Origin of the sequence: Verrucomicrobium spinosum DSM 4136 = JCM 18804, from assembly GCF_000172155.1 — a bacterium.
Lineage (GTDB): Bacteria > Verrucomicrobiota > Verrucomicrobiia > Verrucomicrobiales > Verrucomicrobiaceae > Verrucomicrobium > Verrucomicrobium spinosum.
The window spans coordinates 1960467-2018137 of sequence record NZ_ABIZ01000001.1; the positions used below are offsets into that span (position 1 = coordinate 1960467).

At 60.6% G+C, this 57671-nt stretch carries 45 protein-coding genes (2 of these 45 cut by a window edge); 27 read left to right on the plus strand and 18 right to left on the minus strand.

The window, feature by feature from the left end; genetic code table 11:
* On the minus strand, positions 1-1059 hold the 5' portion of the coding sequence (locus tag VSP_RS34425; protein WP_009959812.1) for a sialidase family protein. Its footprint begins 57 nt before the window's first position; only the first 1059 of its 1116 coding nucleotides appear in the window; its start codon is at positions 1057-1059; the stop codon falls past the left edge of the window.
* Entirely contained in the window at positions 1059-2096 is a 1038-nt protein-coding gene (locus VSP_RS07645; protein WP_009959040.1) for an IS630-like element ISVsp12 family transposase, read from the minus strand. Before VSP_RS07645 ends, VSP_RS34425 begins: the two co-directional genes overlap by 1 nt.
* Positions 2097-2376: 280 nt before the next feature.
* Here VSP_RS07645 and VSP_RS34430 point away from each other — a divergent pair, with 280 nt between their 5' ends.
* From VSP_RS34430 to VSP_RS07665, 4 genes are all read left to right on the plus strand, one after another.
* Entirely contained in the window at positions 2377-2931 is a 555-nt protein-coding gene (locus VSP_RS34430; RefSeq protein ID WP_009959813.1) for a HupE/UreJ family protein, read from the plus strand.
* A gap of 67 nt (positions 2932-2998) precedes the next feature.
* Entirely contained in the window at positions 2999-3886 is an 888-nt protein-coding gene (locus tag VSP_RS34435; protein ID WP_009959814.1) for a MotA/TolQ/ExbB proton channel family protein, read from the plus strand.
* A 105-nt stretch (positions 3887-3991) separates the two neighbouring features.
* Positions 3992-4474, plus strand: a complete 483-nt coding sequence (locus VSP_RS34440; protein ID WP_009959815.1) for an ExbD/TolR family protein — start codon at positions 3992-3994, stop codon at positions 4472-4474.
* Positions 4475-4498: 24 nt separating this feature from the next.
* Positions 4499-7033 carry a tetratricopeptide repeat protein gene (locus tag VSP_RS07665; RefSeq protein WP_009959816.1) on the plus strand — a complete coding sequence of 845 codons (2535 nt, stop codon included), beginning with the start codon at positions 4499-4501 and terminating at the stop codon, positions 7031-7033.
* A gap of 439 nt (positions 7034-7472) precedes the next feature.
* Here VSP_RS07665 and VSP_RS07675 read toward each other — a convergent pair whose 3' ends face one another.
* From VSP_RS07675 to VSP_RS07690, 4 genes are all read right to left on the minus strand, one after another.
* Positions 7473-9194 (minus strand): NADPH-dependent assimilatory sulfite reductase hemoprotein subunit, encoded by a 1722-nt coding sequence (locus VSP_RS07675; protein WP_009959818.1) that lies wholly within the window; start codon positions 9192-9194, stop codon positions 7473-7475.
* Positions 9195-9280: 86 nt separating this feature from the next.
* Complete coding sequence (locus VSP_RS07680) at positions 9281-11056, minus strand: assimilatory sulfite reductase (NADPH) flavoprotein subunit (protein WP_029190263.1); 1776 nt, start codon at positions 11054-11056, stop codon at positions 9281-9283.
* A 287-nt stretch (positions 11057-11343) separates the two neighbouring features.
* Positions 11344-11688 carry a hypothetical protein gene (locus tag VSP_RS07685; RefSeq protein ID WP_009959820.1) on the minus strand — a complete coding sequence of 115 codons (345 nt, stop codon included), beginning with the start codon at positions 11686-11688 and terminating at the stop codon, positions 11344-11346.
* Entirely contained in the window at positions 11672-12160 is a 489-nt protein-coding gene (locus VSP_RS07690) for a GNAT family N-acetyltransferase (RefSeq protein WP_009959821.1), read from the minus strand. Before VSP_RS07690 ends, VSP_RS07685 begins: the two co-directional genes overlap by 17 nt.
* A gap of 179 nt (positions 12161-12339) precedes the next feature.
* Here VSP_RS07690 and rpmH point away from each other — a divergent pair, with 179 nt between their 5' ends.
* The 9 genes from rpmH to VSP_RS07735 all read left to right on the plus strand — a co-directional run bounded on the left by rpmH (position 12340) and on the right by VSP_RS07735 (position 18341).
* Positions 12340-12546, plus strand: a complete 207-nt coding sequence (rpmH, locus tag VSP_RS43825; protein ID WP_009959822.1) for a 50S ribosomal protein L34 — start codon at positions 12340-12342, stop codon at positions 12544-12546.
* A gap of 36 nt (positions 12547-12582) precedes the next feature.
* Positions 12583-12975, plus strand: a complete 393-nt coding sequence (gene rnpA / locus VSP_RS34445; RefSeq protein WP_009959823.1) for a ribonuclease P protein component — start codon at positions 12583-12585, stop codon at positions 12973-12975.
* Positions 12972-13307, plus strand: coding sequence for a membrane protein insertion efficiency factor YidD (gene yidD / locus VSP_RS40790; RefSeq protein ID WP_009959825.1), 336 nt, complete (start codon positions 12972-12974; stop codon positions 13305-13307). The genes rnpA and yidD overlap by 4 nt, the downstream gene beginning before the upstream one ends.
* A gap of 75 nt (positions 13308-13382) precedes the next feature.
* Positions 13383-15239: a membrane protein insertase YidC gene (yidC, locus tag VSP_RS07710; RefSeq protein ID WP_009959826.1), complete on the plus strand. Its 1857-nt coding sequence runs from the start codon at positions 13383-13385 to the stop codon at positions 15237-15239.
* Between the two features lies 1 nt (position 15240).
* The gene (locus VSP_RS07715; protein WP_009959827.1) at positions 15241-15726 is read left to right on the plus strand and encodes a Jag family protein; all 486 of its coding nucleotides are present in this window, start codon (positions 15241-15243) and stop codon (positions 15724-15726) included.
* Positions 15727-15826: 100 nt separating this feature from the next.
* Entirely contained in the window at positions 15827-16036 is a 210-nt protein-coding gene (locus tag VSP_RS07720) for a DNA-directed RNA polymerase subunit omega (RefSeq protein WP_009959829.1), read from the plus strand.
* Positions 16037-16152: 116 nt separating this feature from the next.
* Positions 16153-16632: an SsrA-binding protein SmpB gene (gene smpB / locus VSP_RS07725; RefSeq protein WP_009959830.1), complete on the plus strand. Its 480-nt coding sequence runs from the start codon at positions 16153-16155 to the stop codon at positions 16630-16632.
* A gap of 340 nt (positions 16633-16972) precedes the next feature.
* On the plus strand, positions 16973-17575 hold the full coding sequence (locus tag VSP_RS07730; RefSeq protein ID WP_009959831.1) for a peptidoglycan-binding protein: 603 nt from the start codon (positions 16973-16975) through the stop codon (positions 17573-17575).
* Positions 17576-17813: 238 nt separating this feature from the next.
* On the plus strand, positions 17814-18341 hold the full coding sequence (locus VSP_RS07735) for a peptidoglycan-binding protein (RefSeq protein WP_009959832.1): 528 nt from the start codon (positions 17814-17816) through the stop codon (positions 18339-18341).
* 52 nt (positions 18342-18393) lie between these two features.
* Here the strand turns inward: VSP_RS07735 and VSP_RS07740 are convergent, their stop codons facing one another.
* Positions 18394-19437, minus strand: a complete 1044-nt coding sequence (locus VSP_RS07740; protein ID WP_009959833.1) for a 3-deoxy-7-phosphoheptulonate synthase — start codon at positions 19435-19437, stop codon at positions 18394-18396.
* 1108 nt (positions 19438-20545) lie between these two features.
* On the opposite strand from VSP_RS07740, the gene VSP_RS07745 reads away from it, so the two are divergent.
* On the plus strand, positions 20546-21166 hold the full coding sequence (locus VSP_RS07745) for a transposase (protein WP_009959834.1): 621 nt from the start codon (positions 20546-20548) through the stop codon (positions 21164-21166).
* A 507-nt stretch (positions 21167-21673) separates the two neighbouring features.
* Here the strand turns inward: VSP_RS07745 and VSP_RS07750 are convergent.
* The 4 genes from VSP_RS07750 to VSP_RS07765 all read right to left on the minus strand — a co-directional run bounded on the left by VSP_RS07750 (position 21674) and on the right by VSP_RS07765 (position 27071).
* Positions 21674-23179 carry a sulfatase gene (locus VSP_RS07750; RefSeq protein WP_009959835.1) on the minus strand — a complete coding sequence of 502 codons (1506 nt, stop codon included), beginning with the start codon at positions 23177-23179 and terminating at the stop codon, positions 21674-21676.
* Between the two features lie 107 nt (positions 23180-23286).
* Positions 23287-23970: a potassium channel family protein gene (locus VSP_RS07755; protein ID WP_009959836.1), complete on the minus strand. Its 684-nt coding sequence runs from the start codon at positions 23968-23970 to the stop codon at positions 23287-23289.
* A gap of 24 nt (positions 23971-23994) precedes the next feature.
* Positions 23995-25770, minus strand: coding sequence for a TrkH family potassium uptake protein (locus VSP_RS34450; protein WP_157210791.1), 1776 nt, complete (start codon positions 25768-25770; stop codon positions 23995-23997).
* 62 nt (positions 25771-25832) lie between these two features.
* Positions 25833-27071: an MgtC/SapB family protein gene (locus VSP_RS07765; protein WP_009959839.1), complete on the minus strand. Its 1239-nt coding sequence runs from the start codon at positions 27069-27071 to the stop codon at positions 25833-25835.
* A 197-nt stretch (positions 27072-27268) separates the two neighbouring features.
* Here VSP_RS07765 and VSP_RS39075 point away from each other — a divergent pair, with 197 nt between their 5' ends.
* Positions 27269-29140 (plus strand): D-Ala-D-Ala carboxypeptidase family metallohydrolase, encoded by a 1872-nt coding sequence (locus VSP_RS39075; RefSeq protein ID WP_009959841.1) that lies wholly within the window; start codon positions 27269-27271, stop codon positions 29138-29140.
* Between the two features lie 21 nt (positions 29141-29161).
* Positions 29162-29368 (plus strand): hypothetical protein, encoded by a 207-nt coding sequence (locus tag VSP_RS07775; RefSeq protein ID WP_009959842.1) that lies wholly within the window; start codon positions 29162-29164, stop codon positions 29366-29368.
* A gap of 1641 nt (positions 29369-31009) precedes the next feature.
* Here the strand turns inward: VSP_RS07775 and VSP_RS07780 are convergent.
* Complete coding sequence (locus tag VSP_RS07780) at positions 31010-33349, minus strand: FAD-dependent oxidoreductase (protein ID WP_009959844.1); 2340 nt, start codon at positions 33347-33349, stop codon at positions 31010-31012.
* Between the two features lie 205 nt (positions 33350-33554).
* Between VSP_RS07780 and VSP_RS07785 the strand changes: the two genes are divergently transcribed.
* On the plus strand, positions 33555-35669 hold the full coding sequence (locus tag VSP_RS07785; RefSeq protein ID WP_157210792.1) for a hypothetical protein: 2115 nt from the start codon (positions 33555-33557) through the stop codon (positions 35667-35669).
* A gap of 28 nt (positions 35670-35697) precedes the next feature.
* On the opposite strand, the gene VSP_RS07790 is transcribed toward VSP_RS07785, so the two are convergent.
* Complete coding sequence (locus VSP_RS07790; RefSeq protein ID WP_009959846.1) at positions 35698-36513, minus strand: SDR family NAD(P)-dependent oxidoreductase; 816 nt, start codon at positions 36511-36513, stop codon at positions 35698-35700.
* Between the two features lie 159 nt (positions 36514-36672).
* On the opposite strand from VSP_RS07790, the gene VSP_RS07795 reads away from it, so the two are divergent.
* Complete coding sequence (locus tag VSP_RS07795; RefSeq protein WP_081452451.1) at positions 36673-38778, plus strand: LamG-like jellyroll fold domain-containing protein; 2106 nt, start codon at positions 36673-36675, stop codon at positions 38776-38778.
* 10 nt (positions 38779-38788) lie between these two features.
* Here the strand turns inward: VSP_RS07795 and VSP_RS07800 are convergent, their stop codons facing one another.
* Complete coding sequence (locus VSP_RS07800; RefSeq protein WP_009959848.1) at positions 38789-39436, minus strand: cyclic nucleotide-binding domain-containing protein; 648 nt, start codon at positions 39434-39436, stop codon at positions 38789-38791.
* Positions 39437-39642: 206 nt separating this feature from the next.
* On the opposite strand from VSP_RS07800, the gene VSP_RS34460 reads away from it, so the two are divergent.
* Positions 39643-41841 carry a hypothetical protein gene (locus tag VSP_RS34460; protein WP_009959849.1) on the plus strand — a complete coding sequence of 733 codons (2199 nt, stop codon included), beginning with the start codon at positions 39643-39645 and terminating at the stop codon, positions 41839-41841.
* A 30-nt stretch (positions 41842-41871) separates the two neighbouring features.
* Complete coding sequence (dgt, locus tag VSP_RS07810) at positions 41872-43155, plus strand: dGTP triphosphohydrolase (protein WP_009959850.1); 1284 nt, start codon at positions 41872-41874, stop codon at positions 43153-43155.
* Between the two features lie 1033 nt (positions 43156-44188).
* On the opposite strand, the gene VSP_RS07815 is transcribed toward dgt, so the two are convergent.
* Positions 44189-44818, minus strand: a complete 630-nt coding sequence (locus tag VSP_RS07815; RefSeq protein ID WP_009959853.1) for a methyltransferase domain-containing protein — start codon at positions 44816-44818, stop codon at positions 44189-44191.
* 118 nt (positions 44819-44936) lie between these two features.
* Between VSP_RS07815 and VSP_RS07820 the strand changes: the two genes are divergently transcribed.
* Positions 44937-45653, plus strand: a complete 717-nt coding sequence (locus tag VSP_RS07820) for a thermonuclease family protein (protein ID WP_009959854.1) — start codon at positions 44937-44939, stop codon at positions 45651-45653.
* On the opposite strand, the gene VSP_RS07825 is transcribed toward VSP_RS07820, so the two are convergent.
* The gene (locus tag VSP_RS07825) at positions 45643-46566 is read right to left on the minus strand and encodes a helix-turn-helix domain-containing protein (RefSeq protein WP_009959855.1); all 924 of its coding nucleotides are present in this window, start codon (positions 46564-46566) and stop codon (positions 45643-45645) included. The genes VSP_RS07820 and VSP_RS07825 overlap by 11 nt on opposite strands.
* Before the next feature lie 548 nt (positions 46567-47114).
* Between VSP_RS07825 and VSP_RS07830 the strand changes: the two genes are divergently transcribed.
* From VSP_RS07830 to VSP_RS39080, 3 genes are all read left to right on the plus strand, one after another.
* A complete protein-coding gene (locus tag VSP_RS07830; protein ID WP_009959856.1) occupies positions 47115-48392 on the plus strand; it encodes an MFS transporter in 1278 nt (425 codons plus the stop codon).
* A gap of 220 nt (positions 48393-48612) precedes the next feature.
* Positions 48613-50004, plus strand: coding sequence for a Gfo/Idh/MocA family protein (locus tag VSP_RS07835; RefSeq protein ID WP_009959857.1), 1392 nt, complete (start codon positions 48613-48615; stop codon positions 50002-50004).
* A 40-nt stretch (positions 50005-50044) separates the two neighbouring features.
* Positions 50045-50863, plus strand: coding sequence for a helix-turn-helix transcriptional regulator (locus VSP_RS39080; protein ID WP_029190268.1), 819 nt, complete (start codon positions 50045-50047; stop codon positions 50861-50863).
* A gap of 380 nt (positions 50864-51243) precedes the next feature.
* Here VSP_RS39080 and VSP_RS07845 read toward each other — a convergent pair whose 3' ends face one another.
* Positions 51244-52122, minus strand: coding sequence for a PEP-CTERM domain protein (locus VSP_RS07845; RefSeq protein WP_009959859.1), 879 nt, complete (start codon positions 52120-52122; stop codon positions 51244-51246).
* Between the two features lie 426 nt (positions 52123-52548).
* On the opposite strand from VSP_RS07845, the gene VSP_RS07850 reads away from it, so the two are divergent.
* The 3 genes from VSP_RS07850 to VSP_RS07860 all read left to right on the plus strand — a co-directional run bounded on the left by VSP_RS07850 (position 52549) and on the right by VSP_RS07860 (position 55974).
* Complete coding sequence (locus tag VSP_RS07850; protein WP_009959860.1) at positions 52549-53076, plus strand: hypothetical protein; 528 nt, start codon at positions 52549-52551, stop codon at positions 53074-53076.
* Positions 53077-53611: 535 nt separating this feature from the next.
* Positions 53612-55561, plus strand: coding sequence for an RHS repeat-associated core domain-containing protein (locus VSP_RS39085; protein WP_157210793.1), 1950 nt, complete (start codon positions 53612-53614; stop codon positions 55559-55561).
* A gap of 11 nt (positions 55562-55572) precedes the next feature.
* A complete protein-coding gene (locus VSP_RS07860) occupies positions 55573-55974 on the plus strand; it encodes an SMI1/KNR4 family protein (protein ID WP_009959863.1) in 402 nt (133 codons plus the stop codon).
* Between the two features lie 387 nt (positions 55975-56361).
* Here the strand turns inward: VSP_RS07860 and VSP_RS07865 are convergent, their stop codons facing one another.
* Positions 56362-57671: the 3' portion of an IS66-like element ISVsp3 family transposase gene (locus VSP_RS07865; protein ID WP_044134119.1), read on the minus strand. Its footprint extends 175 nt past the window's final position; 1310 of the gene's 1485 nt are visible here — the last part of the coding sequence; its start codon lies off the right edge, out of view — the gene reads right to left on this strand; it ends in the stop codon at positions 56362-56364.

Here is a 57671-nt window from a genome sequence, read left to right on the forward strand (position 1 = left end):
TTCGTAGGCGCCTTTCTCGCCCGTCTCATAGAGGCAGCCCACCCGGCCGTCAGGCAGCCGGGCGAGGATGGAATACGCAAACCATCCGGGTTCGAGGAGCCTCTTTGTGGACCAGGTCTTTCCGTCGTCCTTGCTCACATGCACAGTGCCCCGGTGACGTTGTTTGGCGCTGTCAGGTCCGGAGTAGAGGAGGTGCGCGGCATCATAACGGAGGAGGGACGCGGCACATGGAGGGGCGCGGAGCTGCGGCACTTCATACACATCAGACCAGGTCGCTCCGCCATCCCGGCTGACCGCTGCTTTCCGGCAGTCGGAGGTGCGGTGCTCATCTCGCGTGTTGAGCATGACGCTGCCATCAGACAACTCTGCCATCTGCACTTCGTTGACGCGGCTCACCATTTGTCCCTTGGCGTTGGGGGCGGTGGCTCCCGGCGCGTTGTTGCCCATCTGCCAGGTTTTCCCGCCATCGTCACTGTACACCGCATACACGTTCCACTGACCAGCGGGGCCTTCATTGAATGGGATGACAAGCCGCCCGGCGTGAGCCCCCGCCCTGAGCTGGATGCCGATGCCCGGTCCGCTGGCCAGAGTCGTGACCTTTTCAGCGCGTTTCGTGGCGGCGGTGACGTCCTGCGGTGCAGACCAGGTGGCTCCGTCATCCATAGAGGTCGTGAGCAGGTTTTTCACCACCGCCTCGCCCGTGACCCCGGTTTGCAGCCCCTTGTTGAATTCGGAGAGTCCCGCTGGATAGCGCTGGAACATGACGAACACCCGCCCGGTCCGGGCATCCTGCACCGGCACGGGATTGTTCAACGAATGATCGCCGTCATCCTGCACCAACTGCAGGGGCGTCCAAGTCGAGCCGCCATCGGTGCTGCGCTTGAGGATGATGTCATTGGCCGACTGATCGCCCAAGGTTCGCCTGCCTTCGGCAAATGCCAGCAGCGTGCCCTTTTGCGTGACCAGCAGGGCGGGGATGCGAATGCCGCCGTACCCGCTTTCACCCTTCGTAAAGACGTCAATGTGATCCGGATCCGCAGCGTCTATACTTCTCTGCATTAAGAATTCGGGATTTCAAAGAGCTGGAAGTTTTCAGTTACCAAGGATTGCAGATATCTGCGATTGGCTTCGCTCAGTGAGTCAAGATACTCATCGATTGCCGCCCTGAAGAGCGCAAAGCTCTCAAAGTACTTGTTTCTCAAGCATCGAGTCTTCACCAGTCGCCACACCCGCTCGATAAGATTCAAATTCGGTGAGTAGGGTGGCAGGTAGAGTAGCTCTATGCCAAGCCCTTCAGCCACCTCCCCCACCAGCCGGCTTCTTTGATACCGAGCGTTGTCCATCACCAGGGTTATGGGCTCGTTTCCATAGGTTTCGTATATCTTGGTGATCAAGTCACACACCACCTGCTCATTGATCGAGTCCGTGGTGCGAATGCTGACAAAATCATGATCGCGGGTCTCCACGGCTCCCAGCACGTTGTAACGTTGCCGCCCACTGGCGCTGGGTACGAAGATCCGGGTGAAAGACCAGATCATGCCCAAAAACGAACCCAGCACAAAATGGGCGGCATCAACGAAAAAAACCCGCCTTCGCCCCTGCTGAGCCTCGTCCAGGCGGGGCAGCAACTCTTCATGAAGGAACTCAAATTGCAGTTGCACATCTGCTCCCCCGGGCACCGCGGCGGTCTTGCGAAACTTCAAGCCCAAGCCGATCATGATCCTCCTGGCCTGGGCGTCGGAGAGCCGGATGCCGCTGATTTGCTCGATTCTGGCAGCACCTTCACCTGAGGTGGCGACCGGATCTTGCTCAAAAGACTTGGCAATGTGCTCCAGCCATGGAGCAACACTGCTGGTGGGCCTGTAATAGCGGTCCTCCAAGAGCCCGGCCAACCCGCCATCACGGTAGAGCTTGAGATAGTTGGTGACGGTGTCCTCGCAGAGGCTGAGCGCCTGGGCAATGGCCTGATGTGGGACCTTGAGATGATGCAGCCGCACCGTCATCAACCGGTGGCGGGTCCGCAGGTCAATCTCTGGATCGTCGAGTTCTTCGGCAATAGCTTCAAGGTCTTCGCTGCACAAATCAATCTTGATCATGTGTCTATAGTACTTCCATCGAACCTACTAGCAACCACATAACAACCGAATCCGAAATCTTCATGCAGAGAAGTATAGTCGCCCGATGGCGAACACGACGACGCAGGCAAATCTTGAAAGCAGGGGGAAGCGCATGGGACAACATAGTATCTCCTGAGGCCATCGGGGAAGTTCGGCCTGCTTGTCTTACTCCCATACAGGTAGAAGGATCAAAATGATGTCTTCGACTTGAAGCCTGCGGCGACTGCGGCGAAAGCTGCAGCGCTCCGGTCCCCCAAAAATGGAAACCTTCCTCCACTGCCTGATTTCAGGCTTCCAGCACATCGTGCCGGAAGGGCCGGACCACGTCTTGTTCGTGCTGGGGCTCTTTCTGATGTGCCGGGAGATTGGGGCCTTGCTTTGGCAGGTCACTCTTTTCACCCTGGCTCATTCTCTCACGCTTGCCCTGGCGCTCTGTGGTCTGGTGACCCTCCCGGATCGCCCGGTAGAGATCCTGATCGCCCTGAGCATCGCCTTCATCGCGGTGGAAAATCTCGTTTTGAGAGATTTGAGCCGTTGGCGACCGCTGGTAGTGGTCGTGTTTGGTCTGGTCCACGGATTCGGGTTTGCCGGCGCTTTTGTGGAGTCAGGAATCCCTCTGAATGATCCGCTGGTGGCAGTGCTGGGCCTGAACCTGGGGGTGGAACTGGGACAGCTAGCGGTTCTGGCTGTGGCATTTGCGTTATTCGGCCAGTTTTGGGAGCGCGGCTGGTATCGGAGGGCGGTCACTGTTCCTGGCTCGCTGGCCATTGGAGCTCTGGGGTTAACCTGGGCTGTCATGCGAATGTCCGCCTGAGCACAGTCTCACGCTGCCGCATGGTAAAGGTTTGCAAAACGCTTGGATGCCCATATTTTGCCGGGCGATGCGTCCCAAAAACGTCCTTTTGACCCTCTCCGTACTGTGGCTGATGCTTGGTCTGCCGCTGGCTTCTTTGCAGGCCCAGTCACCCGGGGGCGGCCAGCCTGGATCGACCGCTCCAGTGATCACTTCGTCGGCACCGGGTACGAGTCCTCCGGGCGCGCAGCCGTCCGCTCTGGACGGCGGGATCGGCAATATCAAACACAAAATGGGGTTGTTGTTTTACCCCATGGTGTTGCTCTCGCTTTTCACGCTGGCGCTCATCTTCTTCAATGGGTTCACCATCCGTCAAAATGCCGTGGTGAGCGATGCCTTCATGAACTCGGCGGACGCCCTGATCCGCAAACAGGACTACTTGGGCCTGCTGGCCGTCTGCAACCGCCGCAATGAGTGTGTGGCCCGCGTGACGGCCAAGGCCCTGGATTTTGCCACGAAGAACCCGACTGCGAGCTTCGATGAAGTGCGGGAAGTGACCGAGGCGGAAGGCAGCCGTCAGGCGAGTTTGATCCTCCAGCGCATCTCCTACCTGGGTGATGTGGGCTCCATCGCCCCCATGATGGGGCTGCTGGGCACGGTTTTCGGTCTGATCACGTCCTTCAACCAGATCTCTCACACCCAGTTCGCGGGCAGCCAGGCCGTGGGCGTGGCTACCGGGGTGTATGAAGCTCTCTTCTGTACGGCGGCAGGTCTCATCATCGGCATTCCCGCTCTCATGATCTACGCCATGCTGCGCGGCAAGGCCCAGCGCCTTGTGTCGGAACTGGAGTCTGCCAGCACCCATCTCATGGCCCTGCTTTCCGCCCAGTACAAGCGGGCGGCTCGCGCCGCTGCATCCCGCTCGGCTGCTGCCTCCGCCGGGCATGGAGCTCATACGGAGATTCCCGCGCTCTGACCAGCTTCCTGGCTCGGCCGGGCTCATCCCCGTGCAGGTTCTGTAACAAACGAGGTGACTTGAAGCCTGGTGCCGCCTGCGGTGCCCCCAAAAAGGATCGAACGCATGAAATTTCGCAACGTCAGCAAGATTGAGCCCATTCCGCTACAGTTGGCTCCCCTGATCGACATCCTTTTGCTCCTTCTCCTGTTCTTCATTATCACGATGAATTTCGCCAAGCAGGAGACGGAAATCGAGATCGCTGTGCCTGCTGCTGAGGAGGGCAAGGAGAACACTGATCGAACCTACGGAGAGATCGTGATCAATGTCAAAAAGGACGGCACCATCCTCATGGAGGGGCAGACGCTGACGGCAGAACAGCTCCTGACTAAACTCAAATTGATCGCGAGCATCCAGAAGGATCAGGCCGTGATCCTGCGCAGTGACGAGAATAGTCTCTACAAGTTCACCATTAATGTTTTGGATGTTTGCCAGAAAGCAGGCATTTGGAACGTGTCTTTTGCGACGCGACCACCAGAATCTGATGCACCGGGCGGTGCGCCGCCGTCGGCACCGGCCCCCTCGGCAGCTGCCTCCACCGCCTTGTAGCGCGCGTAAATTTCCAGAATTTTCATGAAAGCCCCAGCCCTGGTACGTTCCACCGGTCTTGTCATTGCCAGCCTCGCCATGGGGGTGGGAATGGGCTCGACGGGATTCCAAGCCACCGCGTTGGGGCAGGCGGTGCCACGTGCTGTTCCCGTTGCGGAGCCGGCTGCTCCCCGAGCCATCCCGGTGGAGACACCCCAGGCACCCCCCAGAGCCACGCCTGCGGTAGATCCAGGCAGAGTGCCCGGACCAGATGAGGACCTGTACGACTATGCGACGCTGACCTACAACCAGCAGGACTACAAGCTGGCCATCAAGCCCTACACGGACTACGTGACGACCTACCCGCTGGGTCGCCATGGGGCCGAGGCCTGGTTCCGTCTGGGTGAATGCTACTACAAGACCAAGCAGAACGACGACGCCAAGCGCTGCTACAATGAGGTGCTGACCCGTTTCCCGCGCACCGACAGCGCGGGCTTGGCGGCCTACCGCATGGGCATGTTCTCCTACAACGCGAAGGACTACGCCAAAGGGGCCACCTACTTCGAAATCGCGGAGAAGCTGGGCACCAATGTGGACTTCAAGCTGGGTTCCGTCTTCAACAAGGCGCTCTGCTACAAGTACTCCAATCAGAAGGAAAAGGCGCTGACGGCTTTCAAGGTGGTGGCCGGAGTGAAGGGCGGCGATTTGCAAAATCGTGAGTTTGCCCTTCAAGAAGTGGCCTTGGGCTCCACCGAGCTGGGCAAAAAGGAAGATGCCATCGCCGCCTATCTGGAGATCATCGGTGACGCCAAGGATGACAAGGTATTGGGCGACGCCCTGATCCGCTCCGGCCTGCTCTACAACGAGACGAACAAGCCGGCGCAGGCGCTCAAGAACTTCGAACGCTCCCTGGCGCTGAAGGACCTGCCATCTGACAAGAAGGGGATTGCCGTGTATGGCCTGATTCAAGGAAACTATGTCAAGGGCGACTACGACGGGGCCATCGACACTTACACGAAGAATGCCACCGTGGTGGCGCCCGAGGATCTCCAGGGCAAGATGCTGCTCATCGTGGGCAATGCCTACAAGAACAAGCAGATGTACCGCCAGGCGGTGGACACCTTCCTGGTGATCGAGAAGAACCATCCCGACACGAAGGAGGCCCTCGAGGCCGGCTATCAGAAGCTGGTGTGTTTCTTCCAGCTGAACGACAAGGACATGCCCACCTTCGCGGAGCGGTTCGAGGAACGCTACGCGGCGAAGTTCCCGGGGCATGAGTACCTTCTGATGTCCCGCCTCATCCGGGCAGACTGGTGGTTCAGCAAGGCCGAATACGTGCAGGCGGCCGCCGCGTTTGCGGGGTTGGACGTGAGCAAAGTGCCAAACAAGGTGCGTGCCACGGTGATTTACAAGAAGGGTTTTGCCGAGGCGGAGGCGGGCAAGTACACGGATGCCGTGAACACCCTGACGATGTTCATCCAGGAGTTTCCCAAGGATGCCAACCTGCCGGTGGCACTCGCCCAGCGCGGGATTGCTTTCAAGGGCATTCCGTCCTTCGACAAGGCGCTGGCGGACTTCACGGTGATCATCAAGGACTTCCGCGGGCATCCGGCGCTGGAAATGGCCTACTATCAGAGCGGTGACATCAAGTCCCGCTTGCGTGATCTGCCGGGGATGATCGCAGACTTTGAGACGCTGGTGAAGACATTCCCGGCAACTCCGGCAGCAGCCGAGTGCTGGTATCGTATCGGTCGCGGATACTTCGATCTCAAGACGCGCGAAGGTTATGGCAAGGCCTTGGAGCCCCTGCGCAAGGCGATTGAGCTGGACCCCAAGAAGTATCTTGATGAGGCAAGCCAGTTGCTCATCTCCTGCCAGACGCTGCGCGAAGACGTGGACGGTGTTTCCAAGGAGATTGACAAGTACTTTGAGGCGCGTGAGACGGCGAGCGTCTCCCCGGCCATCCTGGCCTGGTTGGGGGAACGCTACTTCAAGCGGGACAACTTCAAAGCTGCTGCCAAGTACCTGGTGAAGGCGACCACGCCTGACAATCCATCCGGCACCCAGGGCATTGTCTGGAACTACCTCGGCATGGCCGAACTGGAGAATGGCAACTACGACGCTTCCATCCGTGCTCTCGACTTCTACCTCGCGCAGACTCCCGAAGGGGCGAGCAGGGCCAAGGCGCTGCTCACCAAAGGCCATGCCCTGCTGGGCAAGAAGAGCCTGGACGAGGCCGATGCCTGTGCCATTGAAGGCCTGCAGATCATGAAGGAAGGCCGCCTGCATGCCCAGTTGCAGTTGCTGCAGGGGGATGTCTTCATGGCACGTGGTGAAGTGGCTGCCCCCACAGGTGATCTCGACGGTGCCAAGGCCGCCTGGCAGAAGGCTGCGGGTAACTACGTCGTGGTAAGCCAGGTTTTTGTCGATCCCGAGATCACTCCGGAAGCCGCTCACAAGGCGGCTGATGCTCTGGACAAGCTGGGGCAAAAAGACAAGGCGAATTCCCTGAGAGAGCAGATCAAAACCAAGTACCCGAACTTCGTGCCGAAGGGCCGGATCAAGGACAAGGAAGTGTAAGGGTGGGGGGAGCTGCGGGCAGGAGTCGCTTGCCTGTAGTGTGTTGGTGGCGAGAGTTGTCGTGAAAGACCCTGCTCGGCTTTGTCATGGCGCTTCCTCACAAGGTCCACCAAAGCGGCGATGCTCGCCGCAGTCCCAAAAGCGCTGCGCGCTCAGGTGTTGTGCGAGGTGGGCAAGAGGGCGGGTCCTGAGGGCTTGCGATGCCGGAGGGTGAAGGACGAGCTGCGATCGCTGAACGTTCACCACCTGGCGACGAAGTCGCTTTGGAGTGCGCGCGAGAATCGCCGCTTTTGGGAGACCTTTTGAGGTTCGAGCATCGAAAGTCATGAGCGGAGGATCACTGTCGCGAGCTTGTACCTGCAACCCCACGCTGAAAAAAAGCCCCCATCCGCACCAAGGCGAATGAGGGCTTCGAAGTCTGATACTTGAGAACGACGACCTAGCTTGAGAGATAGGCTTCGTCCTTGATGTTCTTGTGGAAGTCATCGCCCTGCACCGTCGCCTGCACGTAGCCGGCGCGGATGACGAAGTCACCGAAGTGCTCTCCCTCGTTTCGCTCCGTGGCGTAGCGTTTCAAGATGGGGGCCAGTACGGCTTGAATATCCTCTGCGGCCACGTCCTGACGATACAGCTTGCTCAGACGCTGGCCCGCATGACCACCGCCCAGATACAGATTGTAGCGATCTGGACCGCGACCCACGAAGCCGATCTCCGAGATGAAGGGGCGGCCGCAACCGTTTGGGCAGCCGGTCATGCGAATCGTGATTGAGTCATGACGCAGGCCCACATCTTCCAATGTCTCCTCCAGAGTGGTGAGCACATCCGGCAGATAGCGCTCGGCTTCTGCAAGGGCGAGGGCGCATGTTGGCAGAGACACGCAAGCGATGGAGGCGAGGCGGAGGGCGCTGCGCTCATGGCTCTGGTGCATGCCGTACTTCTCGAGCAGGGCTTCCACCTCAGCGCGCTTCTTGGCGGAGATGTTGGCGATCTGAAGGTTCTGGTTTGCCGTCAGGCGGAAGTCGCCGTCGTGGATCTTGGCGATCTCGCGCAGTCCCGTGCGCATGGGGTAGCCGGGGGTGTCCAGTACGCGCCCACCCTGCACGAAGAGGGTGTAGTGGAAGTTGCCACGCTCATCCTCGACCCAGCCGTAGCGGTCCCCATTGTCCTTGAACTCATACGGACGCACGGGTTCGAGGTCGTACCCGAGGTATTTGTTCAGCTCGGAAAGGAACCACTCCGGGCTGCGGTCTTGAATCGTGTATTTCAGGCGGGAGTGCTTGCGGTCGGTGCGGTCACCGAAGTCGCGCTGCACCAGCACCACTTTTTCCGCCACGTCCACCACCTTGTCAGCGGGGCAGTAGCCGATCACGTCAGCGATGCGTGGGAAGGTGGCCTCGTTGCCATGGGTCATGCCCATGCCTCCGCCGACGGCGACGTTGTAGCCGACCAGCCTGCCTTCTTCCACGATGGCAATGAATGAAAGGTCGTTGGCGAAGATGTCCACATCGTTGCTCGGGGGCACGGCGATGGTGATCTTGAACTTGCGGGGGAGATAGGTCTTCCCGTAGATGGGTTCTTCATCCTCCTCGCTGCTCTTCACCTTTTCACCGTCCAGCCAGATCTCGTGATAGGCCCCCGTCTGGGGTGTCAGGTGGGTGGAGATGTCGCGGGCGGCCTTGATCACTTCCTCATGCACGCTGGAGAGGAAGGGGTTGGGGTTGCACATCACGTTGCGATTCACGTCACCGCATGCCGCGATGGTGTCCATGGCCGCGTCATTGATCTCCTTGATCGTGCGCTTCAGGTTGGTCTTGATGATCCCGTGAAGCTGGAAGGCCTGGCGGGTGGTCAGCTTGATCGTGCCGTTCGCATAGGCATCGGCCATGCGATCGGTCTCAAGCCACTGGTGCGGGGTGGACACGCCACCGGGCACGCGAATGCGGAGCATGAACGAATAAGCCTTCTCCAGACGGTGCTTGCGGCGGTCCGGGCGCAGGTCACGGTCATCCTGCTGATAGCTGCCGTGGAACTTGATGAGCTGCTGGTCGTCTTCGGAGAGGGAGCCGGTGGAAAGGTCGGCCAGACCCTCCGCGATGGTGCCGCGCAGGTAGTTGGAGCGGGTTTTGATGCCTTCGTTGGCGGACAGTTTCTTTTCAGACATTGGCGTAGATGCCGCAGGTTGGCGGGAAGGGGTTGGAAAGAGCGGCGGGGTTGGGTGTTAGGAAATAAGACTTGGCTGGGCGGTCCTCAGTACACGTCGCGCTGGTAGCGCTTCGTCTTTTTCAAATCCTCCACATAGGCCTCGGCGGCCTCGCGGGATTTGCCGCCCTCCGTGGCGACCACGGAGATGAGGGCCTCGTGCACATCGTTGGCCATGCGGGCGGCATCACCGCAGACATAGAAGTGGGCACCGTCCTGAAGCCAGGCATAAAGCTCCTTGCTGCGCTCCAGCATGCGGTTCTGGACATACACCTTCTCGGGTTGGTCACGGGAGAAGGCGACATCCAGTTTGGAGAGGGCACCGCTCTTCAGGTGTTCCTGCCACTCCACCTGGTAGAGGAAGTCATAGGTGTAGCGCTGGTCGCCAAAGAACAGCCAGGACTTGCCGCCCTGACCAAGGGCACCGCGGTGCTCTACGAACGCGCGGAAAGGGGCAACGCCCGTGCCAGGGCCGACCATGATCACCGGCACGTCCGAGGAGGCGGGCAGGCGGAAGTTTTTGTTCTGGTGGTTGTACACAGCCACCTTGTCACCCTTGTTCACCAGATCGGCGAGGTAAGTGGAAGCAACTCCCTTGCGGCTCACGCCATGCGCATCATAACGCACTGAGGCGACGGTGAGGTGCACTTCGCCAGGGTGGGCGAGAGGGCTGGAGGCGATGGAGTAGAGACGCGGGGGCAGCTTCCGGAAGATGGAAACCAGGTCCGCAGCGGAGAGGCCCTTTGGGGCATAGTCCGCGATCGCGTCGGCGATCCAGCGTCCCCAGAGGTAATCCTTGAACTTGTCCTTGGCATCTTCGCTCAGCAGGGTGGCCAGCTTTTTGGACTTCGTCAGTGCCTGTAGCTTGGTCAGCACAGGGCGGGACAGCGCCGTGATGTCAAAGTCTTCGCGCAGAGCGTCGGACAACGGCTTGCTGCCCGAGCCGTTGAGGGAGACATCTTCGCTACCGCTGAGCTTGGCGGCCTTCAGGATGCCCTGCACCAGGTCCGGGGCGTTCACGGGGATCACCGCCAGTGCGTCACCGGGTTCATAGACCAGGCCGGAGCCGTCCAGAGAGATCTCGTAGTGCCAGGTTTCCTTGGAGGTGCCTTTGCCATTCAGCAGCACACGTTCCAGGAGTTCCCCACCGAAGGGGTTCTTCTTCCCGTAGGCGACGCTGGCAGGCGCTGCGGATGCTGAGCCTCCGGCCGCGACCGGGGCCTGCGCAGAGGGCGCGAGGGCACGAAGGGCGGCAAGCGCCGCCTCCAGCCAGGTGCGGTGATTTTCCTCATAGTCCACGTCGCAATCCTGACGAGGGGAAACGCGGGTGGCTCCGAAACCGGCCAAGCGGGCGTCAATATCCTTGCCAGTCTGGCAGAAGCGTTCGTACGAGGTGTCGCCCAGGGCGCATACGGAGTAGTGCAGCTTCGGAAGGGCCAGAGTCTGGCCCATCAGCGCCTTGTAGAAGGAGGTGGCGGATTCCGGAGGATCCCCGTCGCCCCACGTGCTCACGATCACCAGGAGGTTCTCGATCTTGGCCAGGTCTGCCGGAGCGATGTCCGACATGTTTTTCACGGTGGCCTGGAAGCCGTGTTTTTTGGCCTCCTTGGCGGAGAGATCGGCGAGCTTCTCGGAGTTCCCGGATTCCGTCCCGTACAGAATGGTCAGTTTCACTGCCGTGGCGGGTGCCGCCGCAGCGGGCACTGCTTCTCCGGCAGAGAGGTAACCACCGAGCCAAAAACGTTGCGCGGGGGAAAAACTGGCGATCAGGCTTTCGATGGACCGACGTTGGTCGGGGGAGAAGGGCGAGTGCTCGGGAAGCATTTCAGGGATGAAGTTCACTGGGATGAAGGGAACCCAACGAAGCTGCAAGTACGTTGGACCGCAAGTTTAGTCCTGAATTGCGACCGCGCAAGGAGTAATTCCAAATTCCCCATGGGAAAAGTAGGATATTGCGCAATGTGCTCATTTTGAATGATTCACTGCTGTAAGGAATCGAGGTGTGACAAGCTGTCGCCGCACAGAGGGTGCGATCTTAATTGACCATCTGTGAGAGCCGCCGAAGGGCTGATTCGCCTCGGGAAGGGGTGGGGCTGACTCTTGGGGCATTGCTACTTCTTCCACCAGTCACCCTCGCGTTCCCAAGGCTGCCGTGGGCTCTCATCATCAGGCGGCCGTTTGGGGCTGCGTGGGAGGATGACTGGCTTGTCCTCCTCGTCCTCTTCGGATGGGGTGGGGTGGCGTTCGCGGTAGCGGAGGGTCAGGGCTCCCGCCAAAAAGCAGAGGGCACAAAAAGCAAGCAGGCCCAGCAGGCTCCAAGCAAGGGCATCCGCCGCTGGAAGAGCTTCTGACCGGGCTCCGTATTCAACCACTGGGCGCGTCTCCGTCGCGGCAGGCGGAGTCGTCTCCTCTGGCTCGAAGACCAGGGGAACAGTGGACTCATCCGGCGCTTTCATCCCCAAAGAGCAATCGCATGGGAATCATGTGGGAGAAGACAAAATCGTGCTTCTGGAAGAAACGCTGGCTCTCTGCGCTGATCCGGTCAGTGAGGAGGGTGATGCGTTTGAATTTTTTCTCCCGTGCGAACTCAATGGCGTGTTTGAGGAGCATGGAGCCATAGCCCTGGCCACGGTGCATGGGGTGGACGATGACGTCCTCCATAAGAATGACAAAGCCGCCCTCGGCCGTGCTGATGGTGAAGAGCAGGTTCACCATGCCGATAAGCGTGTGATCGTTCCGCAGGACGAAGATGCGGCCGCGCAATGGCTGCTCGAGAATGAGCCGGAGCCCGTGTTCCTGCTTGATCCGATTGGGGGTAAAGTCCTCCTCCTCCCCGAGCAGAGCCATGACCAAGTTCGCCAGTTGTGGAAGGTCTTCCAGCGTGGCGGGCTCGATGCGGGGTTCAGACGGTGCGGACAGTTGAGGCATGTGAGTCCATCTTATACTCTTATGGACCGGCGCGAAAACGATTTCTCGCCCGCGTGGGGCGGGATGAAGGTCGGATGACTCAGAAGTTGACAACCGATTCGAACCCGTTAGTTTGCCCGCCCCATTGATTCCAGCGGTGCGCCGCAGGTGTCATTTATCCTTTCATCCACCCTGCGAATATGCCCAGCAAACGTACCTACCAGCCCTCCAAGCGCACCCGCAAACAACAGTTTGGGTTCCGCGCCCGGACGAAAACCGTGAACGGACGCGACATCCTGCGCCGCCGCCGCCGTGCTGGCCGCAAGCGTTTGCTTCCCAAGGGTGTGGAAGTGCACTTCAAGCGCCACACGCAACAGCACAACACGAGCGGTTACCCGTCGTACTAACTTTTTCCGCCCGTTTCAGGGCTCCGGCCCGCAGTCATGCGATTTCCCGCCGCGCGCCGACTTCGGAGTGCCTCCGAATTTGGTCGTGTGCGGTCTGAGGGCACCACTTACCCCGGGCGCTACGTTGTGCTCGGGGTTTTGCGTGCCGATGAGGAGGCACCTTGGAGGTCCGGCCTCATCACCTCTCGGAAGGTGGGCGGCGCGGTGCAGAGGAATCTGGTGCGTCGCCGTCTCCGGGAAATTTTGCGTGCCACCCCTCTCGCTCCGGGAGTGTGGCTGGTGGTCATTGCCCGCTGGAAGGCGGCCGGTGCCACTTTTGATGAACTGCGCACCGACTTCCAAAAAGTCGCCAAACGCGCCGGTGTCTTGGTTCGCGAGAATCCTCCATCCCAGTCCCAGACGCGGCCAGCGGCCCGTGAAGCGGAATGAAGACAGTCATACGCATCGCCATCCGGGGCTATCAAATTTTCATTTCCCCGGTGCTGCACTTCGTGGGTGGCCCAGGCAGCGGCTGCCGGTTTGAGCCCACGTGTTCGCATTATTTTCTGCAGGCAGTGGAGCGGCATGGTGTCATGCGCGGCGGCTGGATGGGTATCAAACGGATCGGCCGCTGTAACCCTTGGGGTGGGAGCGGACATGATCCGGTGCCGGACTTGTCACCTGGAAAGTCCACAGAATGTCATTGCCAGAACGGTCATCCGCTCCACCAGTCTCCCTCCACCACCCCGGAGTCTGAGATACCGCCCCGTCCCCCCGTGTGACGTGCGGTGGCCAACCGAGGGCGGCGGCATCTACCGACCCCAATTTCACCATTTTAGCATCACACACTTTCTCTCATGGATCGTAAAGCTTGGATTGTCGTCACCCTCTGTGCCATAGGCATGGCGTTCAACTTCTGGTGGACTGCGAAGCATCCGCCGGTGCCGGTACCGCAACCGCCGCCCGCATCTGCTGCCCCGGCCCCCGCTGCGGATCCCGCCCAGGCAGTCGCCACCAATCCCGGCGGCCTGGCCAATCCTGCGACTCCCGCGGCACCTGGTGCGGCCGCGCCTGTGGCCGAGGAGAAGATTGAGCTGAAGAATGCCAGCGCGATCTACACCTTCACCAACGTGGGTGGCGGGATCGCCTCCGTGGTGATGCTGGACACCAAGGATCACATCAGGCTCAACCAGCACGGGAAGGCGGCCATTGGCGCCCTCGGTACGGCTGCCAAAGCCTATCAGGATCTCACCTACCACGTTGTCGAGAAGACGGACAAGCGTGTCGTGTTCGAGGCGCTCTCCCCCGAGCAGGTGCTGGTGCGCAAGGAGTACAGCTTCTCAGAGGGATCTGGCAGCAGCGACCACCTCGTGGAGTTGAAGGTCACCATCAAGAACCAGTCCAGCGCAAAGCTGGTGCGTGACAGTTATTACCTCTATACCGGTGCCGCCTCCTCCCTCCGGCCGGATGAAATCGAGGCACCCGCCTTTGTGTGGAATGACGCCGGCGACGCGAGCAGCTTTGCCACGGGCAGCTTTCGTGACGGTGCCGGATTTCTCGGTTTTGGGGGTCCAGTGGTGGAACTGCAGAAGAACTTCCAGCACCTCCGCTGGGGTGGGGTGATGAGCCGCTTTTACACCACGCTCATCAGCACCAAGACGGATATCCCGGCCAAGACCTGGGCCACCCGTTTCCTCATTGATCACTCCAATGACGAGTTCAAGGATCACAAAAAGGCGCTTCAAGATTATGCCATCCACGGCGGCGTGGGCCTTCCCACCATCGAGCTGGAGCCCAATGCCAGCACCTCGGTGGACTACCGCATCTACATCGGGGCGAAGATCTTCCACGATCTGAAGAAGATCGACGTGGCCGAAGGCCAGCCGAACCGCCAGATGCAGTACGTCATGTTCTATGGCTGGTTCACTTTTGTGAGCCGCGGGCTGGTTTTCCTGCTGCGCTGGTTCCACGATCTGACGGGCAACTGGGGTGTCGCCATCGTGTTGTTAACCATCACGGTCCGCAGTCTTCTGTGGCCGGTGCAGGCCCGTTCGAACGCCACCATGAAGCGCATGGGGTTGCTGGCACCGAAGATCAAGGAACTACAGGAGAAGCACAAGGACGACCCGCAAAAGGTCAACACAGAGATGATGCGCATGTACCGCGAGTATGGGGTGAACCCGCTCGGGGGCTGTCTGCCGCTGCTCGTCCAGATTCCCATCTTCTTTGGCTTCTACTCGGTGCTCCGTTATGCGGCAGAGCTTCGCGGTCAGCCCTTCTTTGGCTGGATCCAGGATCTTTCCCTCCCGGACACGGTGACCACCCTCCACCTGCTGGGCTACCACCTTCCGTTGAACCCGCTGCCGCTGCTCATGGGGTTGACGATGTTCCTCCAGATGAAGCTCACGCCGCAGCCGGCGTCGGCTGACAAGACGCAGCAGCGCATCTTCATGTTGATGCCGTTCATGTTCCTGTTTTTCTGCTACTCGTTCGCCTCGGCGCTGGCGCTGTACTGGACGGTGCAGAACATCTACAGCATCTTTCAGGCTCAGGTGAGCCGCCTGTGGCAGAAGGATCCCGTGCTCGAAAAAAAAGCGGTGATTGACGTGAAGCCCGCCTCTGGTTCGGGTCAACCTGGCAAGGACAAGAAAGACAAGGCTTCCATCCCGCGTCTGGGTGGGGGAGGCTCCAAGTCCAGGAAGCCCAAAGCATGACATGACCCTGCCGCCGCTCGAGCACGCCCGCCAGATCCTGGATACCCTGCTGGGGTATCTGGGGTTCGTGGTGCGGATCGAGGAGGAGGAAGGAGCTGAGGGGCCGACCCTGCAAATTTTTACTGAAGAGGCGGACGCTCTTGTGGGGCACCGTGGCGAGGTGTTGGATGACATTCAATACCTCGTAAACCGCATCTTGCAGCGGCGGGATTCCGCCGCGCCCCGGGTGCGGGTGGATGTGGAGTACTTCCGGACCATGCGTGAGGATCGCATGCTCGAGAAGGTGAAAGAGCTGGCCGAGCGCGTCCGGCTGACCGGCCAGCCTGCGGTGCTCAACCCCATGAACAGCTACTATCGCCGGTTGGTGCACAATATCTTTGTGAACGACCCGCTGGTACAGAGTGAAAGTGGGTCGGGGGATGAGCGCTTCAAGCGCATCACCCTGAAGCGTCGTCAGTCTTCAGGGGGGGGCTCCGGCCCGGCGTAGAACCTTGGGCGAGAGGTTCTGCTTGCGTTCTCAGTCTGCCTTGTTAAGTTCACTACCCTCTTACCCCCTTAGATTTTTTTAACGGAACCGGAACGCCATCATGAGATCTGACCTCGTCGACAAAGCCGCTCAAATCATCAACGATCCCCCGGTGCTCATCAATATGGTGTCCAAGCGGGTGCGCCAGTTGAATCAGGGTCGCCCTGCCTTGGTGGAACGCCGTCCCGGCATGAGGGAGGCAGATATCGCTCTTCAAGAGATCATTGAAGGCAAGATCAAGCGCGAAGACATCGAAGAAATTCCGGTCTGATTCCGCCGCCAGGCGGTTCTTTCGGCCCTTGCTCAAGGCAGGGTTGCCAAAGGGAGGAGAAGTGAATCCAGTGGCGGGCCTCGTGTCCCGCCGCGTTTTTTTGTTTAGATTGTGCCATGAGTGACATCACCATCAACCGCAAGGCTCCCCGGGACTATCACATCCTGGAACGGTATGAGGCGGGAGTCCAACTCAAGGGCACAGAGATCAAATCCCTCCGTCAGGGGCACATCACGCTGAGTGATGCCTTTGCCCGTGTGGAACGTGGGGAGGTGTTCCTCTACGGTTGCGACATCAAACCGTATGACAAGGCCAGCCATGAGCAGCATGAGGCCAAACGCAGTCGGCGTCTGCTTCTGCACAAGAACGAGATCTTCAAGCTCTACGGTGCCAGCCAGCAGAAGGGGCTCACCATCGTAGCCCTGCGTGCCTACTGGAAAAACAAAAAGGTGAAGATCGAGATCGCGGTCGGCCGTGGCAAGGACCAACGAGACCAGCGCCACGACCTGAAGGAAAAGGTGGAGAACCGCGAGGCCCAGCGTGAGATGGCCCGCTTCAACGAACGGGGTGGCAAGGCCAAGGGCAAAGCCTCCTGACCCTCTTCCCCTCGTCCCTGGCGCAGGTTGGGTGCCGACATGGTTGCCAGTGGAAGTAATTTCCTTTTGCCCGTAGAATACCGTTCTGCGCCAGGTCTTGCCCTGCCCAAGGCGAGCCGTGCCGCCTCCAACCCCTTGACGCTGAGCTGATGGAGGATTGATTCCGTCTGAAAGCTCCGCGGTTGACCGGGGTGGCTGTTGTTTCCCATGATGGGAAAAAGGAACCGCCACCGCGAGGTGCCCGATTCAGTCATAGCAAGCTGTCTGCCCCGCGGAGGGCCTCCATGTAAGGAGTCGTTCGTCAGTGAAGGGGGGATGTCAGCTTCAATGAAACAACTCTATGAACGACATGAAGACTTTGATGCCCACATGCATTGCGCTGGCGGCGTTCTCGTTTGCGGCAGTGTCCCAATCGGCCAGGGCCGAAGACAAGGTGATCGACAAAGGACGAAGGCTCGCGGAGAAGCTCCTGGACGCCACCTCAGAAAAGGATCGTGATCGTGATCGTGACCGCTCCCGCGACAAAGACAATGATCGTGACCGGGATCATCGCGACCGCGATAGGGATGGCTACTATTCCCGCCCAGCCAGTACGTTCGTGGTCACGCTCGGAAACGGCTATGCCGGCCGCGGCTACTACTACGGCCCGCCCAATGCAGGTTACTACTATGAGCGCTCGGGGGTGCGGTTTTACCGTGACCGGGATGCCGTGCCGCGCCAGTACTGGCGCAGTGAGTGGCGTGAGCCCGCGGCAAGTGAGAACTACAGCCGGACGGAAGCATCCGTCCAGCGGGCGCTGGCACAGCGTGGGTACTATCGTGGACCCATCGACGGTGACATGGGCCCTGGCTCCCGTGCCGCTGTGGCCCGCTATCAGGCGGACAAGGGCATGAAACCCACAGGCGCAATCAATGACAGCTTGTTGAGGTCGCTGGGGCTGTAACGTTCGGTGACGCCAGCTGAGCCGTCCTGTGATTTAAGTGATCAGTTGGAAGGAGTGGTGGTGCCCTGTTCCGGGCGGACAAGTGTCCCCGGAGCAGGGCTTTCTGTTTTGAGCCGCGATGACATCTGGGGAAGCAAACATCGCGATTGCGGCACGTTATGGCCAACTTTGCGCCTAGCACGGCAGGACCGGCACTGCGCCCTAAACCGATTCATGGGCAACAGACTTCCTGACTCCCATGAAAACGCTGATTCCTGGTTCCCTATCTCTTCTGGTGTTTGCTTTGGCAATGGCCCTGCCCGCTTCTGTGGAAGCAAAGGATAAAGACAAGGAGCGCCGCAAAGCGGAAAAGTACTACCACTCCAAGTACTCCCACAAGCACAACAAGTACCACCACGATGACCGGTATGTGTACCTGTCCCGCCCCCGGTCCTCCTTTGTGATCACCTTGGGCACCGGCTATGCCGGCCGCGGCTACTACTATGGACCGCCAAACGCCTCGTATTACTATGAGCGCAGTGGTGTGGCGTACTATCCCACGCGTGAGGCCGTTCCGAGATCTTATTGGGGCAGTGGCAGTGCCTCTTACAGCCGCACGGAGGCCGAGGTGCAGCGTGCACTGGCGCGCCGCGGCTACTACCGCGGCCCCATTGACGGCGACATCGGCCCGGGTTCGAGGAGTGCCATTGCCCGCTATCAGGCAGACCATGGCATGCGCCCCACCGGCAGCATTACCTCGGGCCTTTTGAGATCGCTGGGTCTCTGAGCATGATGAATTTCTTCCACCTCCTTCTCTAACACACGGGCGGCCGGGTGATTCACAACTCGGCCGCAGCCGCTTCCAGCAGGATCCGCTCCGTCTCCTCCCAACCAAGGCAGGGATCGGTGATGGACTGGCCGTAGCTGAGCTGGTCGAGCGACTCCTGCAGGGCCTGGGCTCCTTCGACCAAGTTGCTCTCCAGCATGGCGCCGATCACGCCCTCCGTACCGGAGCGTCGCTGTTGGACGATGTCATGGAAGACAGCCGACATGCGGCGGAAATCCTTAGAGCAGTTCGCATGGCTCGCATCGATCATGACCACGGGGGGCAGGTGGTTTTTGTTGAGCAAAGCCAGGGTTTCGCGGACTGAACCCGCATCGTAGTTGGGCCCATTCTCCCCGCCACGCAGGATGACGTGGCAGTCGGGATTGCCTTCCGTGGCAACCACGCTGGCTCGGCCGCTTTCATCGATTCCCAGAAAAGTCTGAGGCTGGCGGGCTGTCTTGATGGCGTTGATCGCGGGCAGCACGCCGCCGCTGGTGGTGTTTTTAAAGCCAACCGGCATGGAGAGTCCGCTGGCCATCTGGCGATGGGTCTGTGATTCTGTGGTGCGGGCTCCAATGGCGCTCCAGCAAGTGAGGTCCGCGATGTACTGGGGGGTGATAGGGTCCAGCATCTCCGTGGCCGTGGGCAGGCCCAGATCGATGACTTCACGAAGGAAAGTGCGGGCGAGGCGCATCCCTTGGGGGATGTCATGGGTGCCGTCCAGATGAGGATCCATGATAAGCCCCTTCCAGCCGATGGTGGTGCGGGGTTTCTCGAAGTACACCCGCATTACCACCATGATGCGGTCTTTTACGCGATCAGCGAGCCCAGCCAGCTTCTGCGCGTACGCCTGGCCTGCCTTCAGGTCATGGATGCTGCACGGACCCACGATGACCAGAAAACGCTTGTCTGCCCCGGAGAGAATGCGGCTGATCTGCTGGCGGGATTTCGCCACAAAATCGGCATGGGCATCGCTCCTCGGGATCTCTGTGCAGAGCTCCTGCGGAGAAGGGAGGGCAGTATTGGTGCGAACGTGAACGTTGGAGACCTGGATCATGGCGGCCCTGCCAGCGTAGGGGTTGAGTGGTGAGATTCAAGTTCTCAGTTGGGGGGTGGGGGATGAGGCGCACCGTTCAGTGTCAAAGCGAGTCTGCCGCAGAGTAAAGGAGGCGGGGTCTCCGGCCCCGCGGTCTGTGGGAAGGGCGGAGCGGGAGGGGGATCAAGGGACGCTTGGCGCGTGAGCGGGGCTGGGAACCCCCGCCTCCTTTACGCACGAACAAGCGACGAGGTGACCTGGCCGCAGGTAAAGGAGGCGGGGTCTCCGGCCCCGCGGTCTGATGGGTGGCCGGAGCGGGAAGGGGATCAAGGGACGATTGCAGCGTGAGCGGGGCTAGGAACCCCCGCCTCCTTTACGCACGAACAAGCATCGAGGTGACTTGGCCGCAGAGTAAAGGAGGCGGGGTCTCTGGCCCCGCGGTCTGTGGGATGGGCGGAGCGGGAAGGGGATCAAGGGACGATTGCAGCGTGAGCGGGGCTGGGAACCCCCGCCTCCTGTATTCAAGAACAAGCATCGAGGTGACTTGGCCGCGGAATAAAGGAGGCGGGGTCTCCGGCCCCGCGGTCTGTGGGGTGGCCGGAGCGGGAAGGGGATCAAGGGACGCTTGGCGCGTGAGCGGGGCTGGGAACCCCCGCCTCCTTTACGCACGAACAAGCGACGAGGTGACTTGGCCGCAGAGTAAAGGAGGCGGGGTCTCTGGCCCCGCGGTCTGTGGGATGGGCGGAGCGGGAAGGGGATCAAGGGACGATTGCAGCGTGAGCGGGGCTGGGAACCCCCGCCTCCTGTATTCAAGAACAAGCATCGAGGTGACTTGGCCGCGGAATAAAGGAGGCGGGGTCTCCGGCCCCGCGGTCTGTGGGGTGGCCGGAGCGGGAAGGGGATCAAGGGACGCTTGGCGCGTGAGCGGGGCGGGGTCTCTGGCCCCGCGGTCTGTGGGATGGGCGGAGCAGGAAGGGGATCAAGGGACGATTGGAGCGTGAGCGGGGCTGGGAACCCCCGCTTTCTTTACACGGGAACAAGTGATAGGTGATCCGGGGAGCCTGCCATCTTAACAGCTTGCGTTGACAGTGGCGTCATGGAATTGCATATGGATAAAATGTATCCTGCAATGCCGCCCGATTACCTCGATCCCAATCTCGAGATCGCCAAACATGGGAAAGTGCTCCCTCATTGGCAGCAAGGCGAAGCGTATGTGTTTGTCACCTGGAGGCTGGCAGATGCCATCCCGAAGGAGAAGATGCTGCCTCTTGCGGCGTATCGAAAGACTTGGCTTCAGTTGCACCCTGAACCTTGGGACGCCAGGACTGAATGGGAGTATCACGAGACCTTCTCCAAGCAGATTGACGCATGGCTGGATGCCGGGAGCGGCAGTTGTGTGCTCCGTCGAACAGATGCGAGAGAGATCGTCGTGGGTGCATTGCAGCATTTTGAAGGTGAACGTTATCTCCTCGAAAGCTACGTGGTGATGCCCAACCATGTGCACGTGTTATTTCAGCCAAATGCCTCCCATGGGCTCGGCGATATTGTGCGTTCTTGGAAGCAGTACACTGCGTCGAAGATCAATGCGCTTCTAGGCAAATCTGGTTCGTTGTGGCAGGAGCGCTATTGGGATCGGTTGTTGAGAAATCCTGCGCATCATTGCAAGTGCCGTGAGTATGTTCGTGAGAACCCCGCGAAAGCGAAGCTGCGGGATGGGGAGTTTAGTTTTTGGGAGCGTGAGCGGGGCTAGGAACCCCCGCCTCCTTTACGCACGAACAAGCGACGAGGTGACTTGGCCGCAGAGTAAAGGAGGCGGGGTCTCCGGCCCCGCGGTCTGTGGGGTGGCCGGAGATGGGAGGGGATCGTGGGACGATTGGAGCGTGAGCGGGGCTGGGAACCCCCGCCTCCTTTACGCACGAACAAGCGACGAGGTGACATGGCCGCAGAGTAAAGGAGGCGGGGTCTCCGGCCCCGCGGTCTGTGGGGTGGCCGGAGCGGGAAGGGGATCAAGGGGCGCTTGGCGCGTGAGCGGGGCTGGGAATCCCCGCCTCCTTTACGCACGAACAAGCGACGAGGTGACTTGGCCGCAGAGTAAAGGAGGCGGGGGCTCCGGCCCCGCGGTCTGTGGGATGGGCGGAGCAGGAAGGGGATCAAGGGACGTTTGGTGCGTGAGCGGGGCTGGGAACCCCCGCCTCCTTTACGCACGAACAAGCGACGAGGTCAGAAGGCTGGAGTGATGACCGCACTCCCACTCCCCTCACGCTCCGGGCTTTGTCTTCGCCTCTGGATGCCGCCCCAAAATCTTCCGCAACTCTGCCACCACCTCGACCTTCTCCTTCGCCAAATTCCGCGACTCGGCAGGATCGGCCTGATAGTCATACAACTCAAGATCCGCCGTATTGGCCGCCTCACCGGGGACTTTCCACTCCACGAGCCGGTAGCGCTCCGTCCGGATGGAGCGGCCAATTACCTGCTTCCCGTCGCGCTGGCGGGGAAAGGCATGATAGGCGTGATCCCGAACGCGCTTCTCTGGATCCTTCAGCACCGGCACCAGACTTACGCCATCCATCGGTTGAGGAGCGTTTGGTTGATCCAGTCCTGCCAATTCCACCAGCGTAGGGTAGATATCCACCGTCTCCGCGAGTTGTTGCGTGTGGGTGCCGGGTTGAGTCACGCCTGGAGCGACCACCAGCAGCGGGATGTGATTGGCCTGCTCGTAGTTGGTGTGCTTGGTCCACATGCCGTGGTCGCCCAGGTGCCAGCCGTGGTCTCCCCAGAGGATGATGATGGTGTTGTCTGCCATCTTCAGGCGGTCCAGCTCCTCAACCACGCGTCCAATTTGAGCATCCGCATAGCTCATGCTGGCATAATAGCCATGCAGGATCTGGCGACGGATCTCCTCGCTGAGCGGCGGGCGTTGGGGAATGGGTTCGTAGTTGTTGAGCTCCCCCAAGGTTTTTCCCGCGTAGCCTGGAGCACCCTCTGGGGCGCTGCGCAGGGTGGGCAGGACGAACCTGGAGCGGTCGTAGAGCTCCCAGTACTTCCTGGGGGCGGTGAAGGGCAGGTGCGGCTTCACAAAACCGAGTGCGAGGAAAAACGGAGTCTCTGGCCGCTGGCGGGAGTCCTGGAGCCGTTTCACGCCCTCGTCGGCTATCCTGCCATCGGCATAGGCGTTGTCGGGCAAGTCCAGGGCCTCCCAGGCCGGGCCGCGGGGAAGGGTGCCGATCCTGCCCAGATGCTGGTTGGTGAAGTAGGCCTCTTCGCGAGTGAGTTGGCCGGCGGTAGGGCTGCTCGTGTCCCGGTATTCCACCACGCTTTCCGGCTGGAAGGGCACACTCCAGGATCCGGGATCATCGTGATTGCCGTGACCCTTGTGGAGGATCTTGCCCACACCCTCTGCCCGCCAGCCGTGGTTCATGAAATACTGCGTGAGCGTGACCGCATTGGGCACGGCCTCGCGGAAGTTCTCCCTCAGGCCGTAGATGCCCAGAGAGGTGGAGCGGGAGCCCAGCATGAGGTTGTTGCGCGAGGGGGCGCACACAGCCTGGTTGCAGTAAGCCAGATCAAACCTCATGCCGCGGGAGGCGAGCCGGTCCAGGTTTGGCGTCTTGGCCAGGGTGTCCCCATAGCAGCCCAGCACGGGCTTGAGGTCGTCCACACAAAGGAGCAGGACATTGGGGCGGGATCCGGAGGAGGGCGGAGCCCCGTGACCGGAGGCCAGGATTGTCAGGAGGGAAAGACTGGTCAGCAGAAAGAAACGCATGTCCTGGAAACTCAGGGTGCGCCGTGAACTTTCGTGGCAATGCCCAGTCTGCCCCACATGTGGATATTTGAAATCCACATGCACTGTGCCCTGACAGGGAGGGAACGCTACGAGTCCAGCAGTTTCTTCACATTGAGTTCCCGGCCAAAGACCACCAGGATATCGGTGGCCTCGAACACGCGGTCCGGCCCTGGAATGCCGTACACGATGTCGATCTGGGGCGTAATGGAAGTGCAGGAGCTGGCGACCTTGCGTTTCAATATGGTCACCACGTTTAGCTCAAATCGGCCCCGCAGGTCGGCATCCGCCAGGCTCTTGCCGATCAAGGACCGGGGCACATTGATCTCGGCGATTTCGAAGCCCTGGCCGATGGGAAAGGTATTCAGCACATCGGGCGTGCGGAGGGATCTCGCCAGCCACGCAGCGGCCATAGACTCCGGGATGAGGAGTTCTTCGATCTTCAACAGCTTGAGGAGGCGGGCGTGGAGGGGATTGATGATGCGGCTGATGATGCGCTTGGCCCCCAGTTGCTGGACGTTGGCCGCCACGGAGAGGGCGGACTCAAAGTCTTCACCGATGGCGACGATCACCGCATCGCAGTCTGCCACGGGTATTTCCTCGAACACCTCGATGTCAGAGCAGTCGGCGGTGACGAGGTACTCGATCTCGTCCTTCATGTCATCGGTGTGTTCAGGATTGCTGTCCACGCCGATGACTTCGTGGCCGTCTCTCACCAGCTGCCGGGCGAGGTGGGTGCCGAAACTGCCAAGTCCGATGATGCAGAAGCGCATGATGAATGGGGAGGGAGGTTGAGGTCAGACGAGAAGGACGTCTTCCTGGGGGTGGGAGTGGAGGGGTTTGCGAGCCAGCGGCATGAAGGTGGTGGCAAGCGTGAACAGGCCGAGACGACCGACGAACATGTTGAGCACAATGACCAGCTTGGCCCCCGTTGTGAGCTCCGGAGATAGATTGAGGCTGAGGCCGACCGTGGCAAAGGCGCTCACCAGCTCAAAGACGAGGGCGGTGTCTGGAGTGCCGGGCTGAAGCTGGCGGAGAACGGCGAAGTTGACAAACAACCATGCCATAACAAGCACCAGGATGCCAAGGGCACGCGCTCCGGTGCCGGAAGGCAGGCGTCGTCTGAAGAGAGCGATGTGGTCGAGCCCGCGCAACTGGTTCCAAAGGTGCAGCGTGGCAACTGCAAAGACGGTGGTGCGGATCCCGCCCGCGGTGCCGCCTGGTGAACCGCCCACCAGCATCAGAAACACCAGGAGATGGATGGTGACCGGGCCAATGCCACCCATGTCAACGGTGTTGAATCCAGCGGTTCGAGCTGTCACCGAGTGGAAGAATGCAGTCATCCATCGTCCGGCGCTTGAAGCACCGTCGAAGAGCAGAAATTCACTGGCGTAGATGGCCAGGGTGCCGCCGACCACCAGAATCAGTGTGGTGTACAATACGAGGCGGGTGTGCACCCGAAGGCGGGGCCGTGCGAGCGTGGGGTCCATCATCCAGGCGAGCCGTCGTTTGAGAAAACGCAGGCCGTCGTATGCTGGCAGAGTGCCCAGACCACCGAGGATGATGAGAGCACAGACCAGAATTTGCAGCGCTCCGATCTCGTTCACCCATTGATCAGCCAGGTTGTTCGGAAAGGTGGAAAAGCCGGCGTTGCAAAAGGCGGAGACGGAATGGAAGACGGCATGAAACATCCGCTCGCCCGCGTCGTGATCACCCGGCAGGCTGAAGAAGATGGCCACCGCGCCTAGCGCCTCTGCAATGATGGTGAAGATGACGATGAAGCGGAGAGTTTCACCCACGTGAGCCAGCCGCTTCTCCGCAATCATCTCGCCAAGAAGCAGACGGTCGTGAAGGGAGAGGCCTTGAAAGAGAATGGCCGCGGTGAAAAAGGTCAGGGTCATGATGCCGAGACCACCGATCTGGATGAGGGCCAGGATGATGATCTGGCCTGTTGGCGTGAAGAAGGTGGCGGTGTTCACCACCGTGAGGCCGGTGACGCAGACGGCACTGGTGCTGGTGAAGAGGGCGTCCAGCCAGGTGAGCTCAGCGCCAGGCACGACAGCGCGGGGCATCTTGAGCAGCGCTGTGCCTGCAAGCACGATCAGTGCAAAGCCAGTCAGCAGCAGCCAGCCCGGCCGGAGGGTGATGGCGGTGAGCCTGGCCTGATGCCTCAACCCCCGGAGGACAAGAATGGCAAGGACCACGCCCTGAACGGCGGAATGGGCGAGCAGCGATAGCTTTGTGTCATGGCCGCCCATCCAGCCGGCGACAGCAAGGCCGATCATGATGATCAGCACAAACAGGGCTGTTCCGAGCAAGATCGCCTCACGCTTTGCCCATGCTGAGAGATGCCGTCGTGACAACCAGGTCAACGATTGCTCCACGGCGAACAAAAGCGACAACAAGAGGGTGCCTCGGTGCAACCACGGCGTGACCTCGCCCACAAACCCAACTTGAAGCACCACCAGGATGAGTGCCGCCAGAGCTGTGATGCTGACGAGGAGCCGGGGCAGCCAGCTTGACGGTGGCAATGGAGGAGCGAACGACGAGTCTTTGATTGAGGGTGCAGGCAAGAGACGGATGAAACTTGGGAAGTGAAGAGTGGAAAGTGAAAAGTATGGCAAAAGCGCTGGGTTCAGGGCCAGAGCAGGAGGATGGCTCCTCCCGCAAGCAGGCTGGCTCCGAACCACAGGGCAACGTGGGTGAACACTTTGATGCCGCCGAGGGCGGCCACGACGCCACCTTTAAAGGCGAGGTTGGACATGGAGGCAATGAGGATCACCCGCCACCCGGTCGCCGCGTCCAGTTTTTGGGCGTCCACCAGCCGGGCGGTGGAGAGAGTGATGGCATCCATATCCGCCAACCCGGAGACGACACCCACGATGTAGAGACCGCTGTGTCCCAGGTGATCATTGGCAGCGGCCACCGCCAGCTTGATGAAGGCATAAATGAGGGCGAAAATGAAGGCGGGACGGAGCTCGGCGGGATTGTGCTGTTCCGGCAGTCGGGCCTCCTGTTCCTTGCGGGTCAGAAGCCATGCAATGAAGGTGATGACGATCATCGCGCCAAGCATGGCTACCAAGGGGCCCGCCAGAGAGGGGAGCTTGGTGGCAGCGACGGCACCCACCTCCACCAGCACCCTCACCATGGCGATGGTGGAGGCGATCATGATCACAAGGCTGGCCAGTGCAGGGGATAGCCTGCCATCACGCACGCTGCGGGCTGAGCTGACCGAGGTGGCGGTGCTGGAGATGAGACCTCCCAAGATGCCCGAAAGCAGCACGCCGCCGCGTGCCCCCAGGATCTTGTAGGCCACATATCCTCCCAGGCCCAGCCCCACAATGAGCACCACCATGAGCCAGATCTCAAAGGGATTGAGCACCGCATACGGCCCGAAGGACTGGTTGGGCAGGATGGGCAGGATCACCATCGAGATGAGGACAAACCGCATGATGGCATGCATGTCCTGGTCGCCCATGGTCCGGGCAAACTGGTGCAGAGCCTGTTTCCAGTGCAAGAGCAACGCGACCATGCCGCCGACTGCCACGACCAGAAGGATGGGGCCGACGACCAGATAGGCCCCCAGGGCATAGAGGAGCAGCACCGCCACCTCCGTGGTCATCCCGCTGGCGGTGCCATTCTTCACCCGCGGGATGTTGGGGATGAAGAGCAGCAGGCTGAGCGAAAGGAAACCTCCGACCACAACCCAGCCACCGTAATCACGAGCCAGCAGGCCGCAGATGGTGCCCAGCAGCGTGATGAGAGGGAAAGTCCGAATCCCGCCGATGGCGCTATCACTGCGCTCCCGCTGCAGGCCGATGAGCATGCCCAAACCGAGGGAAACCATGAGTTGTTGGGCAATGGTCCAGTCCATAAGAGGTGAGGTTAATTTAGAATCTGGAAATGATAAACCTGTGCGTGGAAATAGTTCGTGCAACTTGCAACAACGAAGGTTGCACATCGCCTGTCTAAACCTTGGCAGTGGGTGGGGATGTGTCGCAAGTGGTTCAGAGCAAAGGGGGAAGGAATGCGGGACTGGCTGGCACGAATCGTGAGTTTTAAGAGAGTGTTATGAAAACGGAATGGTCAGTGGACCAGGGGTGGGGGCTTGTCGGCATGGGAGTGGCGGCGGCGGCGACCCTGGCTCTGCTTTTGGCATTCGCCGGCATCATCGCTCCCGTGACCCACCGCAATGACAGCAGGGCATCCGACAGAGCTGACGACGACGAGTTTTCTCGAATGCTGGCGGAACTGGACAGCGTGCGGCCCAAGGTGAGCTCGCCAGTGCTACAGGTGCCACCGCCAAAACCCCAGACGACGTCATCGAATGATCCCTTGACCACCGTCCCCGAACCGCAGCCGGTGGCGGCGGTGAAGATTAGCACTCCGCAAAATGACCCTGCGACGCACCCGGCTCCGGTTATCGAGCCCGTTCTCTTTCCGGCCCTGACTGCGGCAGAGATTGCCGAGGCAGCGGAGGTTCAGCCTGCTCCAGGTCCGGCAGAGGTGAAGCCTCCTGTGGTGTCCCCGGAGACGATGCCCGAGCCCATGGCGGATCCGGTGGCGGAAAATGAAGCTGTAGTTGCCATGAACCCTGTGGTCGCCGGCATGCCCCAGGCCGCGCCTGCCGTGGTGACACGGCAGGACCCTCCGCCCGCTCCTCTGCTGGTGGAGGGGGGCAAGCACGGCACGCTGACCGGGGGCGCGGTCCCACAGGATCTGGTGGCGATGATGCCAAAGGAGTCGCACGAGCCATTGCGCAGTCCTCGAACCCAGATGGCAGATGGACCCCTGGCCCCTGTCGAGGAGGTGGAAGACTGCAACAAGATGTGGTCCGGGAAACCTGAGGAGCTCGTGTCCATCAGGAAGAAAGCAGGGTTGCACCCGGCGGGATTCAGCATTGCCTTCCGGGGGCTGGTCAATCCCTACCCTCTGATGTCCACTCTTTGCATGCCCGGAGAGACGGTGGAGATCAAGGTGGTGGCTCCGCGTGGGAAGGGGGACTTTGTGGTGAAGGCAGAAGGGGGGACGGCATCTCCCAAGGGAAACGAACTGCTGGTGTGGAACTGGGTAGTTCCTGAAACCCCAGGCCTGTATTGTCTTCAGATCACCAATCGCGACACGGGTGGTATGATGTGTCTGCATGGGCTGGTGTGCGTGCCCTATCGGGGAGAGGAGAGGCTGGAAGGTTATCAGATCGGCCAGTATCAGAAGACTCCGCTCAACAACAACCTCCGGTATGCCATGCCGCTTGGGCTGTTCCGCGTGACCCGGGAGATGGAGGACACCTGGCTCACTCCCCACTTTCAGTTGCGGCAGTTCATGTGCAAACAGGTCTCCACCTACCCCAAGTTTGTGTTGTTGGAATCGAGTTTGCTCCTGAAACTTGAAGCACTCGTGGAAGGGTTGGAAAAGCGGGGCATCAAGGAAGGTAGCATCTTTGTGGCCAGTGGTTATCGCACTCCGGCCTACAACAAGGCCCTGGGGAACACGACCGTTTACAGCCGCCATTTGTATGGGGATGCCGCGGACATTCTGGTCGATCAGGATCGTGATGCGCGCCTGGATGACCTGAACAAAGATGGCAAGGTGGATGCCAAGGACACCGTGTGGCTGACCAAGCTGGTGGCCGAGGTGAGTTCCAGTTTCCCGGCGGCCTTTGAAGGCGGTCTGGGGCTCTATCCCTTCAAGTCCCCGGCGACCGCTTTTATCCACACAGACACTCGCGGTGAACCGACCCGCTGGGGGTTCCCTCAGGCAAACAACCGCCTCCGTCCTGGGCCAAAGCGCCTGCTGCAACCTTGTGATGATGGTTGTGGGCATGAGCACCAGGTGAGTGTTCTGATGGCAGATCTGTCAGGATGGCGGGTGCCATTGGCAAGACCTGCGGGGGCGGGTTCGATATTCCATCCAGCCAGCGGAGCGTTTGCGATACCTCACTAAGTAGAAGGAGATTCAATATTCATGAACCCTGACCCGAAACCCGACGTCCACATCATCACTCAGGATGAAGCCGCCCAACAGAAGATGATGCCCTATGATCAGAATCTAGGGAAATTGAAGAAGGGAGAAGAGGCCGGCAATACACCACGACCTGAGCTCACGGATGCACCGATGGACGAAAATCTCGTGGATGATGATATCATTGAGGAGGGACGGCACACGACGTAGAAGACAGAAGACGCCAGACATGAGCTGGCGCATGATCGGATGTGCCGGGTGCGCGCATCAGTAAGAGGAATGAGGGACATTCTTGTCTTGGTTCGATACAAACGTCCCATGAGATGGTCTGTGTCTTCCCACGTCCGAACATCATGGGTTGTAGGGCGACCGCCCCGGTTGCCTCAGTCAGGGGCAGCGCGTGGCAAGCGGAGCGCTTGCCCTACAGCGTCAGGGGCGGCGTTGAACAACCAAGTCCCTTGGATGTTATGTGCACGAACCCGCATCCAACCACCCTGGGTTGTAGGGCGACCGCCCCGGTTGCCTCAGTCAGGGGCAGCCCGCGGCAAGCGGAGCGCTTGCCCTACAGCGTCAGGGGCGGCATTGAACGACCCATGGCCCTTGGATGTGCTGTTCCCGAATCCGCATCCAACCACCCTGGGTTGTAGGGCGACCGCCTCGGTTGCCTCAGTCAGGGGCAGCGCGTGGCAAGCGGAGCGCTTGCCCTACAGCGTCAGGGGCGGCGTTGAACGACCAATGGCCCTTGGATGTGCTGTTTCTGTCCTCGCATCCAACCACCCTGGGTTGTAGGGCGACCGCCCCGGCTGCCTCAGTCAGGGGCAGCGCGTGGCAAGCGGAGCGCTTGCCCTACAGCGTCAGGGGCGGCGTTGAACGACCAATGGCCCTTGGATGTGCTGTTTCTGTCCTCGCATCCCACCACCCTGGGTTGTAGGGGACCGCCCCGGTTGCCTCAGTCAGGGGCGATGCGCGGCAAGCGGAGCGCTTGCCCTACAGCGTCAGGGGCGGCGTTGAACGACCAATGGCCCTTGGATGTGCTGTTTCTGTCCTCGCATCCCACCACCCTGGGTTGTAGGGGACCGCCCCGGTTGCCTCAGTCAGGGGCGATGCGCGGCAAGCGGAGCGCTTGCCCTACAGCGTCAGGGGCGGCGTTGAACGACCAATGGCCCTTGGATGTGCTGTTCTCGAACCCGCATCCAACCACCCTGGGTTGTAGGGCGACCGCCCCGGTTGCCTCCGTCAGGGGCAGCGCGTGGCAAGCGGAGCGCTTGCCCTACAGCGTCAGGGGCGGCGTTGAACGACCAATGGCCCTTGGATGTGCTGTTTCTGTCCTCGCATCCAACCACCCTGGGTTGTAGGGCGACCGCCCCGGCTGCCTCAGTCAGGGGCAGCGCGTGGCAAGCGGAGCGCTTGCCCTACAGCGTCAGGGGCGGCGTTGAACGACCCATGGCCCTTGGATGTTCTGTTCCTGACCTCGCATCCAACCACCATGGGTTGTAGGGCGACCGCCCCGGTTGCCTCAGCCAGGGGTAGCGCGCGGCAAGCGGAGCGCTTGCCCTACAACGTCAGGGGCGGCGTTGAACGACCCATGGCCCTTGGATGTTCTGTTCCTGACCTCGCATCCAACCACCCTGGGTTGTAGGGCGACCGCCTCGGTTGCTTCAGTCAGGGGCGACGCGTGGCAAGCGGAGCGCTTGCCCTACAGAGGCTCCACAGGGTCGCGGCCAACCTGCGACTACAGCTCCGCCGCTCCGACTTTTCACCCTCAACTTATCACTTCACAAAAAGGCGTGGAGTTGTCTCCACGCCTTTTGACTCATTGAACCTCATTCATGGCGCCAGGCCATTTTTTCATCACTTGGCAGGCAGCACCTGCACACTGTCGAGGTGCACGTTGCCGTTGGCTCCGGCGGTGCGGAAGACTACTGCGGCTTCTTCGCCAGCGTTGAACTTGAAGGTGCCAAGCGAGTGGAATCCTTTCGGCAGTTCCGCAGCCTTGCTCTGATCCACCTTGAAGGTCTTTTCGCCGTCGGCGCTCAGCACGGACACAGGCACCTCCTTGGAGCGGTTTTCGTGGGGCTGGTATGAGATGCGCACTTCGTATTTGCCAGTTTCCTTGACGCTGAAAGCGAAGCGGGCGGAGGCTCCTGCCTCTGCACCGTAGCGGTAGCCTTCATTGACGAAGGGTTTCAGCCCTTCACCCACGGCCCACTTGCCGGTCAACTCGGCGTCATTGTCGTCAATGACAATGCCTTCGAGGGTGTTGATGGCAATGTGGTCATGCACAATTTCGGGAAGCTTGGCGGCGTCCTTGGGCAGATAGAGGGGGGATTCGATGGCATCGCGGCGCATGGCACCGGGTTGCCGCATGAGGTCCTTGAGGTTGTCCAGGTACTGCTCATATACACCGCGCGGAGAGGTCTGGTGACGCACGCAGAGGTACGCTGCCTTGCCCACCACTTCACCCATCATGCCGCAGGTGCGCATCACGCGAGTGGAACCCAGAGCATTGTGGTCCACGGAAATATTGCGGCCCGCCATGAAGAGGTTTTCCACATCCTTGGAGTAGAAGCAGCGGTAGGGTACCGGGTAGCCGTTGCGGCGGTCCACCCCCTTGCCGAAGGCGGCGCGCGAGATGAACGGATTGTCCCCGTACTTCTTCATGTACTGCTCCTTGGGATAGTGGAGGTCCAGGTCCCAGGTGGTGGGCACGCAACCGTCCGGGAATTCCTTTTTGGAGACGATGTCCTCCTGAGTCAGCACAATGTCGCCTTGCAGCAGGCGTGACTCACGGGTCCCGCCAATGAAGGCCAGCCACTGGAAGCCGTAGTTGGCATACTTCTCCGGGTTGGACTTGCGCATGGCGCTGAAGGCACCGAAGACAGCGCGGAAGTTCCAGTCGCGCACGAGTTCGAGGTCTTCAATCGGGTGTTTGTCGAAGCCCGATTCCCAGAACCACTCGCCATGGAGCAGGTCGCTGGGCATGAAGGTGGTGTTCTGGGGGAAGTTCTTGGACTTAAGGGGGCGTGGGGTGGGGAAGTCTTCTTCAGGGGTCAACTCCAGGGCCCAGGGTGTTTCCGGCCAGCTTTGCGCCGCGTCCTGCTTTGCCACCACCCACATGTTGCTCATGCCCATGTGGCCTTTTTCCAGCATGGTGAAGCTGGCCTTGGCCAGGGCACCGAGGTAGCCGTGTCCGGTGCAGTCCACGAAGAATTTGCCCACGAACTTCTTCTCTTCACCGGTCTTGGTGTTGAGGGCCACGGCACCGCGGATCTTCGGCACGCGGCTCTTGTCCATCTCCACCTTCCAGACGTGGTTGTTGAGAAAGAGGTCGAGGTTCTTTTCCTTGCGAGCGACGCCTTCTTTGAGTTCGTCACCATATTCCTCCGGCAGGCCGGGACTGTTGCTGGCGCGGTCAGTGAATTCCTCCACGATCTCCCCCAGATGCGGGTAGAGGCCGCGGCGGGTGCCCCCCTGGGCCCACACCTGCACTTCGCTGGAGCCGTTGCCACCCAGCACAGGGCGGTTCTGGATCAGAGCCACTTTGAGACCCTGACGGGCACCGCTCAATGCGGCAGCCGTGCCAGCGTAACCGCCACCCACCACGACGAGGTCATACTCCTTCGTTTCGGGTGGCGTGTCTGGCAGTCCCAGTTCCTTGTGGCGGAAGCTGGCGAGGGCCTTGGCCTCCACCGGGGGCTTGGCGTCGAGGTCCGTGGTGAGGTAGATCGCATCCACGCGGCCGTTGAAGCCGGTCTTGTCCTGCAGGCCGACTTTGAGAGGGCCGGCCGCGAGGTCCACGGTGCCGCCATCATCCCACTGCCAGTCCTTGCCAGTGGTGCCGAAGTCCTTGTCCAGTGTCTTGCCGTTCAGGCTGAGCTGGAATTTGCCAGGAGCGCCTTTGGCGTCCCAGTGGCCCACCCAGTTCTTCGTGCGCACCCAGACGCGGTATTTACCGGCTGGCACGGACTTCTGAACCGTGGTGGTGGCGTCTTTCACGGGTGTCCCCAAGCCGTGGGCCATGAGGTAGGGGGAGCCTATGATCTCGATGAACTGGGTGTCCAGCACCCAGCCGCCGTAGATGTCGAATGACTCGGCCTCAATGAAAGCGGAGTTCGCAGCATGGGTCACAGCCGGGGACACAGCCAGTGTCATCGCGGCTGCCAGCAGGGTGGGCAGATGGGATCTCATCATGGGTTCAGTAAAAAGAGGAAGGCGCCTCCTCCGCACAGAGGCGCGGTGGGGGCAATAGCGTGAGTCCTGTAAGAGGAGTTTTGGACAACAAAGTTGGAGGGCTGTTTCTTTCGGCAGAGAGCGGATGTCCTGACCGGGTAAAGAGTTTTATCTTGCCTGTCGTGGAATCTTCCCGGCAGAATGCGCGTTCACGCACGTTCCTGCTATGAAACCCTCTTACGTCATTCCTGCGTTGTGGGCCGCTTTTTCGGCGGCTATTGTTCCTGCTCAACAAACGCCCTCGCCCCCAGTGGGCGTGGCTCAGGCTGCGCAACTGACTGCCGCACCCGACACCTGGAGTACCAAAACCTATCGGTTTCCTTCAGATGATCTGGGGACCGGGTTTGTCTCCCGGGACAAGGGGCAGCTCAGGGCTCCAAAGATGCCCAAGGCAAATGCAACCGAGGCCGAGGTGGCAGACTTCCTGAAGAAATCCGACGCTATTGTATCGCTTTACTTGAAGGATCAGGGGATCCCACTGCCTGAGGGCTCTGTAGTGGCGTATGATTCCGCCAATCAAACCCTGGTGATACGCACCTCCGGGAAGGCGCACGAGCAGATCGGTGCCTGGGCGACCACCTTGATCAACCAGGTGCCTGCCTCCCTGACCTTTGCCACCTATCTGATCGAGGCGGAGGCGACTGAAGTGCGCAAGCTTGTGAACGAAGCTGGCGGCAAAGGGGATCATTCGGCTCAGTTGGCCAAACTCAAAGCCTTGGTGGGAGAAGGGAAAGGCCGGCAGGTCGATCTGCTGCGCCTGGAGACGCGCAGCGGCCAGCGGGCGACCGTGGTGCACGGAGAAGAAAGGGTCAATGGCGTCGAGCTTTCGGGATCGAAGAATGGCTGGACGGCGCATGCCAATGACACCCGAGAGATTGGGGCGCGCATGGAGTTGGATCCCGTGCTCGGCCCAGATGGGGAGACGCTGGATATCAATATCGCCATTGATCATGACTATCGCCTGCCGTTGGACCGCTGGGAGCCCGTGGCGCAGACAGGCTCAGGGTTGCGCGCGGACGTTCGAGTGACTGACTACTACCGGGTAAACGTCACCACTGCCCAAACGATGCTGAGCGGCACGGCCCGGCTCCTGGGGGTATGGAAGCCTGAAGGCGCGCAAGAACCGGGGCGGGAAAACCGGTTGTTGGTGGCCATCGTCCGGGCGGATGTCGTGCCGCTGCTGGCAGCACTGGACCGTCAGTTGGAGACGATCTTTGCCGCACACGCAGAGAAACTGCGGCCCACTCCGACCGCCGCACCAGGGGTCGTGCAGGATCCGTCTCTGCCTGCGGGCATGATTATTCGACGTTTCAAGGTGGTGCCCAGCTTTCTGTCGGCTGCCGCTTCCAGAGATTCTGCGGCACCTGCCGCTGCCGCTGCGGCTGACCCCTTCGCAGCAGGGTCCATGCCGAATGAGCCCCGCATGACGGTGCGCATCACCGCACTGGATATCCTCCGAGCCCAGGGGATCGTTTTTCCTCAAGGCGCATCGGCAAATTTCAATGCGGCCACGAGCGAGCTGATCGTTCGAAACACCCCGGAGAACATGGCATTGGTCGAGACGTTCATCGACACCCTCACCTCAGTCCTGCCGATCAATGTTGCGTTTAATACCCAGATCGTGCAGGCGGACGGCACCTTCTTGCGCAAGCTAGAGGAAGAGTATGCCTCCCGTGCGGACCACGGAAAAATGTGGCAGGCGGTTGAGGAAGCCATCGCCCAAGGGCGAGCCAGCTACGTGCAATCCCTCTGGATTGGTACCCGGTCCGGGCAGCGGGTCATCACGCAAGTGAGGCGCGAGTATTCCTATGTGAGCGAGGCCGCGACTGAGAAGGAGGAGGCTCCAAAGAAGGCCGCCGACTCCAAGGCCACGCCACCTGAGCAGGCAGCAACTCCAGCTGCCGATGACGCCCAGAAGGCTGATGGGAGACTAAGCCCCGTCATCGAAATGCGTCCGGTGGGAACCTCTCTTGAATTGGATCCGGTCATCGATCCAGATGGCCGGACCATCGATGTCAACTACGCGCTGGAGCGTGACTATGCCGCGCCGACGTTGCGGCTGCCGCTGTCAAGCGATGATCCGAAGGTCATGAAGTTGGATGCCCCTGCCACAAGTTTCCACAGGGCAAGAATGACCACTTCGATCACCTACCTGCCAGGGATGATCCGGTTGATCGGTATCTGGAAACCTGAGGGGGCGCCGAATGCCGAAGGAGCGGATGTCATGCAGGCCGCTTTCATGCGAGCGAACCTTGATCCTGTGGGCCCGACCGACAAGTAGTTGGCCGGGTCCACCGATGGGGGACGGCCTATTTCTTGCGGGGCAGCGCGCGTGTTGCCCCGCCGCTGATGCCGCCGTCCACCAGCAGCGTCTGGCCGGTGACGTAGCGGCTGCCTTCAGAGGCGAGGAAGAGGAGGGGGGACTCGAGATCGTCCATGCTACCGGGGCGTTTCACTGGGATGCGGTCGGTCAGGTAGTCCACCCAGTCGGCATCCTGGTACATCACGGCGTTCTGTGCGGTCTTGAACCAGCCGGGGGCCAGGACGTTGACGGTGATGCCGTCCTTGCCCCAGTCATCGGCCAGGCTCATGGCGAGTTGTTTCACCCCACCGCGGCTCGCGCCATAGGGGGCCAGACCAGCATAACCTGCCACGCAGGTGACGGAGCCGATGAGGATGATGCGCCCGTACCGGGCGGGGATCATGAGTTCCTTGGCGGCCTGTTGGGCGAGGAAAAACGAGCCCCGCAGGTTGGTGTCGAGAATGAGGTTCCAGTCATCCCAGGTGACGTCCACAGAGGGCTTGCGCACGTTGCAGCCCGCGTTGCAGACGAGGATGTCCAGCTTGCTGTAGTGGGCCTTGGCCTCCTGAACGGAGGCCACAATGCTTTCATAGGACCGCACGTCCAGCTCCAGCGGGAGCGCCCGGCGCCCCAGGTCTTCCACCCGCTTCACGATGTCGTCCAGGGACTTCAAGGTCCGGCTGGTGAGCACCAAATCCGCGCCGGCCTGGGCCAGAGTCATGGCGAAGCGGTCCCCCAGACCACGGGAGGTGCCGGAGACAAATGCGACCTGTCCGGCGAGGGAAGGTGTGGACGGAGAGGGGGGCGAAGCGGGACTGCTCATGGTATGGGTGAGTGAGAAAAAGGAGCGGTTATCAAACGCAGGGAGCGGCCCGGTGGCAAGGAGATGTCCTTCGATTTATAGTCGCCCCTTGTCCCCGCGTGGCACTTTCCCGCATCCTAAGCTTGGAAACGCGTTATTTTGGCTATATAAAATATTTGCATGCCAGCAACCTTCCGCTGCCCAATGTACTTCACAGGCCGGGCTCGACCTCTGGGCCTGTGGTTGACGCTGAGTTTTGTGCTAGGTGGCCCCCTGTTGCGGGCGGCTTCGCCCGCGTCCAGCAAGGCGGCGAAGCCCAAGCCTCCGGCTGCCATCCCGGTGGCCCAAGTGCCCTCGGTCGTGGAGGGGTTGCAGGCGCTGGGCAGTGGTCCCGCCCGTCTGGTGTGGGTGCTGGGGCGGGATGTGGAGGACCTGTTTGTGCAGGGGAAGACCGGGCAGCTCTATGTGCTGGACACAGAGGATGGCAAAGGCCAGCGCTGCCTGCTGGAGGAGGTGACCAGCTACGCGAAGCCCATGCTCTCCCCCGATGGCCGGCAGATTGTCTTCACCAATCTGGACCAGAAGGCGGTCTTCGCGGTGAACTTCGACGGCACCGGGTTGCGCAAGTTGGTGGAGGGGTATGCTTCCGATGTCTGGTGGGACCCGGGAACCAGCCACACCTGGGTGTATGTGCGCCAGGGGTATCGGGACACGCGGGGGGGCGTCATTCGCTGCCGGCTGGACAATCCAAAGGTGGTCGAAAAGGTCTGGCAGGCTGCGCCGACAGGGCAGCCCTTTATTTCCTATTTCCAGCTCAGCCGGGACGGCAGTGCGGCGGTGGATACCTTCCCCTGGCCGCAGGTGGGGCTGGCCAACATCGCGGAAGGCGGCTACTCCGCCTTGGGCAAGGGCTGCTGGCCGGGCATCGCCCCGGATGACAGCGACCGCTGCTTCTACTTCACCGGCACGCACAACGCGATAGTGCTCTCGGACACCTTTGCCAAGACCACCCGGACGATCTCGATGACGACCATGCCGGGGCTGAGCTCATCCACGGCGTTCCACCCCCGCTGGAGCAATCACCCCCGCATTCTCACGGTGACCGCCCCGGAGGGAAAGCCGGACACGGAACTGTATGCCGGCATCTTCGACGTGAACTTCACGAAGATCGAGAAATGGGTGCGAATCACCCACAACCAGCAGGCGGAGTGCTTTGGTGATGCGTGGTTTGCGACCGGCATCCAGCCCGTGAAGACGGAGTCTTCGTTCGCCAGGAAGCGGGAGACCACGAAGCTCAAGACGGTGAGCCCGGGGCTGGTCTTTCGTTGGGAGAATGAGAAGGCCACGAATGCCATCTTTGATCCGGATGGTGGAAATAACCGCTTCTGCCGTGCGGTGCTGGAAGGGGATGCGGTGCCCAACGCGTGGTCTGGCGCGGAGTTGCGGAACGGTGCCCTGGTGGCGGATGAGGAAAGCACGGCCGCGGTCGTGCAGGCCTGCTCTGGGCAGCAGGCATTCAGCCTCGCGTTCAGCGCGCAGGCGGCCAGGACGGGCAATGATGCGAAAGGCACGCTGGTGGCGATTGGCCGGCAGGGCAAGGTGCCTTCGCTCAGCGTGGATCAGGTGGGGCCCGCGTTGTTTGTCACCGTGCAGACTGATGATGGCAGGGTGAAGCATCTGGGCATGGGGGCGGTGTCTGACCGTGAACCCACGCAATGGCTGCTGGTGTATGCAGATGGTCTGCTGGAGTGCTATCGAAATGGCTTGATGGAGCGAAGCAGCAGTGTGCGGCCGGAATTCATGAGCTGGAGCACCTCCAGTCTCCGCTTTGGTTCCCGCTCCGATGGCACAGAACCCTGGCAGGGGGCGCTCGATGGCATTGAGATTTTCCAGCGTCCTCTGGCACCGCGGGAGGTGGCGGACCTCTACACGCATGAAGCGGGAAACTGGGCCCAGCGCGCTGCGCCGCCCCGCCTGGTGGTGGAGGCGGAACTGGAGGAACGCAGCGCCCTGCCGGATCCTGCGAAGATTGCGCCGTACACCCGCGCGCTTGTGGAGAGCGTGTGGAAGGTGCGCAAGGTGCTGAACGGGACCCTCAAGGAAAAGCGGCTGGTGGTGCTGCACTGGTGCATCCTGGGCAGCCAGCCGGTGGAGACCCCTGCCAAGCCGGGGACACTGAAGCGCTTGACCGTCGAGCCGCTGGAGGCGCATGCCCAACTACAGGGCGAACTGCGGGCAACCGACGTCCTGGACGCCGAACTGCCCGTGTTTTACGAAGTCCGTTGAGAAGGGCCAATTACCGGCGGGTCTTGCCGCGAGCTGCTGGCTTCGCCTTGGCGAGGGGCTTGCGCTTGGCGCTGACGGGCCGACGCGTCGGAGCGGCCTTCGTGCGGGAGGCTTTGGGGGCGGGCACAGGGTTGCCCTCCGCTTTGCCAGATTGCTCCTCCAACTGCCCGCGCAGGAGTTTGACTTCCAGCTCCAGCTCTGAAAGCCGACGGGATGTGTTCTGGAGGCGGGAGGCGGTAATGCGGGCGATAAACTCAAAGAGCGCCGCATAGAAGGCGGGATACTCCTCACGGGGCTTGATGTCCTGCAGGAATTTCTGGTCCACTGCCAGGCAAACGGAAGGCTTGGCGGCCACGACGGTGGCGGACCGAGTGTCTTCGTTGACGAGCGCCAGTTCGCCAAAGATTTCGCCGGGGCGGGTGATCGTCACGAGGCTCTTGCCATCCTTGCGGACTTCCATGGCCCCGCTCAGCAAGATGTAAATGCGGGAATCGACCGCGCCTTCTTGAATGATCGCGTCGCCCACTTCGCACTGAATGTAGCTGCTTGAATTCAGCACGTCATCCAGCTGCTCCTCGCTGAACGAGCCCAAAAAGGGCACGGACCGGAGCGCTTCGGGCACTTGGCCATGCTCGTGAATAAACGCGAATTCTTTCATGTGGGTGAGATTGTGTCAAAAAATGAGGAAGAAGGAAAGGGTGCAGTCACGGGGAGCAGCAAAAACCAAGCCCGTCGTGTCGCAAGTGACAAGGCTTCCTCCGGGGCTGTTCATTTTCAATGACAAACTCGTTCATGTTTTTGCGAATCTGCGGGTCAAATCACGTGGTTGCGCAGACGGTGACGCATGATTAAGTTTTCCGTTCCATGAAAATATCCCCCAGACTGCGTTATCACGCGCTGTTCCTGTCAGCCGGTGTCACCCTGGCGCTGACCCAATGTGACAAGAAAGAAGCCCCCGGCACGGGTGCCGACTCTGGCGCTGGAGCCCCGCCGAGTGTCGCTCCCGCATCGCCGTCCCCGGCCGCAGTGATCCCGCCGCCCAAGGCACCGTCTCTGGCAGATCATGCGACGAAGTTGGGTTTCATGGCCAAGCTGCCGGTGGGCACCGAGTTCTACCTGGGCACCACGCAGCTCAAGCAGCATCTGGATGAGTTGAAGAAGTCTGCCTACTGGAAGGACATGAACGCGCTGGTGCAGGACAAGACCCCGGCACCGACGGCAGGAGACAAGTCTCTCAGCACCTTGCAGGAACTGTGGGGGGATGATCTCTTCATCGCAGGTGGTGCCGGATTTGCCCAGACGGTGGCGATGCTGCGGGATTTCAACCGCCTCTACAATGAGGTGTACTTCAAGGCCCTCCTGGCAGGGGGGGCTGCCAGCCTGAAAGGTGAAGAGGTGGGATCCAACCCCATGATCTACCTGCAATCGTTCCTCAGTGATCCCTCATCGATCGAGCGGCTGGCAGACTTTATTGGCAAGTTCGAGCTCATGCCCCTGGTGGTGGGTGTGAAGACGGCGAAGCCAGAAGAGGCCCTCGCATTCCTGAACAATACCAAAGAACTGGAGGAGAAGAAGATCTTCCAGATGAGCGACGTGAAGACCCCTGGCGGTCATGACTTCCGCGTGGCCACGATCGATCTCGCCCTGCTGCTCCCCGAGGAGAATCAGGCCCAGATGCTGGCCATGGTGCCTGAAGGGCTGCCAGAGCAGACGGTCAAGACGATTGAGAAGGCCTATGACGCCGTGCAGGCGAAGAAGCTCAAGCTCGCCTGGGGTGTGGTGGACAGTCATCTCGTGCTGGCCTGTGGCATGAATCTGGATCACCTGAACCTGGTGGCGGATCCAGCAGCGTCAGTGCTCTCCAAGCCGGAGATGGCCCGTCTGCTTCCCTACACGGGCAAGAACCTAGTGGGTCTGACCTACGCCAGCTCCGCGACCATGGGTGCTCTCAATGATGACCAGCCTTTCGTGCCGATGCTGCGCGGCCTGGTGGATGCCATGAAGCAGAACGAAATGTTCAAGGAAATGGGCAACGTGCTGGACACGCAGCTTAGGGAACTGGTCCCGCTGGAGAAGGCGGTCTATGGTGCGGAAAGCAGCACGCTGACGGCCGCTGCCTGGTGGGACAAAGGGGTTCACTTCGAATCCTACGGCGGGATCAAGCCACGCTTCCTGGACCAAGGCAAGCCACTGGACTACGCCAAGCTCATCGACAAGGCAGGTGTGGTCTTCGGCATTGCCTACCACCGGAACGAAGGCTACGGCAAAGACTTCCGTGCCTGGATGGAAAAGCTGGTGGGCATGCTCTACACCGGTACTCAGGAGCTGGTGAAGGCGGGAATCGCCGGACCGGATGGCGGCCAGCAGTTCGCCCAGTTTGAATCCACCTTCCTCCCCGTGCTGCTGAAGGCCTATGAGGCGGACAAAAACATGGACGACAACGGCATGGGCAGTGAACTGGCCGTGATCCTGGACGTGAACGGCAAGATGCCTGAACTGCCCGGCCTGCCGCCGGAGTCCAAGGGTTCGAAGTTCCCCCGCATCACCACGGTGGGTGCGGTGAAGGACCGGGAAGTGCTGGGCAAGGGCTGGACGACGATCAGTGACTCCATCAACGGGTTGATCCCGTCGGAGCCCGGCGCCCCCTCGCTCTTCAAGCTGGGCGATCCCATCACCTCCGAGAAAAACGGTGTCACCACCTACTTCTACGGGCTGCCCTTCCTGAGCGGAGATCTCCTGCCCGTGGCGAGTGTGAATGACAAGGTCCTGCTCCTCAGTACCTCGAAAGAGGCGGCGGAGTCCTTTGCGGGCGACCTGAACCAGCCAGCGACAAGGACGGTGGACGGTTGCGTGTGGAAGCTGGATGTGGGTGCCCTGGCCGACTATCTGGCGGTGGCCTCCACGCTCTCTCCCACCCAGACCCCGGAGAAGGCCAAGGAACTCAAGGAAAACCTCAAGTGGGTGAAGCCCTTTGGAGCGCTGGACGGCAGGATCTTTGAAGAGAATGGTGTGACCCGGAACTCCCTGCATTGGGCGATTTCCGACGTTGTTTCCTTCGACTGATCTCTGTTTCTCCCCATCTCAAGCGCCGCAATGTCCGCGAACCGTCTCTACTCGGCCTTTGATACCGAGCATCCCAAGCCCCGGCATACTTCAGGCCAGGACCACCGGACGCCGTTTCAAATCGACCGGGACCGGATACTGCACAGTTCCGCATTGCGGCGCCTTCAGGGAAAGACCCAGGTGTTTTACTCCTTTCTGGGTGGGGAGTACGATTTCTACCGCACGCGCCTCACCCACAGCCTGGAGGTGGCCCAGATTGGACGCTCCATCTGTGGCTGGCTCAGCAAGTCGAGCGACCTGCTGAGAGACGGGGAGAGCGTGGATGCGGACCTCGTGGAGGCTGCCTGCCTGGCGCATGACCTTGGGCATCCGCCCTTTGGCCACACGGGAGAGCGGGCTCTGCATGATCTCATGGCCCCGTATGGAGGGTTCGAGGGAAATGCCCAAACGCTGCGCCAGCTTACGGTGACCCTCTTTGCCGAGAGCCGCGATGGCATCAACCCCACCCGGGCGCTGCTGGATGGAGTGCTCAAGTACAAGACCCTGCAGGTGGAGACACCGGAGGCGGCCAATCACTATCTCTACAACGACCAGGAGACCTATCTGGATTTCGTCCTCGGTTCGCAGGCCTTTCCCGCTGAGCTGACCCCGGGCAAGGAGCGCAATGGATTCCGCTCCCTGGAGTGCCAGATCATGGACTGGGCGGATGACACAGCATATTCCATCAATGACCTGGCCGACGCCATCCAGGCGGGATTCATCACGCCGGTCAAACTGGAGGCCTGGGCCACCCAGGGGGTTCTCTCAGATGCGGAAGCCGCTCATGTGGACTTCCTGCTCAAGGCCATGCGTGACGGCAAGGTGGAGGCGCGTCTGGGGCGGAGCATCGGCGAGCACATCCGCGCCTGTCGCCTGGAGGAGCGGGGTAATTTCCTCAGTGCCAGCACGCGTCGCTATCATTTTGGTCTGGTGGTGGAGCCTGACATTGCCGCCCGCGCCCGCGTGAACAAGCGCATCGCCAAGGAACTGGTGTTCGACACTCCGCAGCTTCAGCAGCTGGACTTCAAGGCTGCCAGCGTGATCGAGCGGCTCTTCAATGCGTTGAGAGATCATTACATCGAACCCGCGCCGGGGCGTCGCTCCCTGCATTTGCTGCCAGAGCCCGTGGCAAAGGCCATCAAGGCCGAGCCGGAGAAAGAGCAGCGCGCCCGTCTGGTGTGTGACTGGATCGCGAATCTTACAGACCGCAGCGCCTTCCGCGTACACCAGCGCCTGTTTGACACGAGCGCCGGGGCATTGGAGGATTTGTTGTAGAGAGACAGAAGACTGGAAGACAGAAGACGCAAGACATGAGTTCACGCACGGCTGGATGTGCTGGGCGGGCTCACCAGAAGAAGGGGACATTCTTGTTCCGGTCCGATCCAAGTGCCAGGTCGGGTGAATTCTCGCGCCCAGTCGAAGCTCGTAGCTGCACTTGTGAAAGTGCGGAAGGGTGGCGCGGCCTTGCGGGGTGAGCGGTGTGTGGTGGGTGGCGAGCGGCCTGATCGCGTTCTTACGAACCCAGCCACGACTGAGCGGCTTCCCGCAGGTAGCTCGTAGCTGCACTTGTGAAAGTGCGGAAAGGTGGCGCGGCCTTGCGGGGTGAGCTGTGTGTGGTGGGTGGCGAGCGGCCTGATCGCGTTCTCACGAACGCAACCACGACTGAGGAAGTCCCTGCGCCAAGACGAAGCTCGTAGCTGCACTTGTAAAAGTGCGGAAGGTGGCGCGACCTTGCGGGGTGAGCTGTGTGTGGTGGGTGGCGAGCGGCCTGATCGCGTTCTCACGAACGCAACCACGACTGAGAAAGTTCCCGCGCACCGTCGAAGCTCGTAGCTGCACTTGTGAAAGTGCGGAAGGTGGCGCGGCCTTGCGGCGTGAGCGGTGTGTGGTGGGTGGCGAGCGGCCTGATCGCGTTCTCACGAACGCAACCACGACTGAGAAAGTTCCCGCGCACCGTCGAAGCTCGTAGCTGCACTTGTGAAAGTGCGGAAGGTGGCGCGGCCTTGCGGGGTGAGCTGTGTGTGTTGGGTGGCGCGCGGCCTGATCGCGTTCTCACGAACGCAACCACGACTGAGGAAGTTCCCGCGCACCCTCGAAGCTCGTAGCTGCACTTGTGAAAGTGCGGAAAGGTGGCGCGACCTTGCGGGGTGAGCTGTGTGTGTTGGGTGGCGCGCGGCCTGATCGCGTTCTCACGAACGCAACCACGACTGAGAAGCTTCCCGCAGGGGTCTTGGGATTCCTCTGTACAATACCCCACCAGACGCGCCAGCATCGGCAGCCCCACTTTTCACTTATCACTCTCAACTTTTCACTCCGCCTTCACCGCCTTCGCCGCCTTCACCGCGATCAGCACCCGCTCCCGTCCCACCCGGCCCGAATAGCCGGTCGTGGGTACCCACGACTCCTGCACTCTGAACCCCGCCTCTTCCCAGAGCCCGGTCAACTCCTCCGGGGAGATGCCAAAGGGAGGACCAGTTTCGCCGGGATCCATCTCGGGATCGATGAAGAACACGCCGGCCACATGGCCCTCGACTTTAAGCGCGGCAGCCACGCCCTGGATATAGGCCTTCCGCAAGGCCGGATCCAGCGCGCACAGGCAGGTGTGCTCCCAGACGAGGTCGAACTTGCCTCTGAGTTCCTCCGGCAGGTCGAACAGACTTGCCAGTACATACTGAACGCCCTGGCCTGCGTCCAGTGACCGCGCACGGTCCACGGCCAGCGGGGCAATGTCCACCCCTGTGGTGCGGCAGCCTTGAGCGGCCAGCCAGCGGGCGTCAGACCCGGTTCCGCAGCCTGGCACCATCACCTCGCCCTGGAAGAGCTGGGGATGACGCTGCTGCACCTCCGCCAGCACGGGTGTGGGCAGGCCTTTGTCCCATGGGGTGGCACCCGTTTCGTAGAGTTCGTTCCAGTTGGTAGATGCGATTTCAGGTTTCAAAATGAGGATGAGAAATTAAGATGTGTTGATCAGTGTGACCCTGGCCTGCTCATCGATGGAGCCTTCGTGGATTCATCCATCCAATACGACGCCACCCCAACCCACGAGACCAAAGTTCATGCCGCCCCGCGCCGCCATCAGCAATTTCATCATGACCGTGGTGATCCTGTTCTTCATGTTGATGCTGGGCATGTTGCTGAAGGCCCGCTACCGGCTGCCATCGGAAGCGAAGGGGGAGTCGGAGGACTCTGTGCCGAAGGCCATCCCCGTAGCCATCCCGGTGGAGGAGACCGTCTATGAAACGCGGGCGTACAAAGAGGGGGACTGGTGGGTGTTGCCCCACCCGGAGCTGGTGGTGAGCCGTGCCAGTGAGCCAGACACCCTGCGCATCCGCAGTGGACCGAAGGAGGACGTCTTCACCCTCTACTTCGTGGACGCTGCTGAAACCACGTGGATGCGGCCCCGTCGGTTGCGCGATCAGGCGGAGTTCTTTCGCAAGGCTCCAGATGATCTGGTGATAGAGGCAGGGACAAAGGCGCTGGGCTGGGTGACGGATCTGCTCTCCAAGCGCCCCTTCACCGTGTACACGAAGTGGGGGCGGGTGCCGGAGACGGAGCGTTACTACGCCTTCATCAAGGTGGAGGTGGAGCCTGGGAAGTTTGAGGATCTGGGCGAGATGCTGGTTCGCCGGGGCTACGCCTCGCCTGCGGGACAGCAGACCCGGCCCATGCCAGAGAGCCTGCCCCCCGTGGAGCGCTACATTGCCAGCCTGGGCAAGGCGATGGCACAGGCCAAAGCCGAGCGGACGGGACTGTGGCATGCCGTCACCCCCTGACTGGGGAACGCGCTGGGGCCGGGGCGGGTGCGTCTTCCCCCGGGGAGAGTCCATGAGCATCTGATGCCCGGGCCGTCTGCAGGGCGGGTGGCCTGGGATTGGCCCCCTCGCTGGGGACAAAGCCAGGAGCAGCCTGCGAAAGAATAAGCGCGGCGGTGGTGCGGTCCTCCGCGCCGATGTGGTTGAAGATGCTGCGCAGGTGAAATTTCACGCCGGCCTGGGTGACGTTCAGCAGTTGAGCGATGACGGGGTTGGATTTCCCAATGGCCAGCCACACCGCCACGTCCAGTTGTCTTGGGGTGAGTTCCGGGTACACAAGCATGAGCCGCTGGCGGAGCCCCATGTTCCGCGCTGCCCGCTGGGAGGCGTGCGTGTACAAGGTCTCAAAATGCTGGCGCAGCAGGGTCGCGATGGCCCGGTCCTCTTCTTTGAAGGGAACGCTGCTCCGGCGCATGGCTCCAAAGGCGATCACCTTCGTGTCGCAGGGGAAGTTGAACCCCAGCACATGCTTCACGCCGATGGGGCCGTACACCTGTTGGATGATGGGGTTGGCCGCGAGTTCCGCGGGCGACATGCACTCCGCCGCAAAGAGCACACGTCCTTGATAGTACTGGGGCAGGGCCTCAAAGAAGGGATGACCCCGTGGTGTCGTGGCGTATCGGTTCAGGGCTTCCCGTACATTTGGTGAGTCATCTGTACACATGCCGCGGTTCTGCCAGGTGGTGTGGTCCACCTCTCCATACACGGCAAAATCGGAAATGGTCAGCTCACGGAGCAGCTCCGCCGTCAGACGGGGGAACTGGGCGAGTTCCGGCTCATTGCCATACAGGTCCACGAGTCGGCTGTTGAGCAGGGATTGGCGGGGGTCTGCGGCGGAATCGCTGGCGGCTGGGGGTACAGGAGCGTTCGTCATGCTGGTAAAAGCGGGAATTCCTGTCGTCAGAGTGGATCCACTTCTGCAACAGCATGTTAAAATACTATCCGATGGGTCAGTTGTCCCCAACGAAGTATTTTGGCATGTTGGCTCCAGGTAAAGTTCTGCCTTGGAAGCATCTGTGAAAGGGTGCCTTCAGGCTCTGAGCTTTGGCTGCACAGTTTCACACTTCCCTTGACGGATTCCAGAAGGCGTTGCCCGTAGGATGCCCTGCTCATACTGGACTCTGCTTCAAGACCCCACACAGAGCCCCGCCTGAATCTTGAGGCGGGGCTCTGCTGTTTGCAGGGCCAAATTTCAAGAAACCACCTGACGAATGAGGGAACGGATTCGTTGGGGGCAATCTTAGGGGGGGTGCCATTTTTCCGTCTTTGCAGACGGTTAAAAAACGTCGGGACAGTTTTTGCGCTGAAAGCGTGCAAGAAGTTTTCCCATCGCAACGCCGGGCAGGCTGGTGGGTAAGCAGACGATTCAGTCCGGTAATTCGGGCTTGCCACATAACGCAGAGGCCTTCACACTCGCGCGCCATGTCCCAGACCGTCACCCGACTAAGAGATCTGACCAAGCAGCAAAAACGTTCCGGTCTGGCCGCGTGGCTGGGCTGGTTGTTCGACGGACTGGACATGCATCTCTACACGCTGGTGGCGACGCCCTTTGTGGCGGCCCTCCTGCTGACGGACACTGGAGATCCGCAGGTGAAGGTGAAGTCCGCCATCATTCAGGGGCTGTTCCTGGTGGGGTGGGCGCTCGGTGGCGCGTTCTTTGGCCGGGTGGGGGATCTCCTGGGGCGTCGGAAGGCGCTGGTGCTGACCATCCTTACCTATGCGTGCTTTACCGGCCTGTCCGCCATTGCCCAGACGTGGTGGCAGCTTGGGATCTTCCGCTTCCTGGCCGCCCTGGGCATCGGTGGGGAGTGGGCCGTGGGAGCTTCTCTGTTGGTTGAGACCTGGCCGAAGAATTGGCGCCCGTGGATCGCGGCGGTGCTCCAGAGTGCCGTGAACTGCGGCATCATGCTGGCGTGCCTGGCCGGATTCATCCTCAAGGAGGATGAGAGCAACCGCCTGATCTTCCTGGTGGGCATTCTGCCCGCGCTGATCACCCTCTGGATCCGCAAGGCGGTGCCGGAGACAGAGGAATGGGAGGCGGCTCAGAACAAGGTGAAGCCTCCGGGGGTGATGGAGCTCTTCAGCCCCCAAGTACGAGGAGTCACCTGGCGGGTGCTGCTGATCTGCGCCGTGTCGCTCACGGCTCACTGGGCCTTCATGTTCTGGCAGCAGGCGCATGTCCGGGCCCTGCCGGAGTTCGCCAATGTAACGGCCGCTGAAAAGAACAGTGTGGCCGTGACATCGCTCTTCTGGGTGATGGTGGGGTCGGTGATCGGGAATTTCGTGGCCGGCGGTCTGGCCAAGATCATGGGCTATCGCAAGGCGATCGTGCTCATGCTGGCCGCTTACGCTGGCTCGATGTGGTTGTGCTTTCATACGACCTGGAGCTATCAGGCCACGCTGTGGCTCTTCGCTCTCATCGGCCTCTGCCAAGGTGTGTTTGGCCTCTTCACCATGTGCCTGCCTCCGCTCTTCCCCACGCTGCTCCGCACCACCGGGGCAGGGTTTTGCTACAACTTCGGCCGGATCGTGGCTGCCGCGGGGACGGTCTATTTTGGCCTCGCCGCCACGGGCAAGGTGGATGACTACCGCATCGCCCTGCTGAATGCCGGCTACCTCTTCATTCCCGCCGCGATCGTCGCCTTCCTGCTGCCGCAGGAGAAGGATCAGGATGACCAGGTGAATCAGCCTGCGGACTAAGAGGGGGATTATGAATTATGAATTATGAATTATGAATTATGAATTATGAATTATGAATTATGAATTAGGAATTAGGAATTAGGAATTAGGAATTAGGAATGGGGCCGCGTTCTGCTGGCGAAATACTCGCGTCAGGAGAATTCAATTCCTAATTCCTAATTTCCCTCCGCTGATGGAAATGGGCGGCATGGAGCGTTGAGTCCATCTTCACGCTCCCTCCATGAACTCCCCGACCTCCCTTCAGAATACGAATACTCGGCGCGACTTCCTCAAGAACGCCACCCGGGCCACTGCCGGACTTTCCGTGCTCTCCGGCATCAGCATTCCCTATGTGCATGCCCAGGGGGATGACACGGTGCGGGCTGCGCTGATCGGGTGCGGCGGTCGTGGCGCAGGCGCAGCCAGCAACTCCATGTCGGTGGGGAACGCCTCCATCCGCCTGGTCGCCATGGCGGATGTGCAGAAGAACCGGCTGGATGCGGCGCATGAGGCGCTCTCCAAGAAACACCCGGACAAGATGTCCGTTTCGGAGGACGCGAAGTTCATCGGGTTCGATGCCTACAAGCAGGCGGTGGACATGCTCAAGCCTGGAGATGTGGCCATCTTCGCCACGCCCCCCGCCTTCCGCTGGGTGCACTTCAAGTACGCGATTGAAAAGGGCGTGAACATCTTCATGGAAAAGCCGCTGGCGGTGGATGGCCCCACGGCCAAGCGCATGCTGGAGCTGAATGAAGAGGCAAAGAAAAAGGGGCTGAAAGTGGCCGTGGGCCTCATGTGCCGCCATTGCAAGATCCGCAAGGAGCTCTACAACCGTGTGCAGGACGGCGCTATTGGGGATCTCATTCTGGCACGTGCCTACCGCATGCAGGCCCCCGTGGCCTCCTGCTTCTCCAAGCGCCGCCCGGAGGAGACCCCGGAACTCATCTGGCAGATCCAGCGTTTCCACTCCTTCCTGTGGGCCAGCGGTGGCTCATACAGTGATTTCTTCATCCACAACATCGATGAAGCGTGCTGGATGAAGAACGACTGGCCCGTCGAGGCGCAGGCCAGCGGCGGGCGCACGGATCGAGGAGAGTACGTGGACCAGAACTTCGACCACTACTCAGTGGAGTACACCTGGAAGGACGGCTCCAAGTTCTTCTTTGAAGGGCGCAACATCACCGGCTGCCGCAACGAGTTCTCCACCACCATTCACGGCACCAAGGGCAGCGCCATTGTCTCCACGGCCGGGCATCTGCCGGCCCGCAGTGCCATCTTCAAAGGGCAGCGCCGCAGCGCAGAAGAGACCGTATGGAAGGGCGAATCCCCGGAGCCCAATCCCTATCAACTGGAGTGGGACGACTTCCTTCATGCCATCCGCCACAACGAGACCTACAATGAGATGGAGCGTGGTGTGCAGGCCAGTCTGGTGACCTCCATGGGACGCATGGCGGCGCATACCGGCCAGATCATCACCTATGATCAAATGCTGAACTGCCCGCATGAGTTCGCGCCGGATGTGGACAAGCTCACGCTGGATTCACCCGCACCGATCCGCGAGGACGCCAATGGTCGCTATCCCGTGCCGCTCCCCGGCGTGAACCGGGATCGCGAGTTCGCCGTTCCCGCCTAGGGCTCAAGGCGGTTGTTGGAAATCACCCACATCTCTTCCCATGGAGTCGGCGGCGATGCCCGGCAGACCTGCGACGGCTTCTGCCAGCTCGTCGTTTGATGACCTGGGCGCCTTGCATGAGCTCTGCCGGCTGCGCTCCACGCTGGAGGGCTTTGCCGCGGTACGTCTCTGTCAGCATCCCCGTCGGCAGGAGGTGCTGGATGACTTTTCCAGGCGCCTGGAGTCGATGCATGCCTGGGCCCGGCAGGGCCGCTTGCTGGAGTTCCGCCAGGAGGATGGGGAGCTCCATCGTCGCCTCGTCGCCTCTTGTGACTCAGAGGCGCTCATGCATTGCTGGGAGCATGTGAACGCCAGGCTGGAGGCCTGGATCCAGCATGTGCAGGAGGTGTACTGGCCCAGCCTGATGACGCTCTATCGCGAGCATGAGTTTCTCATCCAGGCCTGGGCATCGGATGAGCCCTGGGTGGCAGAAGCCGCCACGCATCAGCACCTGGAGGCGGGTTGGTTCCGTGTCGCCGCAGCACGAGGTGAATCCTCACCCGTGATGGATCCCGTGGAGCGCGCCACATCCTTTCTCTGCACCCACTATGCGAGTGCGGTGGAGGTGGGCTGGCTCGCACAGAATGTCAGCTTTGTGAGTGCCAGTCATCTCACCCGGTGCTTCCGGCAGAAGCTCGGCGTCTCCCCCTACGCATTCCTCAGACAGGTCCGCATGGAGCGGGCCGCCCAACTCTTGAAAACCAGTGCGGATGCCGTGGCGGTGATTGCCCTGAAGACGGGGTACAAGAACGTGTCCCACTTCGTGCGGGACTTCCGGGAGAAATACACCATGACGCCCAAGCGCTACCGGGATGGGTGAGTGAGGGGGAGTTGGCTCCTATTGCTCAGCACGTGGCGACGGGAGTAGTCCGACGGTCCCCGTCGGTTGGTGAGCGGGCGTGACCTCTGCCTACTCGGCAACGCCGCGAAAAGCATTCTCCGACGCCAAGGGCGTCATACAAAATAGACGCCCAGGGTCAGGCGAGGCGCGAGCCGCCACCCTGGGTCGGTGGAAAGATCAATTGGAAATCCGAAGTGAGTTCTACAGACTGTCCCCATCACCTGATACGACCGCCTTGCATGCAATGAACACCTCGGGGGCGCTATGACGGTTTGTAGAACTCCCTTGGAGTTCCTGCTCTATCCCATCAATACCCGGGGTGGCGACCGCTTCGCGGCCTGACCCCGGGCTGTTTTGTATCACGCCGTTGGCGTAGAGTTTCCACGGCCGGATGGAGGCCCTCGCCGACGCCTCATGACCACCCCTGCGAGTCCGCAGACCAGCAACCATGCACGCCCCGGCTCCGGCGTCTGGGCCAGACTTGCCCAGTCCGTCGCGATCCGCACTTCGTCAAAACTCGCCATCGTCGTGGTCTGACTGCTGGTGGCGAAGCCGGAACCCATCCGGATGCCATTCAATCCGTTGGCGAAGTAGTCCCCGGTTGAGGTGAAATAACCTGACGTGGGCTCTTCGCCAGACAGGTCCGGATTCACGAACAACGTGGCGCGGTCATTGAGGCCGCTCTGGTCAAACTCCACCTTCAGCACCAGTTGGGTCATCCCGGATACCGGTGGGCGGGAGGCGGTGCTGGAGTTGAGATTCAGCGCCCCAAACGCTCCCCACACGGAGCCCGCACCTGATTGTCCGAGATAGGCCTTCTCTGAGCCGCCGTCCATGAGCGAGAAGGCGATGAACCGCGAGCCATCATTGTCATTGTCCACCAGGAAACTGAAGTAAACGGTACCGGTGTTGATCCGGTCAAACGAACGCGCCCCATAGATCCCATTTCCTGCCGTGGCATTGGACGGATGATTGGGAGTGGAGGTGATGCCGCTGGTGGACACCAGTACCGTGCCATTGCCACCACTGGTTGTCTGCTGAATGCTCCAGGCCGAGGAGAACCCGGCTCCGCCATTCAGCGTGGCCAGACTGGAGCCGACCGTGTAGTCAAAGGAGTCATAGGCCACCAGGATGGCCGAGGCCGACGACGCCATGGCGTGCAACATCAATCCGGTGAGGACCGTCCACCCTGCCTTGGGGAAAAGAGCGGGGAGGTGAGAGATGAATGAGAAGCGCATGGCCCATTCCTGAGGGACACGCTTGGGTCTGCCAAGGCTGGAAGCTGCCGGGAAGAGGGAATGGCCGTATCCGCGTAGCGCGATGATCGGAATAGAACATTTTCACGTGGGCGAAGCGCTCCGCCAGGGAGTGTTGCGGAGCGATTCGAGCAAGGCGGATATCGCTCAAATGCAATTCAGGAACCGCGCCGGGGTTGGAGTACCGCGTTTACGCGGCTCAGGAGGATTGGAACTGTCGCCATCGTGGCAAGAACTTGTCTGGTGGCACTATCTCGTGGAGCCACCACGAGCAGGCAGGCTTTTGCAAAATGGCAAGTTTGAGGCGAGGTCTGCGATTGATGTCGCAGACACCCCCGCTCTTGCAAGTTTGGTGACTTCATGGTAACAACTTGCCTCCGTCAAAAACTCTTCCATCCCAAAGCCCCCATGAAATTCACCCCCGCACTTTTCGCCCTGTTCCTTGGTTTCGGCGGACTTCGCGCTCAAGAAACGGAAAAAATCCCTCTGAATGAGCGTCGAACAACCGTGACGATCTGGAATCAGCACAATGGAGGGTTCAATGACCGCGGCTCCAAGGTCTTGAACGTCGTGCTGATCACCAAAGGCAAAGAAGTGTTCCGAAAAGACGGGGTGGCGATTCCCTGGGAGCGCGGTACAGATACGTTCGTCTCGGTGGTCGTTCCCTCGGTGCCTACTGACACCGTCCGGGTGGAGGTGGTCGAAAGCATCAACGAACGGCCTGGTCTCGCTGAAATTCAGTTTGTGCGGAAGGGTAAGAATCTCGCCAAAAAGAAAACGGTGCGTGTCAACGGCGTCTGGGAAAGCCACCCGGGGGTAACGGGGGACACCCTCACCGATGACATCACCACTTCGTCAAAACATCAACACGGCTACTGGTGCTCTCCGGACAAAGAAAAGGCCTGGGCCGAGGTTGATGTGAAGACTCGTGATTGATGCGGTATTCTTTGGTAGCTGATGCCGGGAGCAGGGAAGCTGAAACGCGGGTCAGCCTGCTCTCGGATTCACCGGCCTTGTCAAGTATACGGTTTCCCAGGGGCGCCAGGATAGTGATTCTCAAATACCTACTCTTAAAACGTGACAACCCATAGCAGCCCGTGCCAACAGGCTGCTTTCGACAAATTTGGACTCCAAAACAAGCGTCTCGTGAGCAGGGGCTTTATGGGCATGCTCTCTTACCGTCCGAACGCATCAACACACGGTCCCGCCACCATCCAGTGTTCGTTCCCGGCAACCGTTGGGGAGGGTTAAGCGGTGTTTTTCAACCTGCCTCTTGCACACGAACCGGGTTAGATGCGCGACTTGTCTGGCTATGTAAGGTTCCGAATTGATTCCGCGCGGCCGCGTTGTCAAGCCGCCGCCCGCTCACCTTCACAGTGAATGAGGCGGGCCGGTGACCTTTGCCTCCAACGGGGTGGATCAGGTGACGGGGCGGGAGCTGGCCTATCGGGGTTATGGCGTGCACGGGGCCGTGGCCCCGGGCAGCACGGTGCGGGTGTTTCATCCGCAGGCCGGGGTGGATGGCGAGGAAATCTATGTGAATCCGGAGACCGGTGCCTACGGTGCCTACTGGACCGTGTCGGGGAGTTGGGCGGGCACAGGGGTGACCCGGGTGGAGCTGCTGGTGCGTGGTTCCAAGGCAGGGGCGGGAATCGGCGGGACGCCTGCCGTGGCGGACAAACAGATGTGGGTGGTGCTACCGCCCAGCCAGGAAACCTACGAGTATGACGGTGCGGGCCGCATGGTGGGGGACGCCACCTGGGCTTACACGTGGAATGGCATGGGTTGTCTGGTGAAGATGGAGCGCAAGGCCGACACCGGTGCGGATCCCAACCTCGCCAGTGAGGTGATCACCTTCAAGTACGATGCCGACCGGCGTCGGATCAAGAAGGAGCGGACCTTGACCTACTCTGACAGCACGCCTACGCGGGTGGAGACCAGCAAGATGATTTGGAGTGGCTGGCTCCCCGCCTGTGAGGAGTTGTCAGTGAACGGCGGCACGGCCAGTAGGCGCTGGTTCATCTGGGGCCGGGACGTCAGCGGGACCTGGGATGGTGCGGGTGGCATTGGCGGGTTGGTGGCCATTGAAGAGGAAGGCGGCCGCCGCCTTCTGGTCGTGGATGACGGACTGGGCAACATCACGGCGCTGATCAACCAGGTGAATGGGGAAACGGTGGCGAAGTTCGACTACACCCCCTATGGCGAGCTGAAGGTCTCATCGGGTGACGTGAACGCCTGCCCGTTCCGTTATCAGAGCAAGTACTACGATGCGGAGACGGGGCTGAGCTACTTCGGGTTCAGGTATTACAGCGCGAAGCTGGGGCGCTGGATCAGCCGTGATCCGCTGGGGGAAGCGGGTGGGTTCAACCTGTACGGGTATTGCGGGAATGATCCGGTGAACCGGTGGGATTATTTGGGGATGGATAGCGGAATTTGGGACAAGGTCGTTGCCACCGATGACTTTATGGATGGCTTGCTGTGGGCGACCGTTCAGTTTTGGACTCGCGGCGATATGTTTGGCGGGCAAATGCCGTTGTATCAGTCGCCAAAAAGTAGCTACGAGTATGGCTATAACACAAACATGACTGGATACAATGTGGCCTCACATTGTATCGGAAGAACGGCCCGAGAACTGGGCATGCTTGTGTCAATGATAGACACCGAGTTGAGAGACCGTGGTTTTTGTTTAGAAGCGCTACCTGTAACTCGGATGGCGGCACCTGTGCGAGGACTGCGCAATCTCCAAGTGGCCAATCAGGTCGTTAGAACTGAAAACATTGTTGCCGAAACACTACCCAGTCTACCTAGAGTTGTGGAATCGGGGAAAGTTGTTGCCTCTGTAGATGCAATAGGTGTGCAGTTGGGAAACCAAGTGCAGCTTGGCTCCCAACAGCTTCAGTTCCTTGAAAGCCTGCGATCTCGCTACCCATCGATACCTCACGTTGTTGGCATGGCAAGCGATTCAAGTGTAGTGGGAGCCACGGTGGTGCAAAAAGTGACGCCGCTGTTAAGCTCGCAGTTTTCTAGAAATGCACTTGAATATTTGAGGGTCATCGAAAAGCATACAGGGTTTCGAATCCCAGAAGTTCAAAGAATCCAATTGGCTGCCGATCTAAGCATCACCAAATACACGCGGTTGACTCCTCAAGCGGGCCGGCTCCATCGCGCTAAGTTCACCAAAACACTGAAAGATTCCCAGATAGCCGAATGGGAAAGACAAACAGGCCAAGTATGGCCTAAATATCAAGCGGGATCTACTCCGCGAGGCCGGAATCCAGGCGACTACTTCGATGCACATCACATTATTGAAAATGTTTATGGAGGGCCGCATGAATGGTGGAACCTCACACCTGCGCGCTTTCCCAGCGCACACCAAAGCGGCCTTCATTTGGAGGATGTAATGGAAACACTTTTCCCGTAGAATCTACGACTATGAGTAAATTTGACTACCTTAGGCCACAGATGGTTGGAGTGGAAAACCTGACGGCTTTGTCTGAGCAGGCGGTTCAGGAGTTGAAGGCTAAATATCCCGGGATTGCAGAAGACTATCTAGACTTCCTCAAGCAGATTGGGTGGGGGAATTTCGGGACGGTTATGATATATGCAGAACCAATAGATCCAGAGGAGATATACTCTGCCGAAAGGGGGCTGGCATTGCAGGGCATTGCAGTCTTCGGCGATGATATGCAGGGGTTCTGCTATGGATTCGATAAGGATGAACACTATAGAGTGGTGGAAATAGATCCTAGAGGCAAAGTGGATCGCACAATCCATGAAGATTTCAGCGAGTTCATAAGATCGTTCATACATGAGCCTGAAGAACGTGAGACGTGACAACCCATAGCAGGCCGTGCCAACAGGCTGCTTTCGACAAATTTGGACTCCAAAACAAGCGTCACGTGAGCAGGGGCTTTGTGGGCGTGCTCTCTTACCATCCGAACGCATCAACACACGGTCCCGCCACCATCAAGTGGTTGCCATCGCTTCGCTCAGGCTGTGCGGCGTCCGGCTTCGCCGTTCATCGATGCCGCTTTCGCGGCATGGCGCTGTTCCCGGCAACCGTTGGGGAGGGTTAAGCGGTGTTTTTCAACCTGCCTCTTGTACACGAACCGGGTTAGATGCGCGACTTGTCTGGCTATGTAAGGTTCCGAATTGATTCCGCGCGGCCGCGTTGTCAAGCGTAAGCGAGTAACCAAGCCCCGTGGGTGCAGGGCTTGACTTTTACTGGTCGGCACGCCGTGCCATCCACGCCCGGGGCGTGATTTCCTTCATCTGTTGATTGGTCATCGCTGGCAGCTTCGTGAACAGGTCCTTGAGATACTCGTAGGCATCCGCCCCAGCCCGCTTCGCATTGTCCAACAGCGTGTAAAACGTCGCCGCACGCACTCCCGCCTGCGCGTCGCCCACGAACAACCAGTTCTTCTTGCCGATGGCACTGGGCCGGATCGTGTTCTCCACCAGGTTGTTGTCCACCTCCACGCGTCCGTCCTCAAGGAACACTTCAAGGCTCGCACGCTGGTTGAGGGCATAGCGTATCGCAGCCCCTGTCGGACTCTTGGGCAGGTGTTTGCGTTGCTGCTGCCATTGCTCCAGCTTCTCATAGACCTGCCCCATCACAAGGCGGCTTCGGGCTTCTCGGGCCGCCTGTCTTTGCTCCGGTCCAGCCCGGATCTCGCGCAACTCTTCCTCCACGGCATAAAGCTCCCGGATCTGCACCAGCACCCACAGGGCATCCTGGCAGTAGGTGCTGGCCTCAAAAAACTTCCGCCGGGCATGCGCCCAGCAGCCCGCCAGCCGGATCGTGCCCGCACGTTCCCGGCTCTGGGCAAAAGACGCGTAAGCGGCATACCCATCGCACTGGATGATGCCCTCGAACCCGGCAGGCACCAGGCTCTCCAGACAAAAGGCCGCCCGTCCGGTGTGCCACTGGAAGAACGTCTCCTGGGTCAGCGGCGAGTGCGCCACCCACAGGTAACCCGTTTTGGTCTGGCCATGACCGGGGCTCAAGTACTCAATGGGTGTCTCATCAAGCTGGACATACCCGCTGGCAAACACGCTCTGATGGATCTCGCGCATGAGCAGCCCGCAGGCCTCTGCGGTCATCCCGCTCCAGTTGGCCAGCGTCTGGCGCGAGATCTCCACGCCCAGCCCGGCGTAGATGCCCTCCAGCCGGTGCCAGGGCAGATGGTCCCGGTAACGTGAGACCATGCTGTGGGCCAGCAGCGAGGGCGCTGCCACGCAGCGCTCCTGCAGGCAGGGCTGCAACGGAGCCACCACCGGAGGCAGATGCCGCTGGTCCTTGCGCACATACTTGCGCCGGATGATGCGCAAGCGCTCGAAGCTTGCCGGGGTGTACTCAAGCTGCTCGGTGACCTCTTCGCCGATGTGCACCCAGTCCTCAGGACAGGCCTTGACCTCTTCGGGGTCGATGAACACTTCTTTAACCGGCAGGTGCTCCGGGATGCGGGGCTTGCGCTCCCGGGCTGGCTCCGGGGTGGACGGCTCCCTGCCCGGCCGGGTCTGACGGGCCG

Bases quoted from the DNA above. Each gene is read 5' to 3' on its own strand.
- VSP_RS07755 (WP_009959836.1), bottom strand. From the start codon at position 23,970: ATGCGCTTCTGCATCATCGGACTTGGCAGTTTCGGCACCCACCTCGCC.
- VSP_RS07835 (WP_009959857.1), top strand. From the start codon at position 48,613: ATGAACTCCCCGACCTCCCTTCAGAATACGAATACTCGGCGCGACTTC.
- VSP_RS07730 (WP_009959831.1), top strand. From the start codon at position 16,973: ATGAACGACATGAAGACTTTGATGCCCACATGCATTGCGCTGGCGGCG.
- VSP_RS07780 (WP_009959844.1), bottom strand. From the start codon at position 33,349: ATGATGAGATCCCATCTGCCCACCCTGCTGGCAGCCGCGATGACACTG.
- VSP_RS39080 (WP_029190268.1), top strand. From the start codon at position 50,045: ATGGAGTCGGCGGCGATGCCCGGCAGACCTGCGACGGCTTCTGCCAGC.
- VSP_RS07790 (WP_009959846.1), bottom strand. From the start codon at position 36,513: ATGAGCAGTCCCGCTTCGCCCCCCTCTCCGTCCACACCTTCCCTCGCC.
- VSP_RS07830 (WP_009959856.1), top strand. From the start codon at position 47,115: ATGTCCCAGACCGTCACCCGACTAAGAGATCTGACCAAGCAGCAAAAA.
- VSP_RS07740 (WP_009959833.1), bottom strand. From the start codon at position 19,437: ATGATCCAGGTCTCCAACGTTCACGTTCGCACCAATACTGCCCTCCCT.
- VSP_RS07845 (WP_009959859.1), bottom strand. From the start codon at position 52,122: ATGCGCTTCTCATTCATCTCTCACCTCCCCGCTCTTTTCCCCAAGGCA.
- VSP_RS07750 (WP_009959835.1), bottom strand. From the start codon at position 23,179: ATGCGTTTCTTTCTGCTGACCAGTCTTTCCCTCCTGACAATCCTGGCC.
- VSP_RS07745 (WP_009959834.1), top strand. From the start codon at position 20,546: ATGCCGCCCGATTACCTCGATCCCAATCTCGAGATCGCCAAACATGGG.
- VSP_RS34430 (WP_009959813.1), top strand. From the start codon at position 2,377: ATGGAAACCTTCCTCCACTGCCTGATTTCAGGCTTCCAGCACATCGTG.
- yidC (WP_009959826.1), top strand. From the start codon at position 13,383: ATGGATCGTAAAGCTTGGATTGTCGTCACCCTCTGTGCCATAGGCATG.
- rnpA (WP_009959823.1), top strand. From the start codon at position 12,583: ATGCGATTTCCCGCCGCGCGCCGACTTCGGAGTGCCTCCGAATTTGGT.
- VSP_RS39075 (WP_009959841.1), top strand. From the start codon at position 27,269: ATGAAAACGGAATGGTCAGTGGACCAGGGGTGGGGGCTTGTCGGCATG.
- VSP_RS34435 (WP_009959814.1), top strand. From the start codon at position 2,999: ATGCGTCCCAAAAACGTCCTTTTGACCCTCTCCGTACTGTGGCTGATG.
- VSP_RS07735 (WP_009959832.1), top strand. From the start codon at position 17,814: ATGAAAACGCTGATTCCTGGTTCCCTATCTCTTCTGGTGTTTGCTTTG.
- VSP_RS07720 (WP_009959829.1), top strand. From the start codon at position 15,827: ATGAGATCTGACCTCGTCGACAAAGCCGCTCAAATCATCAACGATCCC.
- VSP_RS07665 (WP_009959816.1), top strand. From the start codon at position 4,499: ATGAAAGCCCCAGCCCTGGTACGTTCCACCGGTCTTGTCATTGCCAGC.
- VSP_RS07685 (WP_009959820.1), bottom strand. From the start codon at position 11,688: ATGAAAGCGCCGGATGAGTCCACTGTTCCCCTGGTCTTCGAGCCAGAG.
- VSP_RS07675 (WP_009959818.1), bottom strand. From the start codon at position 9,194: ATGTCTGAAAAGAAACTGTCCGCCAACGAAGGCATCAAAACCCGCTCC.
- smpB (WP_009959830.1), top strand. From the start codon at position 16,153: ATGAGTGACATCACCATCAACCGCAAGGCTCCCCGGGACTATCACATC.
- VSP_RS07775 (WP_009959842.1), top strand. From the start codon at position 29,162: ATGAACCCTGACCCGAAACCCGACGTCCACATCATCACTCAGGATGAA.
- rpmH (WP_009959822.1), top strand. From the start codon at position 12,340: ATGCCCAGCAAACGTACCTACCAGCCCTCCAAGCGCACCCGCAAACAA.
- yidD (WP_009959825.1), top strand. From the start codon at position 12,972: ATGAAGACAGTCATACGCATCGCCATCCGGGGCTATCAAATTTTCATT.
- dgt (WP_009959850.1), top strand. From the start codon at position 41,872: ATGTCCGCGAACCGTCTCTACTCGGCCTTTGATACCGAGCATCCCAAG.
- VSP_RS07820 (WP_009959854.1), top strand. From the start codon at position 44,937: ATGCCGCCCCGCGCCGCCATCAGCAATTTCATCATGACCGTGGTGATC.
- VSP_RS07715 (WP_009959827.1), top strand. From the start codon at position 15,241: ATGACCCTGCCGCCGCTCGAGCACGCCCGCCAGATCCTGGATACCCTG.
- VSP_RS34440 (WP_009959815.1), top strand. From the start codon at position 3,992: ATGAAATTTCGCAACGTCAGCAAGATTGAGCCCATTCCGCTACAGTTG.
- VSP_RS07785 (WP_157210792.1), top strand. From the start codon at position 33,555: ATGAAACCCTCTTACGTCATTCCTGCGTTGTGGGCCGCTTTTTCGGCG.
- VSP_RS07765 (WP_009959839.1), bottom strand. From the start codon at position 27,071: ATGGACTGGACCATTGCCCAACAACTCATGGTTTCCCTCGGTTTGGGC.
- VSP_RS07680 (WP_029190263.1), bottom strand. From the start codon at position 11,056: ATGCTTCCCGAGCACTCGCCCTTCTCCCCCGACCAACGTCGGTCCATC.
- VSP_RS07795 (WP_081452451.1), top strand. From the start codon at position 36,673: ATGCCAGCAACCTTCCGCTGCCCAATGTACTTCACAGGCCGGGCTCGA.
- VSP_RS07850 (WP_009959860.1), top strand. From the start codon at position 52,549: ATGAAATTCACCCCCGCACTTTTCGCCCTGTTCCTTGGTTTCGGCGGA.
- VSP_RS34460 (WP_009959849.1), top strand. From the start codon at position 39,643: ATGAAAATATCCCCCAGACTGCGTTATCACGCGCTGTTCCTGTCAGCC.
- VSP_RS07645 (WP_009959040.1), bottom strand. From the start codon at position 2,096: ATGATCAAGATTGATTTGTGCAGCGAAGACCTTGAAGCTATTGCCGAA.
- VSP_RS07825 (WP_009959855.1), bottom strand. From the start codon at position 46,566: ATGACGAACGCTCCTGTACCCCCAGCCGCCAGCGATTCCGCCGCAGAC.
- VSP_RS07860 (WP_009959863.1), top strand. From the start codon at position 55,573: ATGAGTAAATTTGACTACCTTAGGCCACAGATGGTTGGAGTGGAAAAC.
- VSP_RS07800 (WP_009959848.1), bottom strand. From the start codon at position 39,436: ATGAAAGAATTCGCGTTTATTCACGAGCATGGCCAAGTGCCCGAAGCG.
- VSP_RS07690 (WP_009959821.1), bottom strand. From the start codon at position 12,160: ATGCCTCAACTGTCCGCACCGTCTGAACCCCGCATCGAGCCCGCCACG.